This window comes from Phyllobacterium sp. CCNWLW109 (genome assembly GCF_037203905.1).
Lineage (GTDB): Bacteria > Pseudomonadota > Alphaproteobacteria > Rhizobiales > Rhizobiaceae > Phyllobacterium > Phyllobacterium ifriqiyense.
The window spans coordinates 1-57,671 of record NZ_JBBCBK010000001.1 but is presented as its reverse complement, the minus strand read 5'-3'; the positions used below and the strand labels follow the sequence as shown (position 1 = coordinate 57,671).

Annotated in this window: 50 protein-coding genes and 3 pseudogenes (1 of these 53 running past the window's edge); 25 read left to right on the top strand and 28 right to left on the bottom strand. The window is 53.6% G+C overall.

Features of this window, described 5'->3' with window-relative positions:
- The 3 genes from V9K92_RS00265 to V9K92_RS00255 form a co-directional block, all read left to right on the top strand.
- On the top strand, positions 1–679 hold the 3' portion of the coding sequence (locus V9K92_RS00265; RefSeq protein ID WP_337352823.1) for an ABC transporter substrate-binding protein. Its footprint begins 257 nt before the window's first position; the window shows 679 of its 936 coding nt (coding positions 258–936); its start codon lies beyond the left edge, outside the window; its stop codon occupies positions 677–679.
- 74 nt (positions 680–753) lie between these two features.
- Positions 754–1,365: a L,D-transpeptidase gene (locus V9K92_RS00260; protein ID WP_337353469.1), complete on the top strand. Its 612-nt coding sequence runs from the start codon at positions 754–756 to the stop codon at positions 1,363–1,365.
- 16 nt (positions 1,366–1,381) lie between these two features.
- Entirely contained in the window at positions 1,382–1,693 is a 312-nt protein-coding gene (locus tag V9K92_RS00255; RefSeq protein WP_337352822.1) for a hypothetical protein, read from the top strand.
- 355 nt (positions 1,694–2,048) lie between these two features.
- Here V9K92_RS00255 and istB read toward each other — a convergent pair whose 3' ends face one another.
- The 4 genes and pseudogenes from istB to V9K92_RS00235 all read right to left on the bottom strand — a co-directional run bounded on the left by istB (position 2,049) and on the right by V9K92_RS00235 (position 4,486).
- A complete protein-coding gene (gene istB / locus V9K92_RS00250; RefSeq protein WP_337352821.1) occupies positions 2,049–2,852 on the bottom strand; it encodes an IS21-like element helper ATPase IstB in 804 nt (267 codons plus the stop codon).
- Positions 2,842–3,277, bottom strand: a pseudogene (locus tag V9K92_RS00245) (IS21 family transposase); the annotation flags it as partial. The gene istB and the pseudogene V9K92_RS00245, both read right to left, overlap by 11 nt.
- Positions 3,278–3,506: 229 nt before the next feature.
- Entirely contained in the window at positions 3,507–3,887 is a 381-nt protein-coding gene (locus V9K92_RS00240) for a pentapeptide repeat-containing protein (protein ID WP_337352820.1), read from the bottom strand.
- A gap of 167 nt (positions 3,888–4,054) precedes the next feature.
- Positions 4,055–4,486, bottom strand: coding sequence for a type IV secretory system conjugative DNA transfer family protein (locus V9K92_RS00235; RefSeq protein WP_443094430.1), 432 nt, complete (start codon positions 4,484–4,486; stop codon positions 4,055–4,057).
- Between the two features lie 13 nt (positions 4,487–4,499).
- On the opposite strand from V9K92_RS00235, the pseudogene V9K92_RS00230 reads away from it, so the two are divergent.
- Positions 4,500–4,949, top strand: a pseudogene (locus tag V9K92_RS00230) (arginase family protein); the annotation flags it as partial.
- 396 nt (positions 4,950–5,345) lie between these two features.
- Here the strand turns inward: V9K92_RS00230 and V9K92_RS00225 are convergent.
- Positions 5,346–6,470 (bottom strand): hypothetical protein, encoded by a 1,125-nt coding sequence (locus tag V9K92_RS00225; RefSeq protein WP_337352818.1) that lies wholly within the window; start codon positions 6,468–6,470, stop codon positions 5,346–5,348.
- 153 nt (positions 6,471–6,623) lie between these two features.
- Between V9K92_RS00225 and V9K92_RS00220 the strand changes: the two genes are divergently transcribed.
- From V9K92_RS00220 to V9K92_RS00195, 6 genes and pseudogenes are all read left to right on the top strand, one after another.
- Complete coding sequence (locus V9K92_RS00220) at positions 6,624–6,854, top strand: helix-turn-helix domain-containing protein (RefSeq protein ID WP_307278599.1); 231 nt, start codon at positions 6,624–6,626, stop codon at positions 6,852–6,854.
- Between the two features lie 132 nt (positions 6,855–6,986).
- Positions 6,987–7,175: a hypothetical protein gene (locus V9K92_RS00215; RefSeq protein WP_337352817.1), complete on the top strand. Its 189-nt coding sequence runs from the start codon at positions 6,987–6,989 to the stop codon at positions 7,173–7,175.
- 85 nt (positions 7,176–7,260) lie between these two features.
- Positions 7,261–7,614, top strand: coding sequence for a cupin domain-containing protein (locus V9K92_RS00210; protein ID WP_337352816.1), 354 nt, complete (start codon positions 7,261–7,263; stop codon positions 7,612–7,614).
- A 180-nt stretch (positions 7,615–7,794) separates the two neighbouring features.
- Positions 7,795–8,008 (top strand): annotated as a pseudogene (locus V9K92_RS00205) (hypothetical protein); the annotation flags it as partial.
- 239 nt (positions 8,009–8,247) lie between these two features.
- Entirely contained in the window at positions 8,248–8,814 is a 567-nt protein-coding gene (locus V9K92_RS00200) for an ankyrin repeat domain-containing protein (protein WP_307278965.1), read from the top strand.
- A gap of 40 nt (positions 8,815–8,854) precedes the next feature.
- Positions 8,855–9,379, top strand: a complete 525-nt coding sequence (locus V9K92_RS00195) for a YHS domain-containing (seleno)protein (RefSeq protein WP_307277754.1) — start codon at positions 8,855–8,857, stop codon at positions 9,377–9,379.
- Positions 9,380–9,400: 21 nt separating this feature from the next.
- On the opposite strand, the gene V9K92_RS00190 is transcribed toward V9K92_RS00195, so the two are convergent.
- From V9K92_RS00190 to V9K92_RS00180, 3 genes are all read right to left on the bottom strand, one after another.
- Positions 9,401–11,614 carry an adenylate/guanylate cyclase domain-containing protein gene (locus tag V9K92_RS00190; protein WP_337352815.1) on the bottom strand — a complete coding sequence of 738 codons (2,214 nt, stop codon included), beginning with the start codon at positions 11,612–11,614 and terminating at the stop codon, positions 9,401–9,403.
- A 1,037-nt stretch (positions 11,615–12,651) separates the two neighbouring features.
- Positions 12,652–13,620 carry a ketopantoate reductase family protein gene (locus V9K92_RS00185; RefSeq protein ID WP_337353468.1) on the bottom strand — a complete coding sequence of 323 codons (969 nt, stop codon included), beginning with the start codon at positions 13,618–13,620 and terminating at the stop codon, positions 12,652–12,654.
- A gap of 90 nt (positions 13,621–13,710) precedes the next feature.
- Positions 13,711–14,115 carry a host attachment family protein gene (locus V9K92_RS00180; RefSeq protein WP_307277748.1) on the bottom strand — a complete coding sequence of 135 codons (405 nt, stop codon included), beginning with the start codon at positions 14,113–14,115 and terminating at the stop codon, positions 13,711–13,713.
- 430 nt (positions 14,116–14,545) lie between these two features.
- On the opposite strand from V9K92_RS00180, the gene V9K92_RS00175 reads away from it, so the two are divergent.
- The 3 genes from V9K92_RS00175 (at position 14,546) to V9K92_RS00165 (ending at position 18,513) form a co-directional block, all read left to right on the top strand.
- Positions 14,546–15,787, top strand: coding sequence for a DUF763 domain-containing protein (locus tag V9K92_RS00175; RefSeq protein WP_337352814.1), 1,242 nt, complete (start codon positions 14,546–14,548; stop codon positions 15,785–15,787).
- Positions 15,788–16,564: 777 nt separating this feature from the next.
- Positions 16,565–17,053, top strand: coding sequence for a DUF4142 domain-containing protein (locus V9K92_RS00170; protein WP_336442248.1), 489 nt, complete (start codon positions 16,565–16,567; stop codon positions 17,051–17,053).
- Positions 17,054–17,619: 566 nt separating this feature from the next.
- Positions 17,620–18,513, top strand: a complete 894-nt coding sequence (locus tag V9K92_RS00165) for an SDR family oxidoreductase (protein ID WP_336442247.1) — start codon at positions 17,620–17,622, stop codon at positions 18,511–18,513.
- A 320-nt stretch (positions 18,514–18,833) separates the two neighbouring features.
- On the opposite strand, the gene V9K92_RS00160 is transcribed toward V9K92_RS00165, so the two are convergent.
- Both V9K92_RS00160 and V9K92_RS00155 read right to left on the bottom strand, forming a co-directional pair.
- On the bottom strand, positions 18,834–19,217 hold the full coding sequence (locus V9K92_RS00160; protein ID WP_336442246.1) for a type II toxin-antitoxin system VapC family toxin: 384 nt from the start codon (positions 19,215–19,217) through the stop codon (positions 18,834–18,836).
- A complete protein-coding gene (locus V9K92_RS00155) occupies positions 19,214–19,414 on the bottom strand; it encodes a type II toxin-antitoxin system VapB family antitoxin (RefSeq protein WP_336442245.1) in 201 nt (66 codons plus the stop codon). Before V9K92_RS00155 ends, V9K92_RS00160 begins: the two co-directional genes overlap by 4 nt.
- Positions 19,415–19,793: 379 nt before the next feature.
- Here V9K92_RS00155 and V9K92_RS00150 point away from each other — a divergent pair, with 379 nt between their 5' ends.
- On the top strand, positions 19,794–20,603 hold the full coding sequence (locus V9K92_RS00150; RefSeq protein ID WP_337353467.1) for a cyclase family protein: 810 nt from the start codon (positions 19,794–19,796) through the stop codon (positions 20,601–20,603).
- A 728-nt stretch (positions 20,604–21,331) separates the two neighbouring features.
- On the opposite strand, the gene V9K92_RS00145 is transcribed toward V9K92_RS00150, so the two are convergent.
- Positions 21,332–22,024 (bottom strand): GntR family transcriptional regulator, encoded by a 693-nt coding sequence (locus V9K92_RS00145; RefSeq protein WP_336442244.1) that lies wholly within the window; start codon positions 22,022–22,024, stop codon positions 21,332–21,334.
- A gap of 147 nt (positions 22,025–22,171) precedes the next feature.
- Here V9K92_RS00145 and V9K92_RS00140 point away from each other — a divergent pair, with 147 nt between their 5' ends.
- The 5 genes from V9K92_RS00140 (at position 22,172) to V9K92_RS00120 (ending at position 27,469) form a co-directional block, all read left to right on the top strand.
- Positions 22,172–23,173, top strand: a complete 1,002-nt coding sequence (locus V9K92_RS00140; RefSeq protein ID WP_336442243.1) for an ABC transporter substrate-binding protein — start codon at positions 22,172–22,174, stop codon at positions 23,171–23,173.
- Positions 23,174–23,239: 66 nt separating this feature from the next.
- Positions 23,240–24,073, top strand: coding sequence for an ABC transporter ATP-binding protein (locus V9K92_RS00135; RefSeq protein WP_336442242.1), 834 nt, complete (start codon positions 23,240–23,242; stop codon positions 24,071–24,073).
- 5 nt (positions 24,074–24,078) lie between these two features.
- Complete coding sequence (locus tag V9K92_RS00130) at positions 24,079–24,948, top strand: ABC transporter permease (RefSeq protein ID WP_337352813.1); 870 nt, start codon at positions 24,079–24,081, stop codon at positions 24,946–24,948.
- 42 nt (positions 24,949–24,990) lie between these two features.
- Positions 24,991–26,727 (top strand): L-arabinonate dehydratase, encoded by a 1,737-nt coding sequence (gene araD, locus V9K92_RS00125; RefSeq protein WP_336442240.1) that lies wholly within the window; start codon positions 24,991–24,993, stop codon positions 26,725–26,727.
- Positions 26,728–26,743: 16 nt separating this feature from the next.
- Positions 26,744–27,469, top strand: coding sequence for a ribonuclease activity regulator RraA (locus V9K92_RS00120; RefSeq protein WP_336442239.1), 726 nt, complete (start codon positions 26,744–26,746; stop codon positions 27,467–27,469).
- 266 nt (positions 27,470–27,735) lie between these two features.
- Here the strand turns inward: V9K92_RS00120 and V9K92_RS00115 are convergent, their stop codons facing one another.
- Positions 27,736–28,362: a DUF2867 domain-containing protein gene (locus tag V9K92_RS00115; protein WP_307277713.1), complete on the bottom strand. Its 627-nt coding sequence runs from the start codon at positions 28,360–28,362 to the stop codon at positions 27,736–27,738.
- Between V9K92_RS00115 and V9K92_RS00110 the strand changes: the two genes are divergently transcribed.
- The 3 genes from V9K92_RS00110 to V9K92_RS00100 all read left to right on the top strand — a co-directional run bounded on the left by V9K92_RS00110 (position 28,287) and on the right by V9K92_RS00100 (position 29,681).
- Positions 28,287–28,775, top strand: a complete 489-nt coding sequence (locus tag V9K92_RS00110; protein ID WP_337352812.1) for a winged helix-turn-helix transcriptional regulator — start codon at positions 28,287–28,289, stop codon at positions 28,773–28,775. The two genes, V9K92_RS00115 and V9K92_RS00110, sit on opposite strands and share 76 nt — an antisense overlap.
- Positions 28,776–29,046: 271 nt before the next feature.
- Complete coding sequence (locus tag V9K92_RS00105; RefSeq protein ID WP_307277706.1) at positions 29,047–29,277, top strand: AbrB/MazE/SpoVT family DNA-binding domain-containing protein; 231 nt, start codon at positions 29,047–29,049, stop codon at positions 29,275–29,277.
- Positions 29,277–29,681 carry a type II toxin-antitoxin system VapC family toxin gene (locus V9K92_RS00100; protein ID WP_336442283.1) on the top strand — a complete coding sequence of 135 codons (405 nt, stop codon included), beginning with the start codon at positions 29,277–29,279 and terminating at the stop codon, positions 29,679–29,681. Before V9K92_RS00105 ends, V9K92_RS00100 begins: the two co-directional genes overlap by 1 nt.
- A 368-nt stretch (positions 29,682–30,049) precedes the next feature.
- Here the strand turns inward: V9K92_RS00100 and V9K92_RS00095 are convergent, their stop codons facing one another.
- The 16 genes from V9K92_RS00095 to V9K92_RS00020 form a co-directional block, all read right to left on the bottom strand.
- Complete coding sequence (locus V9K92_RS00095) at positions 30,050–31,807, bottom strand: tetratricopeptide repeat protein (protein ID WP_337352811.1); 1,758 nt, start codon at positions 31,805–31,807, stop codon at positions 30,050–30,052.
- Positions 31,804–32,643 carry a family 16 glycosylhydrolase gene (locus V9K92_RS00090; protein WP_115054034.1) on the bottom strand — a complete coding sequence of 280 codons (840 nt, stop codon included), beginning with the start codon at positions 32,641–32,643 and terminating at the stop codon, positions 31,804–31,806. Before V9K92_RS00090 ends, V9K92_RS00095 begins: the two co-directional genes overlap by 4 nt.
- On the bottom strand, positions 32,640–33,986 hold the full coding sequence (locus tag V9K92_RS00085) for a polysaccharide pyruvyl transferase family protein (protein ID WP_115054035.1): 1,347 nt from the start codon (positions 33,984–33,986) through the stop codon (positions 32,640–32,642). Before V9K92_RS00085 ends, V9K92_RS00090 begins: the two co-directional genes overlap by 4 nt.
- Positions 33,987–33,988: 2 nt before the next feature.
- Positions 33,989–36,820 (bottom strand): glycosyltransferase, encoded by a 2,832-nt coding sequence (locus V9K92_RS00080; RefSeq protein WP_337352810.1) that lies wholly within the window; start codon positions 36,818–36,820, stop codon positions 33,989–33,991.
- A 40-nt stretch (positions 36,821–36,860) separates the two neighbouring features.
- Positions 36,861–38,387: a DUF6212 domain-containing protein gene (locus V9K92_RS00075; protein ID WP_336442234.1), complete on the bottom strand. Its 1,527-nt coding sequence runs from the start codon at positions 38,385–38,387 to the stop codon at positions 36,861–36,863.
- Between the two features lie 276 nt (positions 38,388–38,663).
- Positions 38,664–39,677: a UDP-glucose 4-epimerase GalE gene (gene galE / locus V9K92_RS00070; protein WP_336442233.1), complete on the bottom strand. Its 1,014-nt coding sequence runs from the start codon at positions 39,675–39,677 to the stop codon at positions 38,664–38,666.
- Positions 39,678–39,746: 69 nt separating this feature from the next.
- Entirely contained in the window at positions 39,747–40,934 is a 1,188-nt protein-coding gene (locus V9K92_RS00065) for a polysaccharide pyruvyl transferase family protein (protein WP_336442232.1), read from the bottom strand.
- A gap of 31 nt (positions 40,935–40,965) precedes the next feature.
- The gene (locus V9K92_RS00060) at positions 40,966–42,294 is read right to left on the bottom strand and encodes a glycosyltransferase family 4 protein (RefSeq protein ID WP_337352809.1); all 1,329 of its coding nucleotides are present in this window, start codon (positions 42,292–42,294) and stop codon (positions 40,966–40,968) included.
- Positions 42,291–44,531, bottom strand: a complete 2,241-nt coding sequence (locus V9K92_RS00055) for a hypothetical protein (RefSeq protein ID WP_337352808.1) — start codon at positions 44,529–44,531, stop codon at positions 42,291–42,293. The genes V9K92_RS00060 and V9K92_RS00055 overlap by 4 nt, the downstream gene beginning before the upstream one ends.
- Positions 44,532–44,548: 17 nt before the next feature.
- A complete protein-coding gene (locus V9K92_RS00050; protein WP_337352807.1) occupies positions 44,549–45,322 on the bottom strand; it encodes a hypothetical protein in 774 nt (257 codons plus the stop codon).
- A gap of 10 nt (positions 45,323–45,332) precedes the next feature.
- On the bottom strand, positions 45,333–46,586 hold the full coding sequence (locus tag V9K92_RS00045; RefSeq protein WP_337352806.1) for a glycosyltransferase family 4 protein: 1,254 nt from the start codon (positions 46,584–46,586) through the stop codon (positions 45,333–45,335).
- Positions 46,583–47,428 (bottom strand): class I SAM-dependent methyltransferase, encoded by an 846-nt coding sequence (locus V9K92_RS00040; RefSeq protein WP_115054043.1) that lies wholly within the window; start codon positions 47,426–47,428, stop codon positions 46,583–46,585. Before V9K92_RS00040 ends, V9K92_RS00045 begins: the two co-directional genes overlap by 4 nt.
- Positions 47,425–49,683, bottom strand: coding sequence for a glycosyltransferase family 2 protein (locus tag V9K92_RS00035; protein ID WP_337352805.1), 2,259 nt, complete (start codon positions 49,681–49,683; stop codon positions 47,425–47,427). Before V9K92_RS00035 ends, V9K92_RS00040 begins: the two co-directional genes overlap by 4 nt.
- Before the next feature lie 79 nt (positions 49,684–49,762).
- Positions 49,763–50,422: a calcium-binding protein gene (locus V9K92_RS00030; RefSeq protein WP_115054044.1), complete on the bottom strand. Its 660-nt coding sequence runs from the start codon at positions 50,420–50,422 to the stop codon at positions 49,763–49,765.
- 295 nt (positions 50,423–50,717) lie between these two features.
- The gene (locus V9K92_RS00025) at positions 50,718–52,136 is read right to left on the bottom strand and encodes an HlyD family type I secretion periplasmic adaptor subunit (RefSeq protein WP_336442226.1); all 1,419 of its coding nucleotides are present in this window, start codon (positions 52,134–52,136) and stop codon (positions 50,718–50,720) included.
- Positions 52,133–53,842 (bottom strand): type I secretion system permease/ATPase, encoded by a 1,710-nt coding sequence (locus V9K92_RS00020; RefSeq protein ID WP_336442225.1) that lies wholly within the window; start codon positions 53,840–53,842, stop codon positions 52,133–52,135. Before V9K92_RS00020 ends, V9K92_RS00025 begins: the two co-directional genes overlap by 4 nt.
- 256 nt (positions 53,843–54,098) lie before the next feature.
- Between V9K92_RS00020 and V9K92_RS00015 the strand changes: the two genes are divergently transcribed.
- The 3 genes from V9K92_RS00015 to V9K92_RS00005 all read left to right on the top strand — a co-directional run bounded on the left by V9K92_RS00015 (position 54,099) and on the right by V9K92_RS00005 (position 57,321).
- A complete protein-coding gene (locus V9K92_RS00015) occupies positions 54,099–54,668 on the top strand; it encodes a MarR family transcriptional regulator (protein WP_336442282.1) in 570 nt (189 codons plus the stop codon).
- A 42-nt stretch (positions 54,669–54,710) separates the two neighbouring features.
- Entirely contained in the window at positions 54,711–55,931 is a 1,221-nt protein-coding gene (locus V9K92_RS00010; protein WP_337352804.1) for a glycosyltransferase family 4 protein, read from the top strand.
- A gap of 166 nt (positions 55,932–56,097) precedes the next feature.
- Entirely contained in the window at positions 56,098–57,321 is a 1,224-nt protein-coding gene (locus V9K92_RS00005; RefSeq protein ID WP_307277664.1) for an adenylate/guanylate cyclase domain-containing protein, read from the top strand.
- Positions 57,322–57,671: the final 350 nt, after the last annotated feature.

Sequence of the window (57,671 nt, the reverse complement as noted above, 5' to 3'; positions counted from 1 at the left end):
TGGCCCGGTCCAGCTCGCGGAGATTGGTGTTCCGGCGTGGCAAGGAGTTTGCACCACCAGACAGACTGTGGAGAAAACCGGAATACAGGCGGTTGCTGACCTTCTGGACGTGAAGAAGACCGCAGCCCTTGATACGGACGGCGACGGACAGGGCGAGTTATGGATAGGCGCGCCATCCTGGTCGTCGACTCCCATAGAGCGCATTCGGGCAAACAGCTATGGTTACGCCAAGACCATGCGCCTTCTTGAAATGCCGGAGGACATGGGCATGGCTGCAGTCGATGCCGCCGCGGCGACCGACAAGCCGATCGTCTTCGCCTGCTACAGCCCGCACGTCGTTTTTAGATTGCACGATATCGTCAAGCTCGATGAGCCCACCTACGATCCGTCGAAATGGCATGTCATTTTGCCCGCCGACGATCCCGACTGGTTGGCGAAATCGAGTGCTTCTGTCGGTTGGGACGCGGCGCGTTTCCACATCGCCTATTCGAAAGTTTTGGCGACAAGGAACCCCAAAGTCACCACGTTCCTTGAAGGCATCGATTTTACCGCCGACGAGATCACGCAGATGAGTTATGCGGTGGAAGTCGATCGCCAATCTCCCGCGGATTACGCAAAGGCTTGGGTTGGGAAGAATGCCGACCGGGTTGCAAAATGGTTGAAGGGATCGGCGAAATGAGGATAGGTTCCGCAACATTTGCCAATAGAAAATCGGTCGCTTTGCTGACCGCAACGGTATTGCTCATTGGTGGTATGGCCGCCGGATTGGCCCAGGTTCCGAAAACGCAGATCTACGACGCCAAAACCCGTACCTGGGTGAGCTATGACAACACGAAGGCGCGAAGATATTACGCTGCCAACGGACAAGTACCGGAAGCTTTCCGCAAGCAGGTCGTGACTTTCAGGACGGCGGAAAAGCCGGGGACGATCATCATCGACGGCAACCAGCACTTTTTGTATCTCGTCAAAGGTGGCGGCCAAGCCGTTCGGTACGGCATTGGCGTCGGCCGCGACGGCTTCGGCTGGGCAGGAATCGTGCGCGTCGGGCGAGTGGCCGAGTGGCCGACTTGGACGCCTCCAGCAGAAATGGTAGCGCGCGACCCCAACGCCGTAAAGTTTGCCGGCGGCATGCCGGGTGGCCCTGACAATCCGCTGGGGGCTCGGGCGCTCTATCTCTACGAGGGCGACCAGGACACGATCTATCGCATCCACGGTACACCGGAACCGTGGTCGATCGGCCTCAACGTTTCATCCGGCTGCATCAGAATGAACAACGAGGACATCGTCGATCTCCATTCACAGATCGAGGTCGGTGCAAAGGTAATCGTGCTCATGCAGGGCGCGTCGCTCTACAAGGGCGTTTGAAAACAGGGTGGGGATCATGTTCAAGAAATTGATAGCAGGTGTCGTAGTTCTGGCCTGTATTTCGGCTTTCACCGGATGCGTCTCAAGCCCGACACCGGACAACATGGCGCGCAATACAATGCAGACGGCACCTGCAGACCTGCAACTTGCCTGTGCCAGCGCGGCAACGGCAAAGTTCGGGGCTGACCATGCTAACGCGCTTCCTGTCAGCTCAAGCGCTGTCGAGGGCGGAAAGTACCAGATCATCATCGAGGCAAAAGGGCAAAGGTCGACCTGCCTGATCGATACGACAGGTACGGTCCTTTCCCTGGAAAAGATATCAACTTGAACTGCACATGCGGGCGTTTCGCCAATGGCGGAAGACCGAAAACGAATCAGGAGATCCAACGATGTCAACGCATCAAAAAACGTTTGCCGTCGCCACAGCCACACTTGGGTGCAACCCAACAAAGGTACCGAAAGTTCCACGCCGGTATTTGGTTTGAGATCGTGAGTTTTTAACCCTTTTCGTTCCTGAGTTCATGGATACGGTCTGGTGGAAAATATCGGTAGAAGGCGGTCCTATGGCACCGTCGCGGCGGAGATCGATGTGTTCGTCACCGAGCTCGGCGGCTCGGGCAGAAGTGCTGGATGTTGATTTCCGTTCGGAACTGACCCGGTATTTTCACTGAGAAGTGACCCGCCTATTCATTATGGTTAGGGTCGTCGGTCAAGGTCAAGTTGTTGCTTTTCTCCTTTGTGTGGGCAGAGCTGTTTTTGAATCGGAAGCTGTCATTTCCGGTTTCGAGAATATGGCAATGATGGGTTAGTCGATCGAGAAGAGCGGTGGTCATCTTTGCGTCTCCAAAGACGCTGGCCCACTCGCTGAAGCTGAGGTTGGTGGTTATGATCACGCTGGTCCGCTCGTATAGTTTGCTGAGCAGGTGGAACAGCAAAGCCCCTCCTGATGCACTGAACGGCAGATAGCCAAGCTCATCAAGGATCACGAGGTCAGAATGCGCGAGACGACCGGCAATCTGACCTGTGCGTCCTTGGGTCTTCTCCTGTTCCAACGCATTGACGAGCTCAACGGTTGAGAAGAAGCGGACGCCCTTGCGATGATGTTCTATAGCGTGGACGCCGATGGCTGTGGCAATATGTGTTTTCCCCGTACCGGGCCCACCGACCAGCACGATGTTGTTTGCTTCGTCGATGAACCCGCATTGATGGAGTTGACGCACGAGCGCTTCGTTGATTTCGCTGCTACCAAAGTCGAAATCATTGAGATCACGGTAGGTTGGAAAGCGGGCAGTCTTTAACTGATAGGCTGGAGAGCGGACTTCCCGTTCCGCCGTCTCAGCCTTGAGAAGCTGCGACAGGATCGGCATGGCAGCATCGAATGCCGGAGAGCCCTGTTCTGTCAGCTCACTGACAGCCTGCGCCATTCCATGCATTTTGAGGCTGCGAAGCATGATGACGATTGCTCCACTGGCAGGATTATGACGCATGACGCACCTCCGTCGATTTCCTCAAGGCATCGTATCGTTCGACATTTGCCTTCGGCTCATTGGCCAGCGTCAAAGCCTGGGGTGCATTGATCGTCGGTGGTGTGAACGACTTGCCATCGACGAGCCTATGCAGCAGGTTCAGCACATGCATCTTGGTCGGAACGCCCGCCTGCAAGGCCATGTCTACTGCAAATAAGACAGCCTGTTCTTCGTGCTGGAGGACAAGCGCTAATATCTCGGCCATCCCGCGGTCACCGCCGGGCTTTCTCAAAAGATGTTGCTCCAGGCGGTAATTCTACGAACGGTGCTCCGTTGCGCAGGGCTCCCGGCTTTCTCTGGATGACTGCCAGATAGTGCCGCCAGTCGTAGATGGTTCTTGAAGGCTTGTTGTGTGAGCGGTCGATGATACGCCGGTGTTCGCAGAGATCGCTCTCGCTTCACCGTGAAGATGTGGAGCTGCACACCTTGGAGCCGGAGCGACCAGTGGTACCTCCGGCTCCAAGCGGACTGTCCGTTCCCCCGATTTCAGCCGGCCGAATATTCGCAAAAACTAGCCGCACCGTCCTACAACGCAAAGAGCACAGACCGCCAGAGTTTTTGGACGGTTTGCAGGATTTCTGCGACGTTGTGCATTGTCTCCAAAGCAAATGGTCTTCAGGTCCTCCCCTTTTCATAGGCTATGAATAGATCGGTTACGAGAACGCCATTGATCCGCATCCCAGTCAAATCGGCATCCTTGATATCTGAATCTGCTAACGTGACGCCGCTTATGGTCAATCGCGATAGGTTTGCGTTCGTGATGGCGGCACCGGACAGATTGACGTTGTTAAAGCGCGCATCTGCAAGGCTGATATCGTCAAAAACCGCTTCGCTCAAATTGGTGTCGGTGAATTTTGCCTTGGTCAAAACAGCGTAAAACCGTGCATCTGCGAGGTTTACGCCATCGAAATTAGCCCCTGACATATCCGCCCGCTCGTAATGCATTCCCTGCATCTGAGGCCCATCAAATGGGTTCTGTTCTTGGTGATCGTTCATTGTCGGTTCCTCGGGTCAATCATGATTACGACCCAAAGGATGCCAGATCGCGAGCGGTGAACCAAGGGTATTTCGCCAAGGAACTGTTGCGCCACGATCCGGTCGAAAATGTCTGCTTGCCGGCATCAATGTGTTTCACGGCCCGTGCTTCTCTCCGGAATCGGTGCTTAGCCCCAGTGAAATCGGTTCGTGCCGATGCATGCCTTCATGTCATCGCGCCGGAACCAGATGGCACGCCCGCATCGGAGCGGCGCGTTTCCTGCGGTGAAGACGATCTGTTCGTCGGCACGCATGCGCAGAACTTCATGGGGCTGGATGAGTGGCCTGGCAGCGAGCTGCTTCGAGCGTGTTCGCATGATCCCTTTGCCTGAGAGTTGCGGCTGACCTGGTCGATCTCGACCGTGGTCATGCCGCCGCGCTTCGATGTAATCAGCGGTTTCAGGGTCGTTGATCGCAGCGAACGAAATCCAGCTGGCACTCTCGAACCACTTGCTTGCCGCGTCGCGACCGCCATAAGTCTCACGCATCTGACCGATCGACTGGTAGATCATCGTCAGCGTGATGCCGTATTTGCGTCCGGCGTGGCGGGCGGTCTCGATTATCGAGGAAAAACAGCGCTACGGTTATTCGAGCCCGATGCGCCGCGTGAGCGAGATGGCTCACGTCGCCGGCATGGTGCAAATTGGCATGCGCGGCGTCGGTAGCGCCCGGATCACAGAGATTGAGCCGGCCCGGCACTATGGCGGTCGTATCGTCGGCCCGTGAAGTTCACACCCATGGCGTCGAAGCTGCTCTTCAGTATGTTCCGGAAGGAGCACGGGTCGTCATCAGTCTTGACTGTGACGGCCCCGACCCGAGTGTCATGCCGGGCGTGGTGGCCCGCAGTCCTGGCGGACTAACGTATACTCAGGTGATCGACGTTATCGCGGGCGCTGGAGGCGGGCCAGGATCGCAGGATTTGACTTGGAGTTCTATCCTCCGGCCGACATTGACGGCCTGTCAGCCCTGACCGCCGCGCGCCTTCTGACAAGCGCGATTGGCACGATCGTTCGGCCGGTCTGACCCATTGGCTGTTTTTCTGCTTTCCGGCGGAAGCGTGGCATGATCCGGTTCAAGTCACCGGCGCAATGCCAGCGTTTTATTTACTGTCTTGGTCCCGTTTCCAATCTCTTTCTTCTTGACGGCAAACATCAAACCGCCAAATGAACATTGCTAACTCTGTAATGCAGCCATAAACGTTTGGAACGAAGTGATTGTGTCGCATCCCGCGTGAAAAAGCCCTGCGGTTTGAGATTTGGCCTGCACAACCATGGCGCTACATCCATATATTTTGGCATTTCTGATCGACAGTAGTTGTGTAATCTGCCCGCATGTAGAACAGCGAAAAGCATGTCAGGACCAAACCCGCGCGACCCTCTTTGCGTCCGATGGATTGAATGCCCGCGCCCGCGATGGATATCACGACAACGGCCGCAACAACTTTCGCACCTTGCGCGAGAGCTCGTCGAGAGTTGCCATAACACGGTTCAACTGCGACAGCGCGGACAAGAGCACCGGGGCATACCTGATGAGGTGATACTCGTTGCTTTCAGAGAGCCTTGCGAGGTGCGCCACCGTCCGCTTGCGCAGGATGAGGCCAGCGTCCGATGCCATACGCGTACGCGCACCGAGATCGTGCCGAAGATTGCGGATCGTTGCGGGGTCTACTCCTTTAGCGAGTAAAAAAGCATTCAGATAGAGCTCCATCGCATGGATGGCTAGAAGACGAAGCGGAATCTGGCTGGGCTTGGAAAAGCTCTCTCCGAGCTTGTTGGTTGCGTCCTGATACTGCGTCGCCAAGTTTAGAATGCCTCGTACGCCTGCTTTGCCATGATATTCAAATCCATTGCATGGTTTCGGCGCGCGCTTCTCGGCAATGCGGATAAGATCCTTCAGTATCGTTCGCAGCTCAGGCCACGGTGTATCTTTGAGCTTCAGGTTGGCATCGTGCGTAACGATCAGGCAATGGAGCTTTGCAGTGACTTCGGTCAGGGAGGAGGGCGGCGTGATCGACATGACACGTCCGGCGATCCCGGCTCGTTCCGCGAGCTCTTGTTCGAGGGCGACTGTCTCGCCGTATCCCAAACGCCGAGCCGCTTCCTTCCATCGTCTCCCGCGCGATCGAAGCTCGGCTCGCACCCGAAACAGATGTTGGGCATCGAGTTGAGGGGCCATTCGATTGATGTCGGCAAAGGAGCGAACCTCGATGACGCCATGTATTCCAGCATTCGACAACGTCACGATCGGAAGACCGCCTGACTCTTCGAGTAACTGCTTTTCAAGTTTTTTTCTAAGTCGGGTGGCCCTCATGCGCTGCTGGTGGCACGCATACCAGCGAGGCCACATTTTCCTTACGGGCGTGGGGCCACTCGGTCGCCCGTGATCCCCGCGTTCCGCAACAAGCCTGCTCAGCAGGCGTGCGGTGATGGGAAGAAGGTTTCGGCGGTCGATGTTATGCGGCAGGCTTTCTGACGTGCCGTGCTCTGGTTTTTCTTTTCTGCGGGTGATTGCGGGCAAAGTTCTGCTATTGTCAGAATCAGCCATGATCCGAGCTCCAGCTAGCTTAGGGTTGCGGTTAGGTCGAGCAGGGCGGTTGCAACGCCGTGCTCGGCCGTCTCCAAATGATGCGAGACCTGCATACTCTAGTACAAAAACATGGCGGATCAACTAAATTCGCCTAATCTAGGCGAATTTATAATGTTACCAGTTCAATGCCGGATGGCGCGAGCAGCTCTTGGCCTCAAAATCGCGGAACTTGCGGAACTGGCAAAAATGTCTACCAACACGATTGTCCGCTTTGAAACGGGCAAGGAACTCAAGCAGTCGACAATCGACGATCTCCGCGTTGTGCTTGAAAATGCCGGTGTGATTTTTATTTCCGAAAACGGGGATGGTCCTGGCATCCGCTTAAAGAAACCTGCTTCGTGAAATCAACCGATGGCTTGGCGACACAGTGACTCCGGTCCGGAGTCGACGCTCTTTCGACTGGGCTGCAGAGAGCGGGAGGGCCGCGGGTACGTTGTCCCGAAGGTGGACAGTGGGAGGCTTTGCAGTGTTTCAATGGAGCAGAGACAGAGCCACCGGGATCAGGTTCGAGGCTTTGTTTATGATAGTTCAGAGCTTTCGCCAGTCGAAGATGGGAAGGCGGCGCTACAGATCGAGCGTGAGCCGGAAAGCGTCGCCCGCCTAAGATCATCAGTCGCGCGCCATTTTCCCGGCCCCTTCGAAGCTGGCCATTCAAATCCATAAGGCGGCGCTCGGGACGCTGCTTTTGGCGAACAATTTGGCGGCTTGGACGTTCCCCTTACCTGCAATCGGGAAAACGGAGGAAGCAATGGTAGTTCAGAAATTCAGCCTGTTCGACGCCGAGCTGGTCCGGTCACTAGGACAGGATGCCGATATTTTTGTCGGAAATCTGGTTGATGAGAGGCAGGGCGGCCCGGTCACCATCGGGTACGGACGCTACGCGCCCGGCCAATCGCTTACTGAGACGATGGCCGTACACGACACAATGATCATACTTGAAGGTCGTCTGTCCGTTTCGACGGGCGATGGAACCGTGGCGGCTGGACCAGGCGACACCGTTTATATGCCTAAGGGAGAATCCGTAACGATTTCCACGGATGGCGAGGGCGCACTGACGGCCTACGTGACCTATCCGCATTGGGCTGAGGCGCACGAAAGATGACGGGGATTTCCGCTCACCATAAGGCGTTGTTCAGCCGCGACCCAGGAATTCGAGAAAGCGAGCGCCGGACAGCGCCGCTGCCTCGCCCTCATAGCCCGCGAGCGCATTGTCAGCGAACAGGTGCCAATCGCCGGGGCAAAGGAAGAGTTCCGCGCCGAGTACATTGTTAGCAATTTCCCCGTCAAAGGCGTCGATGGTCGGACCGTTACCGTGACCTATCATGGCCAGGAAAAGAAGATCGCCATTCCGGACGGCTGCCGTGACCATTGCTGAGGCAACCAAGGACGATCTTGTTCCCGGTGCCGTCGTCTTCATTGCGGCCGAAATGGCTGCGACCGGCCCGGTCGTCCATCAGGTGGTCGTCGGCAAAAATGGCGTGCTTCCTCCCATGTGAGCCACGTCTTTGCCGGTCGGACCCGCCGCCTACGGGTTCGACCGGCGACAGCGACCACCTCTGTTTCGGGGGACGGCGATGGGCATTGTGTTCAGGTAAACAAAAGTAGTTGGATCATTAATCAGATATCTTAGATTGCTCTGATTGTGGGGGAGATGCCGCTGTGATAATGTATTTTGCTCTTGAACGAAGAACCGCAGCGAAAGTGAGATTGTGCGGTGAATGTTATCTTGCCCATAATGCTGGTTCTCATGGGTACTTCGTCCACCGTCGCTGGCCCATTGCACGACGCGGCCAAGAACGGGGATTTGAAGCTTGCAAGGCAGCTTCTGGACCAAGGAACGAACCCAACCGATTTTGATAGCTCGGGTGAACCGGCGCTGCTGATCGCATCGCTCGCAGGACACGCAGATATTGTTGCGTTTCTTCTTGATAAGGGTGTCAGTGTTGAAAGTCGCAACAAGGGAGGGCTGACGGCATTGCATGCTGCGGCATATGCAGGAAACCTTGACGTCGTAAAATTGCTTGTGTCGAAAAAAGCTCCGGTGAATGACGATAAGAATTTCTACCATATGTCACCATTGCACGCCGCGGCTGAAGAAGGACACGCGGAGGTTGTAGCGTTCCTGCTGGCCAACAAGGCCGATATCGAGGCGAAGGAACGCAACGGCTATACGCCGGTTACCCAAGCCGGTTGGCGGTCGCATTGGGAAGCGGCAGACTTGCTGCTTAAAGCTGGAGCGGTATGCCAGGCGGCCGACATCGTCGGAGAACCGCTCTATAACGAGTGCCTGAAGCGAAAATGATCTTTCACGACAGGTGCCGCCCGATAGAGGAGGATTCATTATGATTGGTAACAAACACAAAGGTGGCGTCTGGGCCGCGGTGATCCTAGGAGCGGCGTGCGCACTGGTTTCATTGTCCTCGGCGGTTGACGCAGATGAGCCTATCAATACTGGCTATTTCGGAGATGTGGCGATCAAGGGATACGATCCCGTCGCATACTTCACTCAAAACAAGGCAATGCAGGGAACGCCGGAGTATTCCTATCGATGGCTTGGAGCCAACTGGCAATTCACCAGTGCGGAAAATCGCGATCTTTTTATCGCCGAGCCAACCAAATATGCCCCTCAATATGGGGGGTATTGCGCTGATGGTGTCTCATTTGGAACCGTTACCACAAACATTGACCCCAAAGCTTGGCGCATCATCGAAGGCAAACTTTATCTCAGTTACGATCCGGGAGCGGCTGACGGGTTTGAAAAAATACCAGCCAAACTTGCTGACTCGAAAAAGCACTGGTCCGAGGTTGAACACATGCTGGCTTCGGAAAAAACCGGGAAGAACTGGCGTGAGACACCGCCAAACTAATCACGACCGACCGCCCGTCAGTCAGGGTGTAACCGAGAACGACATTACCGCTCGCGGGGTAACATGAATAAATGGCTTGTCTTGTTCCCACTCTTTTGAGGTGTTGCGGTAGACATAGCCGCAAACCATGCGATCTAGAAAATACCCCGTAAATTGTTCGCAGAGGCGATCATCCCGGATTTCCACGGTGCCCGTAATGCTCGTATTGGCGCTGCGATAGGCAGTGCCTCCACTCTTGTCAAAATATTGGATAAATTCAGTCCCGTTCCTGTGCTTTCCGGTCCAGGTTTTGTTGTTCATCAGCTCGCGTAGTTCTGCTCCACGGATTTGATCGGCAGGATTCCCTTGAAAATCGAAAGGCCATTGCGGAATGCCAGCTGCCCTGAGGCCTGACAGGTGGTAGCGTAGATCGCTGTCACGCCAATAATCATATAGATAGGTGTAGTAGGTCAAATTGCTATCGGGAAAGATTGCCAGCAATTGCTTTGCTTCTTGCTCAGCTTGCTGTTTTTCGTTTGCATAGGCAAAGGCCGCTGCCAGATATTCCCGAGCGGGCTCGACATTTGGAAGGGCGGATCGTGCTGCTTCTATCAGTGGTATCGCGCGTGCATTTTCCCGTGTGGTGTAGAAGACTATGCCAGCCAGCAGCTGCAAGTTTGGTGGCGGTGTTGGATCTAGCCGCAATGCCTTGTCCATCTCAATGATCGCCTGCTTTGAATCGCCAAAGTACGCCAGGATCAAAGCAAGATTTGCAACGATCTCCGCGTCGTTCGGTTGGGCCGCGACTGCTCTGTAAGCGGAATCCTTCGCTTCCACGGCGCGGCCATCTACCAGTTGCAGCAGGGCGAGGACCGTTTGAGCACGCGCATTGTTGGGATCAATCTTCAAGGCTTGTCCTGCCGCGTCATAGGCTACTTTGCGCGCAACAGCTCCTGACCATAAATAATTATAGTCGTTACGCCATACATCAACGGCGACGCGGGCAATACCCGCATGAGCACTGGCGAAGTCTGGATCAAGATCAATTGCCTTTTGGTAGTATGCCAAGGTTCGACGAAAGGACTGAACGTCGCCGTAGAAAAAACCCTCCTGCTCAGCTCTCAAGAAATAATCATAAGCCTCCAGATTATCCGTGGGGATACGTGCCAGCTGCTCGCGTTCATTCTTGCTGAGCTTGACCTCAAGCGCTGAGATAATCTTGCCAATTACGTCATCTTGGACCGCAAACAAATCCATATATTGCCGGTCATACCGCTCCGCCCAGAGGGATAATCCCGTTAGCGCGTCTATCAATTTCACGTTGATCCGCAGGCGCGTATCGGCTCGTTGCAACGTTCCTTCGAGCACAAAATGCACGCCCAGTTCTGCTGCAACGTCCTGAATCGATGAATCCTTGTTTCGTACTGCAAAAACGGAATGGCGGGCAATTACAAAAAGGCCGGATACTTTGGAAAGTTCGGTAATGAGATCATCGGTTAGACCGGCTGCAAGATGGTCATGTTCCGTCGCACCACTCACATTAATAAAGGGTAGCACTGCTACCGACGGCTTTTCTGGCAGAGGATAGGCAAAGCGCCCAGGCGATGCCGGCAGGAAAGTTGCGCCTATCTGCCACCAAACTCCTGCACCGGCTAATAAAACGAACACGATCAAGCCAAGGGCTTTGCGGGGCGGCCAACGGCGCGGTGGCGGAACTGGTTTGGCATTGATTCTGGCTGCCGGATCGGCGACAACACGATAGACTCGAATGGGATCGGCGATGTTCTTCACCATCCGCTCGCCTAAGGAAATGTAACCCAATGCGAGTTTTGATTTCACCTGGTCATAAGCAGAACCGGAGATCGCAATGCCGCCGGGCTCTGCCAAACCCTGAATCCTGTCCGCAAGGTTTACACCATCGCCCTGTATATCCTCGCCTTCAACAATGATGTCCCCAAGATTGATGCCAATGCGGAACACCAACTGTTGCTCCGGCAACGCACCGGAGTTGCGTTCGGCCTTCTTCTTCTGGATATCCACTGCGCAACGCAAAGCATCAACCACGCTTTGAAACTCAATCAAGAGGCCGTCACCTAAGGTCTTCACCAATCTGCCCCGATGGTGAGCGATGGATGGATCGAATATATCTGTCATGTCGAGTTGGAAACGTGCGCGCGTGCCTTCTTCGTCAATCTGGCTCAACCGGCTGTAGCCAACGACGTCTGCGATTAATATGGCTGCAAGACGGCGCTTCATTGCCGCTCCCGCACGGTGCGTGTTAGTTTCACCCGGACACTACAGCATCGCGTCTATCTCTGTCACGGTGCAAGGCATATTTGCCATCCAATTGACTAGAAGAGACACTGAAACGTCTAGGCATGGAGTGCAACGCGCTCGTGGCACAACAATTGCGCCTTAAATGCTCTCGGAACAATCTACTGGCAGCAAATCGGTGAGAACTTGTCCAGCGTATTGCCGCGCGGATTTGCATGGAGGATTTCTCGATTTGGGACGCTAGCTATGTGGCTGGACGCCAGTCGGAGCATTCCGATTATCCGCTCCGCCTCAGCGCCAGGGATGTTATCCGTTTCGACCTGCGGGAGCCGGTGGCTACTATTTCGTAGGCCGCTGATGTTCGACATTCGATCACTCTCTCCGAAGGAGTCATACTCTACTGGCCATCGCAAGCGGTCATTGGAGCAGTGTGATGGAAATCATGACTTTGCTACAGGGGGCGGCAGGCGGCGTTTAACGGAGGTCCCCTTGATAACAAGCGGTCTTTCATGTTGAGATTTGGCTGCAACGATTTCCAATCGGGCATCGGCCTCGTTGGAGGGTATAAAAAACTTCTCTTCATTAAATTCGCAACCATATAGTTCGCCCGATCGTTGGTGTCCCATTCCTCCATTAAGCGGTGGCTCTGCGGCTGGCAGGCACCATCCTTCAGAGCCTTCATGGACAGTCTTTTCGACAATGCAGACAGGCAGGGCTATGGCACTGGCATCGCACGGGTTTGACGCCGCTCATCGGGCAACTAAACTATTAACGCGCTGCACGCACGACCAGACATCAACGGGGACGCTGAAGTGGCTTTCCCTGTGAGATTGTGGAGATCTTCCAGGACGGCGCTTTGGTAGCGTCGTTCATCCGACGTCCTGATCGCTATGGCCTTGTGCCATCAATCTTCCATTCTGACCGCAACTACGGTGAGGGGCGACCCGCAGCACAGATCTGATGCCAAGCCTGGTGTCAGATCTTAGCGGAACAAAAAACACGTTTTGGCTCGATGAGCATCAGCCTTGTCTAGCTGTACGATTTTGGAGCAGACTTGTAATTTCTGACGATTTTGGCGCTAGTCGACCATCAGCAAGCTTTTCAGAGAGGTGGCAGAGAGCAGAGTTATATGGAGTTTCTATGTTATGAAGACGCCCGAGAAGTACGATTTCGCCGTTGAGATAGCTTGTTTCCAGAGAACCCGTACCTCTTACTACACTTTGCAGGGTGGACGACCCTATCCGATCTCTTCCCGGAATGGCCGTCATGATCATTTGGTTGCGAGCCTCCGCTTCCGACTTGTCCCAGTCAATACCCGCGGCAGTCAGAACGCCTTCTGCTTCGGCGCGGACTTTTCGATACAAGTCGGCTTGTTGCTGCTTATCGCTGAAAGCAGTTTCGATGATATTTTCCAGGTTGGCGAGCAGTTTGCGATACTTGCTGTTCATCACATCACTTCTTGCATTTGCCACGAACCCGCATGAATTCAGAACCTCACATAAATGCTCTACTGCTGCATCGACGCCCGCCGGGTAGCGGCCGATATCGAAGATTCCGACTTTGGGAATGCAATAGGCTGCTACTTCACCTGGCCTCTCGAAATCAGCCGGAAGCATGACAGTAACGCCATAGACATTCCTGAAAAACCGCAACGCAGTTCGTTCATTGGCTACGCCGTTCTGAAAACAGAATATCGGCTGCTCGACCACACCGGCAGCCTTGAGCTGAAACAGCGCTTGTGCGGTATCCTGTCCTTTCATTGCCAGCAATATCATGTCGTCATTATTAAATATAACTTCCTTTGGATCTGCATAGACGGGGAAGGTCGTTGTTTCGGTCCCCTGCGGTGACAGCAGTGTAAGGCCGGATCGTCTTACAGCTTGAAGTTGTGTCCCTCTGGCGATTGCAACAACCGAATGTCCAGCCAGGCCAAGCTTTGCGGCCACAACTCCACCGATTGCTCCCAGTCCAAAGACGATAATTCGCATCATTAATCCCTCAGTTTAGCGAAAGCCGGCGCTGCTCTCAATATTGGACGAAACCACTAGAGCAGGAGCTCCAGTGGTTTCAGAAATCGGTTAAGCTGCCGCGATAGATTTCTCGATATCTTGGATCGAATGTCCGGTCAGATCTTTTGCAATCTCGCCAACTAAGATTGCTTCCAATTCCTTATGATAGTGCTTTCGCAACTCTCCCAGCGCCTTGGGAGCCGCGATCACGACCAAGCCGGTAATCTTACCGTTGAGCACCCGTCGGTTTAAGACGTCGGCAATTCCTCCCACGAAATTATCCTCGTCAGCCTGACCTTGGTCAGGATTCGCCGAACTGCTTTTGCGTCCTCCGCTTGCGTTGTTGCTCTCGGTATCAACATCGGTGTCAGGAAGTGCTTTCAGAGTCGGTTCGGTGTTATCACTTATGTTCTGAAAAAGGTTGAATTTTTCGCCATCCGCAACTGCAACAGTTGCCCCTTTTGGAATCTGCACGCTTTAATTCTCCACGTTATGCCCCATTAATTTGGAAGAGGGCAAACTAGAAACCTTGGCACAATTGCCTAGCCTCTATAGGGTAACGCCCTAGCGGAATATTCGATGCAGTAAGGACTGACAGATCAATCTCCTTGGAGAGGCATTAGCTCGATTAATGCTATAGCGAACTACTAAGCTTGTGGATCATGAGTTTACTCCTTCTTTCGTCAGGACTCGTTGTCAGTTGGGTGCAGGCACCATCCGCCGAGTGACAAGATGTCCCTCCCGGACAGAACCCATCAGCCAGCCTTCGGCACTAATCCAAGCTGACTTTGGCGCTTCATATCCAGGCAACCGCTACGGAGTTGTGTTTTGGGACCAGTGTCACCACATTCCGTCTTGGAATATTTAGTAGGCCGAACATTTGAACGAAGGGTAAAAACAACCGATGGCAAGACGAGCTGGCAGTGCGGATTTACCGCTGCACGGAGGACGGGTTCCCCGCTGGCTGGGCGATCGGATGACTAAGCTCGGAGCACTTGTGTGCGAAGCGATCATTCACCATTACGGCCGGGATGAACTTTTACGTCGGCTTTCTCACCCATTCTGGTTTCAGTCCTTTGGTGCAGTGATGGGCATGGACTGGCACTCCTCAGGTATCACAACCAGTGTGATCGGCGCGTTGAAACGTGGCCTTACCCCAATGTCGAATGAATTGGGAATTCATGTTTGCGGCGGGCGCGGCTCTCACTCGCGAAAAACGCCTTCGGAGCTGAATGCGATTGGAGAGCGTGTAGGAATTGACGCAAGAGCTCTGGGACAGGCAAGCAGACTGGTCGCAAAAGTCGACAGTGCCGCCTTGCAGGACGGATTTGATCTTTATCTCCACGGTTTCATTGTTGCTGATGATGGAAAGTGGGTGGTTGTCCAGCAGGGAATGAATGGGAATAGTCGGCAGGCAAGACGTTATCACTGGCTGTCTGAAGGGCTGACCAGCTTTGTCGATGCTCCTCATGCCGCAATCGAAGGTCAGCAAGTCGGAAATATTATCAACCTTGCTGATCGTCGCGCATCGGACTCGCGGGTAAAGCAAATCGAGGTTTTGAAGACATTGAATCCTGGCCGGATTGTCGAGGAGGTGGCAACTCTCGAGGGGACGCCTGCAGTCAAGCCGACCCTTTCAGACCAAATGCTCCTGCCGCATCTTGTCATGCCGGAGCACCATGATGTTCGGGAGGGTGACATCATCATGCGTCGCCTTTACGGCAATATCGCTGCGGCAGTCGCGGCGGCTCCGGCTGATTTCGAGAATCTGCTTCTCGTTCCCGGAGTCGGACCTCGTACGGTCAAGGCGCTTGCAATGGTTGCCGAGGTGATGCACGGCGCCCCTTGCCGGTTTTCCGATCCTGCGCGATTTTCGCTTGCCCATGGCGGTAAGGACCGCCATCCGTTTCCCGTGCCCCTCAAGGTTTACGATGAAACCATCAACGTTCTGAAATCCGCTGTCAAAAATGGCAAGCTGGGTCAGCGCGAAGAACTGGATGCACTTGCGCGGCTGGACAACCAGTCCAGGCAGTTGGAACGGTATGTGACCGGACCTGATCTGAAGGAAATTGTTGCCGGGGAATTCGAGCAATCAACGCAGTGGGGCGGCCGCAGTGTTTTCGGTTGGGAGAAACCGCAAGACTGATCGTTATTCCTGAATCCACCTATTTTGACGGTGAGAGCGTGATAAGCCCGACGGCAATGATTGCCAGCAATATCCCGGCGAGCTGAGCTCCCGGCTCACAGGCAAGAAAAGCAAGGACATCTGCCTTCAAGCGGAACCTTGGATAAACAATCGCATGAGGTTCCTTTACATTTGCCAGAGTCGGGGGCGGCCAGTTCGATGCTTCGTCGATTCGACAACAAGCGCTGGAACTCACCGGGAAGAAGCGCGTTGCAACAATGTTACTTTCGACTAGGAGAACGTTATGAACAGTATAATATGGTGGGTCGGTGCTATCGTGATCATCCTTGCAATTCTCGGATTCTTTGGGTTCCGCTAGGACTGCATAAAGCAATGTAGCGCAGGATTTTCGAAGCGTGCTGGCCATCGCAGTCTGACTATTGAACACTGCTGCGGACAAAGCGCAGCAGGTAGTCGGCACGTTCAACGAGAAACGTCGTGTTTGCTTTCATTCCCACCGTGTGAATAAGGTGACGGCAGTCCTCAACATTGCAGTTGAACGAAAACGTGATTGATCCCGAACGGGTCCATGTATGGCGCTCTTTTTAGGATGTGTAGCATTTTGGCGCGCGCGAGCCCTTTTGGTTTAATTCGCCTTCGTAAAGCGTTATCAACACCGAAGCTCTTGGCAGATCATGCGTTGCTCCACTTGCTTGGCGGGCGCAGAAATGCGCCGGTTTTACAATGGAACGTTCATTGGCGGCGACAGTTTCCTCTTCTCACACACTGGAGGAAACAATGAAGCATCTGCTCATCTTAACTGCTGCTGCAAATCTCTTACTCACTACTTCGGTATTTGCGGCGGAGATCACAAAGCCGGCTGAATTCGCCAAGATGGCGACAGTCTCGAATATGTTTGAGATTCAATCCAGCGAACTGGCTCTGAAACAATCCGACAATGCTGCTGTCAAGAAATTCGCTGAACATATGATATCGGATCATTCCAAAGCAGGCGAAAAAATGATGCCGGCCGCCAAAGCAGACAAGGTCGAAGTTCCGACGAAATTGGATGCAGAACATCAAGCAAAGCTGGATGCACTTAAAGCCGCCGACAAATCGAGCTTCGACAAAATCTACAAATCCGAGCAGTTGAAGGCGCACGAAGCCGCCGTTGCTCTTTTCTCCGTTTACGCGGCAAACGGGGAGGCCGGTGAGCTGAAAAAATTCGCTACTCAAACCTTGCCTACGCTTACGGAACATTTGACCGCGGTGAAGACAATGAACTGATCATCCTCATATGCCTTCGGTTTTCGGCGGAGCGGAAGGCATCTTGTTGAGGTCATTGGCCTATGGAATAATCCAGCAGCACTGGATTTCAGTTTGCACTGGATGCCAGCAACAGGGACCTGGAGTCACGAGCACGCTCGCCGCGATCCATGACGCCATGCCATCGCTAGTGGGAAACTTGACGCGGCAGGCGCGGGCACCAGCAACGTCAAGTCGCCAGGACGCTGCCGATTGAGCAGGCGGCGCTGCGGACGGCCCGACTGCAACTCATCGCGCCTGGCGTTTCTTACCGCAGTTTAACCGCAAGGAGGGCCGTAACGCGGCTGAGAAGTCTCTGGTGCCGTGTCCCGGTACACCCATCACGACAGTGCCGGGCCAGGGCAACGAGTTCGTATCAATCCAACACCCCTCGGAAAAGAAAAATAACGCGTTCAGAAGGAATTGCGAAGAAGCCGTGGAAGACGAAGATCGGTGCTTGGAGGAGCAGCGTCACTGGAACAAAGCGGTGAAACGGACGTTCGCCAACAGTCACTACCAGCAATTCCGTAAAAACATGGGGTGTTATCATGAGCAAAAAGTCTTCCCTGAACGATCCTCGCGGTCTCTATCCGACACCGCCATTTCCCGACCAGCCGCAGCCCGCGCCTGGCCTCGCACGTAAGATGAATCCCACACCGGATCACGGTGAGCAAAGCTATCGCGGATCGGGAAAGCTGACGGGACGGAATGCGCTCATTACCGGTGGTGATTCCGGGATCGGCCGCGCTGCGGCCATCGCCTTCGCGCGCGAGGGCGCCGACGTTGCCATCGCCTACCTTCCAGATGAGGAAGCGGATGCCGAAGAGGTGATCCGGCTTGTTGAAGAAGAAGGACGCAAGGCAATCGGTCTGCCGGGCGATATCAAGGAAGAATCGTGGTGCCGAGCATTGGTCGAGAGGGCTGTTTCTGAGCTCGGTGGTCTCGACATTCTCCTCGTTAATGCTGGCCGGCAGCAATATCGAGAGAAAATTGAGGAGTTGTCGACCGACGATTTTGACAAGACGATGAAGACCAATCTCTATGCGCTGCACTGGATCGTCCAGGCTGCCGTTCCTCATATGCCGGTTGGGTCGTCGGTGATAACAACCGCTTCGATCCAGGCTTATCAGCCATCGCCGATCCTGCTCGATTACGCCACGACGAAAGCCGGCATCGTTGCCTATACCAAAGCGCTCGCCAAGCAATTGATTGAACGTGGCATTCGCGCCAACGTTGTAGCACCCGGCCCGGTCTGGACGGCGCTGCAGCCAAGTGGCGGACAACCGGATGAGAAGGTGAAGAATTTTGGCAAGGATAGTGACTTCGGTCGTCCCGGGCAGCCGGTCGAACTGGCACCAGTTTTTGTCTTGCTTGCCTCGCAGGAAGCCAGCTTTATCAATGGCGAAGTCTATGGCGTGACAGGCGGCAAGGGAGTGGCCTGACCAACTAGACCTGCTTATCGAAGTGGTTATGAGACCTGAGTCGGACGACGATCACTGACGAAGGATCTCCTGAAAAGTTGGCCAGTTAGAGAAGCGGCGGCCTCGCTTGGCATCCCTGTTTCGGCCTTCGATAGCTGGCTAATGAGCGCTCTCACGCAATTGGCAGAACTTGCCCTGTCTCTGATTGGTGGATAAATGGCCGCTATCGATGTTTTGGTCGTGAATGCGGACTGACCGCTTCCTGCACACTGGGTCATTCCAACCACACCGAGTGATGTCTCATACCGGGGCCTGGAAATAAGGGCTTTGGCTTGGCAATTTTAGTTTGGACGATTTACGGGTAGGTGCAGTGAAGCGCCTGCCTTTTCGGCCGCTATTTTCAGGCGCTTGTCTCTGGTCCATAAGGTCGCTCGCTGGTCAAGAAGGACGGATGCCAGCAAGTGAGCATCGGTGTAGCCAATGCCGATGCTGAAAAGACTGTGGCGATCGATCATTGTCATAACTTCGTCGTGCGTGGCGACGACCACCGCGCGCTGAGCCGCCAGAAAAGCGATCACGCTGCCGCGATCCCTAAGGCTGCCAAGCGCCAGCTCACCGATCACGGCTGGGTGGCAAAGTAGGAGGTCGGCTTCAATAATCCTGCGCAGCTCTGCATCAACATGACGAAAATGATCAATCCAGATCGAGGTGTCCGCGAGTATCACTTGGCCGCTGCGCTCCGGCGGCGCGGAGCTGCCTGGGCATCGGGCATAGTTCCTCCCAATGCGATGAGGCGCTTTCCGGACTCCACACGGACAAGCGTTTCCAACGCCTGGCGCACTAGGGCCGCAGTTTCATTTGTACCGGTCAAGAACCTAGCTTTCTCCATGAGCGTGTCATCGAGGTTAATAGTCGATCGCATGATGTAGCTCCGTAGTTGAAGTGCGGAAAATAGCACCACTTGGTGATAAAATCTATGCCGATTGCAGCATTACTACGCAGTGCTGGCTTAAAAAAATCTCACCGGAGGGGGTCGAAGCTCGAGTGCTGTGACTATCTGCGATCACCTCGAATGAGCGGAGGTCCGGTACACTTATTATCTGGAATTGGCGGGAGAGCCAGATAACGGATATGCACCATCTACCCGTCTTCCCGGCCATAGCGGCAGAAGCGAACGCCGTCCGGTGAAACGGTAGCATGTCTTTCTACTGGAGCTGCAACCTTAAAAATCGTCCAATCTTGCTTCATCACAGTTTTGAGATACCCTCATGAACAGAGTTTTGAAACGAGGGGAAGAGCGGATGTGCAATCACTGCGTGATAGAGGACGTGAAGAAGAACATGCTGTCGCGTCGTATGCTATTCAAGGGTGCGGCTCTGGCGGGAATGGCAATAGGCGCGGGAAACCTGGCGACACCGGTGCTTGCTCAGACAGCTGGCAAAGTTGTCGATCTCACTCATGTGTATGATTCAATGTTTCCAACATTTGATGGCAAGCCCGGAATAGAGTTTGAATGGGCCGCCAATATCGCCAAGGACGGATATCAACTCCATAAACTGACGGTTTTTGAGCACACTGGAACCCATATCGACGCCCCTTTCCACTTCAGCGCCGATGGCGCCAGCGTTGATCAGCTGGAACCACAAAAGCTGGTCGCGCCGCTGGTTGTCATCGACATCACAGATCGTGCCAAAGAGGATGCCAATTCGACCATTGAGGCGGCGGATATAGAACGCTGGATCAGCACAAATGGCGAGATTCCCGCAGGTTCTGTCGTGGCCTTGCGCTCTGGCTGGGCGACAAAAGTAAAAAGCCCCGCATTCCGTAATGACGATGCTGGAAAATTCGCCTTCCCCGGCTTTAGCAAGTCGGCAACGGATTTACTGCTCGAGATCGACACCGTCGCAATCGGCGTCGACACGCTCTCATTGGATCCGGGCAACTCTGCCGATTTTGCGGTGCATAATTCGTGGCTTCCGGCGGGCCGCTACGGCATAGAAGGTCTGAACAACCTTGAAGCGTTGCCCCTCAAAGGAGCGACAATCGTCGTCGGCGCACCAACCCACCGAGGCGGGACAGGTGGCCCGGCTCGTATCCTGGCGCTTGTTTAATCGCAACTGGTCCCGTCCCGATAGACGAGAATGCCGCCGGGGCAGGCTGGCTTGTCAAAGCCGTCAAATCGTAAATGCAGATCGCATGGTACCTGCACCCTAACGAACATCGGCGCACACTTAGAAAAGCAGATAGGAAACAATCCGGAACCCGAATTCTAATCTTTCCGTTCTCCTGGACGGCACGTCGATCAAATCTTACCCGGTATTTATCGAGCTGCCGTGTTACCCTACGCGCACCAGGGAATCAGCCACCCGAGGTTATGGATATTCAATCGATAATTGGCCCTCCTGTGGACGCATATCGAGCGACTACAGTACTCACGGGCTCCTCATGAGCACGCTTCATGCCCGGATTCCTGCAACGCTAAACTCTCTTCGTGATACGAGGATGAGACTGTTTCCGGCTACATCAAAACGCGTCGTTTGCTTGAAGGGTTCTGGAAACCCTTGAACTGGATCACATGTTCACCGCAGTTCATGGTTCTGAACCGGGCGGCGTTACGGATCACAAGCCCTGGCGACTTGGTTCAGCGGGGGCGTTGCAGAAAACCAATGGCGACGCAGCCCCTGTTGGCAAGCAATCAAGAATTCATACTGATGCTGAAGGTTTTGATGTTACGGTTGGAGACAAGACCAGCCTGGTTGGTGGCCGGATCAACTCCAGGACCAATCCTGCCTTGAACACGTCGGAGACCGGACCACCCTGCTCGCCTCGCTTTGCGACCTCACTTGCGAACATACTCTGGAAATTGTTCGCTTATAAGATCAATGATGGACAGTGTCCCAGACAAGTGTTTGCGCAGGGCGATTTCAGCGGTATGTGCGCGTTCCGATCGTATCGCATTGATGATCTCTTGGTGATCCTCAAGAACAGTTTGCATCTTGCCGGGCATCGGCAGATTCAAGCGGCGCAACCTGTCAAGATGGACGCTCTGGCGACGCACGGTCGACCAGAGGTTGAGGATGTTTGAGCGCTCATAGATTTTCCGATGAAAATCCTTGTCCAGCGCGTCGAAGAGATCATATGTCTGCGGAGAGGCAACTTGCCGCTGCCTTGCCAGCAATTCCTCAAGGTCTGCTGCGGTCTCGGCCGGACACTCGGCTGTCAGACGGCGAACCGCTTCAAGTTCAATCGAGAGCCGGAGGAATTGTGCCTGCCTTGCGTGATCAATATCGATCCTTGCCACGACCGTGGCATATTGTGGATAGACTTCAACGAGGGCCTCCTCCTCAAGGCGCATCAGAGCGTCCCGGACCGGAGTCTGGCTGACGCCAAACTCCATCTGAAGCGATGCCCTGGAAAGAATTGTTCCCGGCACAAGTTCAACAGAGAGAATGCGGTCCCTCAATATTTCGTGAATCTGATGGGCGACCTGCCGTGTGCGGTCCAGAACGCTATTATTAACCCTACCACTCATGATTGCTGCTCTCTCGTTGTCTGTCTCAATTGCACTACCACAATTATTTAGTTGATGCACTGATGCATTAGTGCTTTAATCGAAACCAGCGATGTCGGAGGGTCATCGCCGTTCGCGAACCATAAAGAGAATTATCGGGAGGAAAATATGCGATTGTTTCAGGGCAGTGTTGCCGCACTTGCTATCATTCTGGGTCTAAGCTCGTCTGGCTATGCTCAGGACAAGACCGATATCTCCATCACCCGCCAGCCAGGCATCCTTTACTTGGCCAGCCACGTCATGGAGACACAAAAGCTCATTGAGAAGCATGCGGCGGAGGATGGCCTCAAAGATGTTACCGTCAATTGGCGCACGTTCAGCGGTGGCGGCGCACAAACTGATGCGCTTCTTTCCGGGAATGTCGACATCGTCAATACCGGGACGGGCAACCTGCTTCTGCTGTGGGACAGAACACGTGGCAAAGTAAAAGGGATCATCACCAGTTCGGCGCAGCCGGTCATCATGGTGTCGCGTGACCCCAAAATCAAATCACTGAAGGACATCGGTCCGAGCGACAAGATTGCTGTGCCAACGGTTGGCGTTTCGACGCAGGCGATCCTGTTGCAAATGGCAGCGGGTCAGATGTTTGGAGACAGCGATCTGAAGCATTTCGATGTCAACACCGTGCAGCTCGGGCATCCCGATGCGATGGCGGCGCTTGCCAACAAGAGCCACGAGGTGGCAAGTCACTTCTCCGCACCGCCTTTCCAGTATCTGGAGATCGACGCAGGCAACCACATCGTGGTCAATTCCAAGGACATCATTGGCGGTCCTTTAACACAAGCGACGTTTTTCACGACCACGACTTTTGCCGACGCAAATCCTGTCATCATCAGGGCCGTGCGCGAAGCCACGGTCGAGGCAATCGACATGATCAAGAAGAACCCGCGCGACGCATTGAGTGCCTACAAGCAGGTTTCCGGTGACAAAACCGATCTTAATATATTGGTCAAGATCCTCGAACAGCCGGACATGATGGAGTTTCGCACCGATCCTCAGGGAACAATGAAGTTTGCCACCCATCTGCACAAGATCGGAACGCTCAAGACGATGCCTGCGGCATGGACAGACTATTATCTACCAGAATCCGCCGAACTGAAAGGCAACTGACTGTCGGCAACGAGCCAACGACCTGGCAGAGATGCCGGGTCTTCTGACTATCTTATGGAGGCCCATATGCTACAGGCCATACAACAAAAAACAGATCCAACAGCAGGTTTTCCCGATGTCAAGGCGGCAAGTGAGGGCAGGTCTCTTCTCACCGTGGACAAGGTGACGCTTCGCTACAAGACCCCGAATCTACTGATAACCGCGACGGAAGACGTTAGTTTTTCAGTCGAACGATCCGATCGTTTTGTTCTTCTTGGACCGTCCGGATGCGGCAAGTCCACGCTGTTGAAAGCCGTCGGCGGATACATGGCCCCGGTGAGTGGATCAATTCATATCAACGGACGGCAGGTCAAAAAGCCCGGGGCCGATCGTATGATGGTATTTCAGGAGTTCGACCAGCTTTTGCCTTGGAAGACGGTACTGGAAAACGTCATGTTTCCGCTAATCGTGGCGCGCAAACTGCCGCACAGGGAGGCGGAGGCTCGGGCAAAGGAATATATCGACAAGGTAAAGCTCACACGCGCCATTGACAGTTATCCACACACGCTTTCGGGTGGCATGAAGCAACGCGTGGCGATCGCCCGCGGCATGGCCATGCAGCCCGACATTTTGCTGATGGACGAGCCATTTGCAGCGCTCGACGCTTTGACCCGGCGTCAGATGCAGGACGAACTGCTGCAGCTTTGGGAAGACACCAGGTTTACGGTGATTTTCGTTACACATTCCATTGCCGAAGCCATCAAGGTCTCCAACCGCATTTTGCTGTTGTCGCCTCATCCAGGGCGCGTGAAGGCTGAAGTGATCGACGTCGATCGCGCCCGTCAGGACGATGGCAGCGCCGCCGCGCTCGAACGCGATATCCACAATCTGCTCTTTTCCGAGGCGGGCCACAGGGAGTGACGATAATGAAAAATCCGCAGATCATTCTTGCAGCCGATGTCACGACAAACGGGCGGCACGCCAATGTAGCCGAGGTCGAGCAGAGGCTCGGTTCCCTCGAATTGATCCTGGGCATCAGCGCTGTGCGTAAGACGGTGCTGATAATCGTCCTTGCCGTCATTTGGCAGGTCTATGCAAGCTATCTCGACAATCCACTGCTCTTCCCGACGCTGAGCGACACGCTGGTCACGCTTTATGATCGTTTTGTCGACGGTACATTGCCGTCGCGCATCTGGACGACACTTCAGGTACTGATAACAGGCTATGTGGCAGGCACTGTGCTTGCAGCCATTTTGACAATCCTTGCCATTAACACACGGATCGGCACCGATTTTCTGGAAACAATGACGGCGATGTTCAATCCGCTACCTGCCATCTCATTGCTGCCACTTGCTTTGATCTGGTTTGGGCTCGGCGCCTCTAGCCTTGTCTTCGTGCTAATCCATTCGGTGCTTTGGGCGGTCGCGCTCAACACCCATGCGGGCTTTCTTGGCGTATCTCGAACGCTGCGCATGGTCGGAGGCAATTATGGATTGACAGGTTTGTCCTATGTGATGCGGATTCTGGTTCCCGCTGCCTTCCCCTCGATCCTGACCGGCCTGAAAATCGGCTGGGCGTTCGCCTGGCGAACGCTGATTGCCGCCGAACTTGTCTTCGGTGTTTCTTCGGGGCAGGGCGGGCTTGGCTGGTTCATCTTTGAGAACCGCAACCTTCTGGACATCCCCGCAGTCTTTGCCGGCCTTCTCACCGTGATCATCATCGGCCTTATTGTTGAAAACCTGGTGTTCCAGACGATCGAACGCCACACCATTCAGAAATGGGGCATGAAGGAATGAGCAGTTGAGGCTTCCTTTTCCGTCGCATTTTCCAATTGAGCAATGGCTATGAAAAAAACTCCAGAAACATTGAGAAGCGCCCGCTGGTTCGCTCCGGACGACCTGCGCAGTTCCGGTCATCGCTCCAGAACAATGCAGATGGGATACGCACCGGAAGAATGGACAGGAAAGCCTGTCATTGCCATTCTGAATACCTGGTCGGATGCCAATCCCTGTCATGCACACTTCAAACACCGCGTCGAAGATGTGAAGCGCGGAGTGCTCCAGGCGGGTGGGTTTCCCCTCGAGTTGCCAGCGCTTTCTCTGTCGGAGAGCTATGTCAAGCCGACGACGATGCTCTATCGCAATATGCTGGCGATGGAAGTCGAGGAACTGCTGCGCTCCCACCCGGTCGATGGTGCTGTATTGATGGGTGGATGTGACAAGACCACACCCGGCCTGGTGATGGGCGCCGTGAGCGCCGGCCTGCCTATGATCTATCTGCCGGCAGGCCCCATGCTGCGCGGCAATTATCGTGGCAAAGCCTTGGGTTCCGGTTCGGATGCCTGGAAATTCTGGGATGACCGGCGGGCAGGTAATCTGTCGACCGACGAATGGGTAGAGGTCGAGGCGGGTATTGCGCGGTCTTACGGACATTGCATGACCATGGGCACGGCAAGCACTATGACGGCGATCGCGGAAGCCCTGGGCCTGACGTTGCCGGGCGCGAGTTCGATTCCCGCTGCCGACTCCAATCATATCCGGATGGCATCTGCCGTGGGGCGCCGGATCATCGACATGGTGTGGGAGGACCTCGTACCAGGCAAGATCTTGACCGATGCATCCGTACGCAATGCCGTTTCTGTCGCTATGGCCACCGGATGCTCGACCAATGCCATCGTCCACCTCGTTGCAATGGCGCGCCGGGCGGGGGTCAACCTGACAATGGACGATCTTGATCAAGCGGGCCGCACGACTCCGGTTCTCGCAAACATAAGACCAACGGGCGAAACCTACCTGATGGAAGATTTCTACTATGCCGGCGGATTGCGTGCGCTCATGGCAAAACTTTCATCAAAGCTCGATCTTTCGGTGATTACTATCTCCGGCCAAACGCTCGGAGAGACGCTGGAGGGGGCCAAATGTTTCAATGACGACGTCATCCGGTCGCTCGACAATCCTGTCTATAAGGAAGGTTCGCTTGCGGTCGTTAAGGGCAACCTCGCTCCTACTGGCGCGGTCATTAAACCAGCGGCATGCGATCCAAGGCTGCATCAGCATCAGGGCCCGGCATTGGTTTTCGACAGCTACCCTGAAATGAAAGCAGCGATCGACGACGAAAATCTTGACGTCACGCCCGATCATGTTCTGGTGCTGCGCGGGGCCGGGCCCCAAGGCGGCCCGGGCATGCCCGAATGGGGCATGTTGCCGATGCCGAAGGTCCTGCTCAAGAGGGGATATCGCGACATGCTGCGTCTGTCCGATGCGCGCATGAGCGGCACCAGCTATGGAGCCTGCGTTCTGCACGTCTCGCCAGAATCGCATGTCGGCGGTCCGTTGGCGCTTCTGAAAACGGGGGACATAGTGCGGCTCGACCTGAAGGAGCGCAGGATCGACATGCTGGTGGACGACGGTGAAATTGAACGCCGTCGCTCCGAATGGAAGAAACCGGCAGACAAGGCTGGTCGGGGCTACGGATGGATGTTCGCCAAACATGTGGGCCAAGCCGACACGGGCGCGGATTTTGACTTTCTCGAAACACGGTTTGGACCATCCGCTCCTGAACCAGATATCTACTGACATCCGAGGACAATAAATGACCAACTATGATCTAAGTGAAGGAACGCGCAAAAAGCTGATGGGCGTGGCTACACCAACGATTGCCACGGCTCTGTTCAAACGTGGGCTCCGCAACCAGTTCATCCAAGATGTGCGACCGCTGTCCGCCAAGGGGGCCAACATGGTTGGGCAAGCCTTTACGTTGCGTTACATCCCAGCCCGCGAAGACCTTAACACGATCGAGGTCTTCAAGGACCCCGATCATCCGCAGCGCGCCGCGGTAGAACAATGTCCGGAGGGAGCTGTCCTGGTGATGGACAGCCGCAAGGATGCGAGGGCTGCTTCGGCCGGCTCCATATTGATATCAAGGCTGCAGGTGAGGGGTGTGGCAGGTATCGTCACTGACGGAGGCTTCCGCGACAGTCCTGAGATTACCAATTTAGCCATTCACGCCTACCACAAACGTCCTTCGGCTCCAACCAACCTTACCCACCACCAGGCCTGCGATATCAACGTCCCAATCGGCTGTGGCGATGTTGCGGTATTTCCGGGAGATGTAGTTGTTGGGGACAATGAAGGTGTCATCGTTATTCCCGCCCATCTCGCCGACGAGATTGCCACCGAAACGGTCGAGATGACGGCCTATGAAGATTTTGTCACAGAACAAGTTATGAACGGTGCGACGATCATCGGGCTTTACCCGGCCACTAGCGAAAAACCCAAGGCCGATTTTGCTGCCTGGCGACAGAAGCACGGACGATGAAGCAGTTGCCGCATCAGTATGCGCGCCTGATGCGGGCGGGCACGGATGCTGGGTTCGACAATATCATTGGCAGCTGCGGTGCCGGACGGCAAGGTCAATTTGAAACCCGCGGGCGACATTTACCGTCCCTGAAGCAGCGCGATACGGTAATAATAAACTCAGGACAAAAAGAAAATGCGGCCTCTTCGGTTCAAGCAAAACATTAACCACAAGTCAGCCCTCCGTCATCGGGCGGCGGCCCATTCTCCGCATTCCTGGGATCCAAACTACCCTGTTATCGACCTTGCCGCCTGTTCCAGACTCGCCGGCGCGATCACGCGGTGAAACGGCGCTATTACCGCCAAGTAGGTCCGTCCCAGCCAGTTATGACAATGCACCACGGTCACCACGACGAGTTCCCGGTCGCCCGCTGCACCTGCTGCCCGCAACAGGATCGCGAGCCGGAAGTCGAGATGCCGGTCATCCGCACCCATCACCAGCTCCTCCGCACTTTTTGATAGCAGTGGAAAGAAGCCGATCACCGGGCCTTGCGCCGCTGCGGCAACACCAACCGCACGAGACGTTTTGACGCCGACTGTCGCCATCACCACGTCGCGCACCCGCGTCAACGCGCGAATCCACCACGCCTGCCGCTCGAACCCAGCACGAGCCAGCACTTCGATATTGTCGTCAGCCTGTATAGGTAACTGAATCGCGTAAGCATCAATAAGGTCTGCGCCCACATAAAACGGCGCCAATACACTATCGGACGGCATACGCACCGCACGGGCTTTGATTCTATGCCCGGGTTTCCGCAAGGTATCATCAGCCGCGAGCGATGAAGGAAAACCAGCTGCCTGATCCACCGCGTCTTTCCGTGTGGTCATTTTGGCCGGGCCGATGCGAGGTATCATTTCGGATATCCTTCTGCTATTATTTTCTTAGCAATGAGTACATGGGTCACTATGAAAAGTATAGCATGAAATTTCCTCAGCCTGGACAACCCGTGCGCGGCTCGAAAACCGGTCAACCAACTATGGCATTGCTCGACCTACTGGGGCGGCGCATGAGTTTGCGCGTGTTATGGGAGCTTGCTCATGCAGAACAAGCCCTAACGTTTCGGGAGCTTCAGGCTGTCGCCGAAACGAATCCCAGCCTCCTAAATACACGCCTCAAGGAATTGCGAGCCGCTGCCATCGTAGTCCATCATACTGGCGGGTATGATTTGACAGAAGATGGGAAAGCGTTGGTCCGCCTTATCATGCCGCTCGACGAGTGGGCCATCGCCTGGGGTGCCAGACTTGGGGCCACGTGCAGTAAAGAATGAACTGCAATGCCGTCTAAACGTGGGACCAGCGCCTAAAGATCAGCCGGGTCGGAAAACAAAATATCTTCGAGCTTTCCCTCGCCTGGCTGCATCTTGAAATGAACACGGCATGGGTCATCGATGGCACCGGGGCTCGGAAAGCAGATTCGCTGATCCGTTCCTGACACGTAAGGCTTGAGCCGATGACGTCAGTGCGCGCCAACCAAGAGAATGCTTGAAACCATGCCATAAAGGTAATACCTTTTGCAAAACAATCATTACCGAGGCAGAAATGACAACGACCGTGACGACAAAGGGCCAAGTCACCATCCCCAAGCCCGTGCGTGATTTCCTTGGAATCGTACCTGGCAGCAAAGTCGAATTTCATAGGGCGAGCGACGGAAGCGTTGTGATTACTCGCGCTGACCGACATCAACCGAAGAGCCGGTTTAACAATCTGCGCGGTCATGCCGGTGAGGGATTGAATACGGACGCGATCATGGCTCTCACACGCGGAGAATGATGACGCTTATCGATACAAACGTGCTGCTGGACCTTGTTACAGACGATCCGAATTGGGCGGATTGGTCGATTGCACAACTGGAAACCGCTTCGTTTCGCGGCCCGCTCTTAATTAATGATGTTGTCTATGCCGAGCTAGCAGTGCGTTATAAAAGAATTGAGGAACTTGACGCATTCGTGGATGCGGCGGGCCTCGACATTCAGCCAATACCCCGATCAGCCCTGTATCTGGCTGGAAAGATATTTACACGGTATCGCAAATCTGGTGGCTCGCGAACCGGTGTTCTTCCAGACTTCTTCATCGGCGCTCAAGCCGCTGTCAGTGGATTTACTCTTTTAACCCGCGATATCGGTCGATACCGAACTTATTTTCCAACTGTGACGCTGATTACGCCAGACGCCTAAATCGCTAACCGAGACCAGGTCAACGATTTTTTTCGATCGAACAGGTGTTCGACGATGAGGCTACTTGATTTGCCAGTTCTTTGGAGTGCGCTCGGGCGTGGCTTCACCTTGAGCGGCAATGTCATGCAAGGTAAGGTTCGGTTAGCGTCAACAATGCCAGTGATCAAAGACATCGGCCGGCGTCAAGCAGCCGGCGCTTGGCCACAACACCGTATCGACTATCCGCCGTCCGGTATATTGAGGCGACCAGTCTTCTGACGGTCATAGCGAGTGTGGTTCTTTTAACCTCTTTAGCCCGCGCCCCTGCGAACATAAGAGCGGGCATGGCAAGGGATCGCCACACCCATGTTCTTTGACAAAATGGACAATTATGAAGAGCGGGCCGCGACCTTTTGCGTGCTCAGCCGGTCCAGAGTTTTGACAGCCCAATCCCAATCTGGCGCTAGTTCTGTGCCCCGCGCCGCAGCATCGGTTGCCTTGGCTCTATCTCCATTGACCTCGTGCAATTGCGACCTGAGCATATAAATTTCTGCCCTTTGCCGGGCATGAAAAAGTGTTTCAAGCAATCGGTCGGTGGCAACGAGACCCTGCTCTGGATTGGTTTTGGTGTGAACGCGCAAATTGGCGAGCTTGAGCAAGGGCCACGTCCATTCAGGCTTGGCATCCGAAGCGCGGACAAAAGCTTCGGCAGCTTCTTCAATATTTTCAAGTGCCTCATGGCACCGGCCAAGTAATTGCCAGGCATCTGCAGAATCAGGGCGCCGTGAGAGATAGTCTCTCATGATCTCTACAGATTCAGCATGTTTCTGCTGCCGGAACAGCACTTGTGCAAGCTGATAGTTCCACCAGTCAACATTGCTATCCAGTTCGATTGCTTTTCGAAGCTGCTCTTCGGCTTTTTCCGGCTGCTCAAGCCGCATTAGTGTAAGAGCCAGTTGATGCCGGGCACGGGCATTCCAGGGTTCGGCTGCAACGGCGCGTTCGGCATAGACTTTGGCATCCTCCAACCGCTCGCCCAAGCGGGACAATTCCGCCGAAATCAGATGATGGGCTTCCGGATTTTCCGGATGGTGCTTCTTTAGCTGCTCGATCAGTACAGCGCTGACAGATTTGCCGCTATGAGTCGAAATCAATGCCTCATAGATCGGCCGCACTGGGAAGACTTCCAGCGGCACCTGCAAGGTTTGTTTGGTGGCCTCCGCAAGATCATCCCGTGACAGGAGTTTCATTTTCGAGCGGACCACGGATGCATAGCTGAAATGTGGCGTATCGACCGGAGGATCGATCAGAAAACGTTCGACAAATTCAGACAGTACAACATCGGGCTTGTAGGCCTCAATCAGTTCCCGGTCGAACGATTTGCCATAAATATAGACCAGCGTACTGAAACTCTCCTTCAAAAATGGCAGGAGATTGCCACCAAAGGAATCCCCAAACATGACGCAACGCGGCAATGTCGTGTCCTTATTGGTGAAAACCCGGATACGGCCACGATTTGGAATCCGGTTGTCAAAAGACAGCTTCCCGGCCGCGTTATCTATTCTGGCAGACAGGGTGGGCGCCGACACTGCCGGCTCGAACTTTATGCCGAGATCGCCAACATAGGGAACTTCTTCGAATGAAATGCGCGAAGGCTCGATCTGCAGGGGTTCAATGCCGTTTTGCGACAGTCCCCGACAGAACTCCTGATAACCGATATAGGCCCCAAAACCGCTCCAATGCGTGTCTGTTTTGGGATAGGTAAGTCCTTTGGATTTGCCAGCACGTATTGCTTCAAGCGGATATACTATCTTTGATGCACGGCGCGGTCCAAGCGCAGTCATGATCTGGTGCAGTGGTCTGGTATCGGCAATCTCCACCCAGTCCGGTAATTGCTCGGAGTAGACGAGCTCCTTGTTCGGAGCGACGAAAACCAAATGTTGTGCGCCAAGCGATGAAACATAGGCGTCACGCTCAAGGATCAATTTACGCCAGGCTTCGATGCCTTTCTGGTCAAGAATATGTCGCCCGGTAATCTGGTCGATAACGCGATTGGAATCGTGATCGAGAAATATCCAGCCATCCTTGCCCAACAGATATTTCTTGCTTTTGTCGGCGCGCGACGTTGAGGTAAAATCATCGGTCATGAACATCTCCTGACTTGCAATTCCTGCCATTCGGTATTTTGAAAGACACGAATATTTCTAATCGAGGTCGCAGCCCCATCGACATCGCCATCGTCTTTCCCTGCGAAAGATGCCACTGCATTGCTGAACAGTAGCTGCGCTGGCGTATGCGCAAAATCATTGACGGCTTCGAAGATTTTCTTTTCATCGAAATAGAATTTGAAGCTGTCTTCGCTCCACAGCATGCCATAACGGTGAAACTCGTTTGCAAGCTTGAGCCGCGGGCGGTAACTCTTTGAGAGCACCTTCTTCACTGGCAGCCATTGGCGAGCTGTTACATGCACGAGATTTGGGAATTTGGCTTCAACTACATCGAGTTCGAAACGTTTATCCCCCTCGCTATCCGGCACGGAGGTCAGCCAGAATGCATTATTGACGCCCGCTTCATTGGCAATTTTCATCTCGCATTCAAAATAACCATAGCGCTGTCGAAAATCTTTTGTCCGCACATAGCCACCAACGAAGGGTCGATTGCCGCCCCGGTTGTCGCGATTTCGCCCCAGATTGAGCGAAAGCCCGGCACCGGAGATCGTCACATTTTCCGGCCGCCGGACAGATTTTGTTTCGCCGCCGCTATCGGTAACCTTGACCCACCGCTGATCAAAACCCGCATTATCGGTAAAATCATCGGTGAATGATAATTGCCAATCCCCGGAGGCGCGCTGCAGAGCAGACGGCAGATTGGGGCAAAGCGCACGGGCAAGAGCGGGCCGTGCAAGCAAACCAGCCGATGCAACACCAAACCCTGCAAGGGTCAGAAAGGAGCGTCGGCTGAGTTGTGCACGGCCTTCATTCATTCAGCAGCCACCTTTGCTGCCGGTGTTTCCTTAAGACTGCGCAAGCTGGTTTCAAGATTCCATGCACGGTTGCGAAGCACTTCAACTTCACCGGTCATGAAATCGATTTCGCTACGGAACCACGAAACCGCTTCATGAATGTTATGCGGTACCTGTACCAGATTAGGTACAGACTGGGGCTTGTCAGCTGGCGCTGCCACTGGCTTCGGCAGTACGTGGTTGAGCTTGTTCTCCGTCAGGAAGCGATGATACTCGGCAAAGTTCTGGCGGTAGATATGTTGAACCTTGGTGAAATCAGCCTTTTCAAGCAGTTTCTCGAGGTTGATCGGAAGGTAATCCTCGATCTCTATTGAAGGAATAGCAAAGAGTGAGGACAATTCGCGGATGCGTGAGTCATACGTAAAAAAGATTGCCGGTATGCCCTGATGCAGGGCAATAACATTGCCGTGCAGACGGAAGCCGACCATGACATCGACATTTGCAGCCGCGTCTGCTGCCCACTCGTCGATATCGAAGAACGCGCTCATGCGGTTGTTGAGCATTTCCTCAGCTTCAGGATGGCCCAGCAAACCGAATTTGGTCAGGATGGCCTTGACGTTATCCTGCTTTTCTTTGCCCGAAGAGAAGATCGCCAGCGTCTCTTCCCGCTCACCCTGTGAATAGAGCTTGCTGGATGGGCGTTTGGCAACGGCATCAATCAAAGCCCGCTGCATGCGATTGGTCTTCGTCGCATTACTTGCATAATCAGCAGACAGATATTTGTTCAGGGTCAGGCCAATACGTGCCTTCTCCGGATCAATCGACTTGATCGCAATTGAAGGACGCAAGGAACGGTAAAAACTGGGGCAGCCAATAACGCGCACGTTCTTGATACCAAGATCGTTGAATATCTCGGCACTGTAGAAGCCGCGAACGCCGATTGTTTCGCACTTGTCAGCGATGATCTTCCAGGCTTCAACCGTGCCCTTTGGAACATTGAGCTTCTTGTATTTGCCAGCCTGCGCGCCAACGCCGATAGCAACGACCGGACCTTTGAGCTTCTTCAGCAAAGGTACAACGTGACCAAGATCAACGGTCTCGGTCAGATAGTTCGATCCACGCACAACAGTGGCTTCATAGCTGTCATCCTGAGGCCAAAGCTTTTCATTTCCCGCATGGGAAAACTGCACGTTCCTGATTTCATCATAGGCTAGCGCCTTGAGCGTGGCGTCATAGACGAGAACGTCGCCTGTGTTGATGCCGCCCTTGTTGAAGGCCGCAAGCGGATCTTCAAACTTTAGATAGGCTGCCTTGTTGCCGGGCTTGACCGCAGCACCACCATTCAGAACGAAAAGTTTCTTCATCGCTAGTTCCTCAAATTATTCATATTGGCTGACCCGGCAGCAGCGATTTGCAACGGCCTGATTTCGGTAATTTCATTACGATCTTCTTGATCTTCGTCGATTGCTTCCACGTCCACGCGGTGAATCCGACTGGTCGAGATTGGTACAACCGTCTGCTCCAGAACTTTCGGAGCCTGTTCAACGCTCTGCGGTAACCGGTCGGGGAACCATGCTTTCAACTGCTTGACCAGCGGTGAAACACTTTCCTCCCAGGCGAGGGCGCCGCCGCGAATGGCTGCCGCTTCCGAAAGACGCTGCAAGGCATCATGGTCGGCCGCCAAGGCGGAAATAGCTTCCGTGAGTTCGCGGATAATTACTGTGTCATCTTCAGACCGGATAAGCAGCCCATCCACAGCGTGATCGATAAGTTCATCAACGGCACCGACAGCTGTCGCAATCGGCACGCAGCCAAGCCGCTGGGCTTCAATAATGGTCAGTGGAGCGCCCTCCCAGCGCGATGGCAATACAACAACATCCGCCCATGCGAAGGCCTTGTTAAGATGACGGCTTGAATACACCGGTGGTTCAACCTGCACGCCAATTTCGGCAAACCGGTCTTTCCACGATCCGCCCGCACCCGCATCCATCACGTCGCTGCCAATAATCTTCCAGTCAACGGGCTCTCCGCGTTCGCGCAAATCCCGAACTGACGCGAATAGGCGCTCAATGCCTTTTTGTGCATCTAATCGGCCAAGAAACAGGACGTTGAGCTTGTCCCTTTGGGACTTTATCCGCCGTGCCGACAGTATGGTGTCTCGCTCTTTGGCGGCCAATGCATAGCTTGCTGCATTTTGTATATGCGTGAGCTTTGCTATTGGCACACCCATGCCATGCAACCATTCGACCATATCGTTCGAGCAGGTAAGAATCGCGTCATAGACATGCTCAAATGCCAGTGTGAGATAAGGATGACCAGCATCACGCCCCATTCGAGATTTATCCAGCACATGGACATAGTTCAGAACCTTGACGCCGCGGCGGCGCAAATCGCCCAGCAAGGCGTTTACGGGCGCCACCTGATTGTTGATGACGACATCAAGACCGGCAAGAAAACCCATGATCTGCTCGGCCTTGGCTGCTTCGTCATGCCCCATCATCAGGTCATGGCCCGCAAATTTGTTTGGCCCACCCCAAAGTGGGTAATCGTCGGACAAAAAGTTGACCGATTTGAACACGCCGTCATTTTCCGGGACACGATTGTAGATCGCTTTTCCAAACAGGAATAGATGCACTTCACATCCGGCATTCTTCAAAGCGTTGGCAACCGCATAGGCTACCTTTTCCACGCCGCCAAAACTGGCGATTGGCAATAGGAAACCGACGCGCAGCGGGTTCGAAGCCTGCGGCAATCGTGGCATGACTGGCCTTGCGCCCACCGCATGGCGCAACAGCTCGAAATAGCGGCTCCGGTTGGGAAAATAAACGGATCGCCAAAGCCAACGATTCCTGGTTTTTGAGCGATATCCTGAGTCACGCAATGCTCCAAGCGTGGCTAAAAGTGCATTTGTTGACGATAAAGCCGTGCTTTGCATTTCGCGTGCTGTAAATGGTCCACTCACAACAATTTCCACGACATTGGGCGATGGAACAGCCTTGTGCAGCGAGCGTATCCAATCATCGGAGGTGTCATCTGCACAGGTGGAGAAAATATCGAATGTGCACATCCAGCCGAAGGGCTTGTCGGCAAGAGGCTCACCATCATTAATGGTGCGGATATCTATTCCCATCCTGGCATTATTCCGTTCGAAGCGTATCGCCACGAAATGATGCTTCTCAGCGATGCGTTCACTCAACCATAACAGATTATGAATGAGGCCGAGGCGGGTTAGAGCTTCGCGATGGGCGGCGGTCATCCAAAGCATGAACGGCGGAACTCCGAATGTTTCCGGTTCCGTCTTTGCTGCCCAAAAGCGGGTTACAAAATCTTCGAGGCTGCATTTGGCGTGGTCCACCGTCGGGTCGGTAAACATATCGACTGCATAAGCCCCCATGCCGATTGCAGCATATCGGGGTGCCTCCTGATGCTCCCAGGTCAACAATGTTTCCGTGGCGAAGAGTTTCTTATGCTTCTGGCGGATATAGGTGAGAATGCCCTCCCGGGTGCGATTGGAATCGCGAAGCATGCTCTCGGCACGCTGCCGGTACTCGAACCCGAAGAAGGGATAGTTGGAACCAAGAAATCCGCGACCGATGGCCTGTAGCCAGAAATCCCAGTCTTCAAACCCGGATGTCATGCTTTCATCGAAGCGAATGCCTGCGTCAAGCATGCGCCTTGAGACCAGACTTCCAGCCTCGCAAATATTATCGAAGGTCAAATGCAACAGGCGTGAATATTGGGTCGTATAGTTCCCATTCCATTCAATCCCGAACTTGTCGATGTTGGGGTATACCCAATCAACCTTGTCATCGGCCTGCATGAAAGCCAGAATGTCGCGAAGGGCAGTGCTCGTAATCCGATTGTCAGCATCAAGAAAGTAAACAGCCTCGATGCCATCGAAATTGCGTAGCGCAAATTCAATCCCGTAATTGCGCGCTGAACTTAATCCGCCGTTTGCCTTGCGCAGATAAAAGACATTTGAATGCGCCATGGCATAGGTTCGCCCGATTTCGCCAGTCTCGGGAAAGGGGCAGCCATCATCGATAACCAGTACAGCAATCTCAAACGGTGCCTGTTGTGCCAGCGCCGATTCAATGGCTTCTGCCAACAATACCGAATGTTTATAAGCGGGAATGATGACGGCGACCTTAGGCGAAAAACGTGGTTCCGGCTCTTCACCCGAAGGCAACTGATCCACGACTTGCTCCCGTAAACGGTTTATCTGGTCCAGCATGAAACTACCCGTTGACCATAAGACTGACATTGCGGAATTTGGCCCACGCGAAACTGTTGTCACCCGGTGTCGTCATCCGCGTTGCGAAATAGATATTCTGCCAAACACCAATCTGATCATTGATGAAAGCGCTGATCCGATTATTTTCTCCCGGCGCAATACTCACCCATCCAGAGAACCCTTCTCCCGGGTCCACCGTCCGTTGTTCGGCAAATAGCGGCCGCGCATTCTCGAGGCTCGCGGCTACGACAATCGCAAATTCGACATCCTGCGACTCTTCGTTGTCGACGACGACATCCGAAGAAATCCTCAATATTTTAGGAGGGCACGCGGCGGGAATCTGGCCGATTGTCATGCCTGTTGACGGAGGGTGACAACCCACCGCTTTTTCTTCCGGCAAAGGAAGGATGGCGGCAAACTCGAAAGAGATTTCATCGGTGTTTGCCAATGTGGCAAGATCAAGGATACCAGACGCAAGCGGCATCTCCCTGAATCCGCCTTCGCGAACCTTTTCCGACTGAGCCGGCAAATAATTGGCCCAACTGGGCAGAACAACACCCGGCATTCCGCACCAGACCTGGATAGCCAAACTGTTCTTTAGCAGCGGCACATCATTGGCGGCATCGCGCACCTGAAACATCTCCAGCGGCTGAAGCCCGCCGAGCGACAAGAGGGGCAGTTCATCATCAGCGCCGTCCACCTGCACCCGCAAGTTCAGCGTGCGCCGCAATCCCGCAAGAGTTCTGGAAAGACCAAGGTAATTCCAACCATGCTTGAGCTTGCCCAGCGGAATGACCCAGCTCTCGACGATAGCCATGTCTTCCATAGTCACGAGTTGCGCATTCAACGTAGCGTCATCGCGATGTGACAGGCGATCGAAATGAATGGCAATGGCACTAACGCCCGCGCTTGCGACAGGAAGCACCTGTGATACGCCATCAAAGGAAGCATCTGCCAATACGTTTGAACGAGATGAGCTGGTTACAGGCTCGTTGGAGAAAGCAAGTTCAAAGGGTTGCATCCCCTTGCGATCAATAAAGCTTTCGACAGTGGCAAAACGATTTTGAAGGTTATCGTTCAAAGTCCTTAACGCCAACAGCTCCCGGTTTGATTTGACCATTCGCCGTGCATCAGAAACCAGCATTCCCGACAGTTTCCTGATAAGGACACCGGCCGTCTCCATTTCCTTGCCCGTTCGCCACTCAAGGATCACCGGTTCCTCAATAATACCTCGGCCCTTCAGCCAATCGAGCAATCGCTTCTCGCGCCCTCTGTGTGCTGGATTTAAAAGAACAGCCAGGATGCACAAAGGCGCCTCAAAGGCTTCTGTTTTGACCCCCACTGCATCGGAGAAAATTGCGGCCTCATCCTTGACCCCTTCGAATCCGAGAATCTTTACCGCATTGGATAGCTCACTCGGCAAATCATCATGTTCGATGCCCAAGCGTAATAGGATCGGTTCTTTTAACAGATCAATGTTTTTCGAAGATTTCGTAGCCGGCGAAAGCTTGTACGAAGTCTGAACCGTCATATTCTGGACCCTTGATCGATTGATGTGTTGGAATTTGAATTTCTATACATATAAAATGGCAACTTCATGAAGATTGTCACATATTTCTATTGCAGTGCAACAATAAAATTATTTCAACTGTTTGGCATTATTCTAAAACAAAACTGGTATTATTATGGACATAACTTGACTATATTATAATAGGACTTTACTTCAATATTTGAAATATTATTTTCCGGACAATAGCTTGCCAAACCCGGCAATCGACTGCCGGGTTCGGCCTTCAGGTCGATATGCTTAGACGGCCACGCGTTCCTGCTCTTCAAGCCGCATTGCCTGCAGCTGACGTTCCCAGGCAAGCGCATCACCTACAATTGTATCAAGATCTGCACGCTTTGGCACAAAACCGAAGTCGTTACGGACACGATCATTTGCGGCCACCAATATTGCCGGATCCCCTGCACGGCGGGGAGCCATTTTTACGGCGAAATCCACCCCGGATACACGCTTAACAGCATCAATAATTTCCAGAACCGAGTAGCCGTATCCATAACCACAATTTGCTGTTGTGCTCGCACCGCCTGCCTCAAGATAATTGAGGGCGCACAGGTGAGCTTCCGCCAGATCGCTGACATGGATGTAATCGCGGATACAGGTTCCATCGGCGGTCGGATAATCCGTGCCATAGACTTCGATATGGGACCGGTCACCGGTGGCGGCCTGGCTGGCGATCTTGATTAGATGGGTTGCGCGAGGAAATGATTGGCCAGAACGCAGCTTCGGATCAGCGCCAGCCACATTGAAATAACGCAATGCAACAAACCGGAAATCCTTATGAGCGGCAGCGGCATCACGTAACATCCATTCGGTCATAAGCTTGGATGTTCCATAGGGAGAAATTGGCTGGTGCGGCATATCCTCGGTGATCGGTGTCCGCTCGGGTTCGCCATAAACGGCGGCGGTCGACGAAAAAATGAAATGCCGGATGCCTTCCGCGATGGCGGTTTCCATCAATGCTCGCGACTGTACCGTATTGTTACGGTAATAGGATAGGGGATCACTAACGGAGTCCGGCACGACAATCGAGCCTGCAAAGTGCAAGATTGCCGTGATGCTGTGCCTGCGGATCGTGTCAGCAACCAGGGCCTGATCACCGACATCGCCCCGAATAAAGGGAACGCCTTCTGGTACCAGCCACTCGAACCCACAACTAAGGTCGTCGAGGACAACAACATCTCTTCCCGCATCTTTCAGGGCAAGAACCATGTGACTGCCTATATAGCCTGCGCCACCTGTAACAAGAACGGTCATTGATAACTCCTGGGAGGTTATTTCTAGCTTTGTTGAAGATTCTGGCTTTTGCCAATTAGTGAATTTTGTCTAAGCCACACGCCGGACGGAATCCGGTATGTTCTCTTTTGTGTCGACCATCTTGTGGTCTACATGGTTTTCATCAAGAAATCTGCGCATTTCGCCATATGTTCGATACCAGGCGTCATTGTATTTATTGAACAATGTCTGATCCCAATAATCTTCAAGGCGAAACCTATCTCCGCTGAAGACATCGAAGCGGGGTATCTGGTAGGTTTCAGCGAACTCAACTGTGCGGCTGTCATAGGTAAAATAGATAGATGGCACCCCATTCGCCAAAGCCATAAGATTGCCGTGCAACCGGTAACCCAATACGAGATCTTTTGTCTGCACCAGTTTCTCATAGTCGGCCACAACGTCCGAATAGAAGAGTCGCTCGCGGTAAAGCTTCTCGATTGTATCGTCGAGATACCAGTCGGAAGCCCATCGATTGGCCTTCAGCGCCGCGATTGCATCTTCCTTCTGTTCATCAGTTCCCAATACAAGCTTTTTTTCCTCAATCTCGCCCTGCGCCATCAGCGTAACGTTGAATTTGTTTGCGGTATATTTGATCAAATCGCGATGAAATGTCAGATATCGCTCAATATTACGGGCATAGGCTGGTGAGACCTCCCGGCGCACGGTCAGGCCAACATTGCGGACATCTTCAAGCAGGGGCAAAGTGACCTTCAACGTGGGATCATTGCGCCGAAATGCAGTGGGACAGCCAACGATCCGAACGTTGTCAATGCCGATATCTTTGAGCACCTGCGCAGAATAGGCCCCTCGCACGCCAATGGATGCCGTTGAATCTGCCATGATCTTCAGGAGCGTCTTGAGATCTTCAGGCAGTTGTATCTGTCCTTCAACAGGAGCCTGTGCTCCAATGCCCCAGGCGATTACAGGCAGTCCAAGGCGCTTCAAAACCGCAATCGCATGTGGCCAGCCCATATGCTGATGAATGTAGTTCGACCCACGCAGAATCACGTAGTCATATTCTTCTTTCAACCGATCGATTTGATCAAAATTTGGCTCACCGAGCGGCAATTCCCGCAGCTTTTCGAAGTTCATCAGCTTGAGCGATGAGTCAAAGACAAAGGCATCGCCGATATTGTGATAATGGTCGATATATTTTTGAATATCACTGTGCTGGTACCAGCGAACATTATCGTGGTCGTAAACTTCGCCTGATGGGCTCATTACGAGTACACGTGCCATAGAGTATTCCTTTTTGTAACTTTGAAAGCAATCAGCTTGCTTGTGAAAGAACGACTTCGTTCGCTGCCACTGTCTGGGTTGAGCCTTGATGAACAGATCGGAGCAATTTTGCGTAAAGGGCAACGTGCTCTTCCGCACAATCGACATAGTTGGTCGGCTGTCGAATTGAGTGATGCAAGTGATCCCAAATGAGCGGGTCGCTCAAAACCTCGGTGAATCGGTCAGCAAGGTCTTCGGCACTCCGCACGCGGAAATGTAATCCATCTTGCCCATCCCGCACCTTTTCAGCCATGCCGCCAATATTTGAGCAGATAATAGGCCGACGATGATGCAAGGCTTCCTGAATAACGATCGGAGAATTCTCCCACCAGATGGAGGGCATCAACACCCAATCGACGGACTGCATCAGCCGAGGCATCTCGTTATTCTGGTAAGCTCCGTGAAATCGCACACGAGATCCTGCATCTGCAATGAGCTTTTCCATGCGCGTTCGAAATTCTGCGGGCTGCTTTTCAAGATTTCCGCCAAATATCATCAGCCTTGTATCTTCGCCCCAGACTTCCTCTGGCACTCGCGAGACCGCATCGATAAGCACATCAATGCCTTTAAATGGTGTGATCTGGCCGAAATAAGCGAAGCGGTTCCGGCGTGGCTTCGGTCCAGAGAGTTCCCGCGGCGGTGTGACGCTATCGATCGCCACACCATTTTCAATGACGTGCAGTTTTTTCGGATCCAGGCCCCATTCTGCATATTTTCCGGCGAGAAAACCGCTTGGTGAAACGAAGGCGTCTGCCAGTTCGAGCATTCCGCGCACAAACTTTTCCCGTTTCAAAAATCGAGCTGGCGGAATATCAGGAAAACAGGCGTGGCAGTCGATAGGGGACGCTTCATGACAAAGTTTGGACGTACCAACTTTGACCATCTGTCCGTCATTGTTGCAAATGGAAAGGTATTCATGAAATGTCATCAATATGATTGCCTTGGGAAGCGCCTCGCGAATAGCATAAAGAGTTTCCAAACCAAGGCCCAATACATGGTGGAAATGCACCACATGTGGGTTGAGATCGCCGACAAAACGTAAAAGGTCGCGATGAATTTCGTCTGTGTTGTTGTTCGACAGATAAAAATGATCGTACTCGTCCGAATGAAACAGGATTTCATCGCTGGAACGCCGCAGGCTCATAAGTGCAGTCGTTCCGTGACGCGGTATCGGGTGTCCCGCGCGGGCAAGATATACGGATTGAACCCGTGGCAGGGCATTCAGGCCCTTGTGCAGATTATACGATGCAATTTCACCACCACCCAGCGAAATGCTCGGATGCGCGTGAGAAATTACCAGAACGCGGAGTTGTTCGGTCATGCCGGGGTCTCCGTTTTCAAAGTGTTTTCTTTCCCGAAACTCCTGGCCCATCGGCTGTCAAAAATCTGTCTGTCAATCCGCTCTATCAGCGCAACCGTGGAAGCTTTTTCAGAGACTATAATATCGTCAGAGCCCAGCATCTGGGCCGATGGCAACCAGTAGGATTTAAGACCTGACTGCTTCAACTTGAGCCCAAGGTCCAGGCCTTTTTCATGCGTTCCCATGTAACCGCGTGTAAAGCCGTCCACTGAGAACAGCGCTTCTCGGGGCATGATACAACATTCAAATGTCGCCGTTGCCACTTCCGTCGTGGCCATGCCGGTTACCGCATCAATGGGATAGCCTGCGTACCGGCTGATCAAGGCGCGATCCGAATGCGCACCAGCCACCCATGTTCCGGCCCAGCGTATGGAATCATCTTCATATGCGAGGGTGGGAGAGAGGACGCAATTCTTGCGCATCTCATAAGCCGTGAGCAATTTGTTAAACCAGCCCTTGTTCCGGGGGAGCAACGAGGCGGCAAGAAACACAACTGTTTCACAGGACACTGCCCGCGCACCAACTTCAAGTGCATCATAGAGATCCTCCGAGCCGCTTGCCGAAACCAGCCGGACACTTAGCTTGTAGAACTGCGCCAGTCTGCGCACCCGCACACCAATACGGTCTATAACGTCAGTTGCCCCGGCAATCACGACAGGCAAACCCCGGGTTTCGGGATCAAGCGCAAGCAAAGCTATAAGCGGTCCAACTTCTTCAACTCTCTCATCGATACCAATGATTAGCGCCGGACCCTCAATATCATCAAATGCTCCGACATCCGCGACACCGAAGATTTCCGGTGCAGGACGGCTCACATTGCGCAAAAGTGGTACAAGCTGTTGGTCGACTACGTGGCGAAGTGCCCATGCATTTGGGTCAATCGCACGGATCTGTCTGACAACAGCTTCTCGTGATGTGACCCGGATCGGTGTCAAAGGCAGAAAGGCGCGCCGCTGATCGCTGAGGCAAAGCTCGAGATAAAACGGGGCGGTGCTGTCTCCTGACAGTTCCGGCGCAAAGGCAACAAATCCGTGAGCATGCCGATTTGGATCAAGACCAGCATTGAAAGGTGCCCGATTGTCGAATTCGGCGGTGACATCTGGCCTGTCGATACGGGTCCAGTTGCCATCAAGCTGGCACTCGCCGCGATGACGACGCAATTTTACGCTTTCGACATGACCGTCGGGATCAAGCAACCAGCCAGAAACCAGGAGGCCACTGCCGTCGACACGCAGGACATTATCAATGCCAGCGCGCACCGGAAGCGGCAAACCGGAAACGGTCTCAGTTCCGTCAAAGCGGTTGGCAGCCGAACGCATTCGAAGCAATATTTCTGTAGAACCTCTAACGCGCGGCAAAATTGCACGCACATGACTTGGCGTTTCCCGCGAACCGACAATCAGACGGCGATCATAGACTTCGGTGAAACGCCATCCGCGCCGTCCGCGAAAGAGCAGGCGTTCGATATCACTTGCTTCGACAGTTTCATTGGCAAGCAACAGTCCGGCAAAGCCCGAAGCTTGGTCGTTCAGATCCGGGCGGGCAAACACCGATATCACACATTCTGCCAGAGACGAAGCGCGTCCGCTGATGAAAAGCCGCGTCACTGATGGCGTGAGGTCTTGAGCCCAGCCTTGTACAAAGATTTCACCCTCATCACTGCCACCGATAAGCTCGACACATCCATCCGACCGCGCGCCCGCCTGTAGCAAGACGGTAATCGCCGCGAGCTTCTTTCGGCCTATGGGGCCGGAGATCAGGGCCTCCACAAGCCCGTCAATGACGGACGGGAGATTTGCCCCTGCCAGATCTGCGATCATGGCAATCAGATCGCCAACCGATGCGCCTCTATTGGCGAAAGTATAGCGCGTTACCTTTGCCTTATGCTGGAACATGATGGTTTTGAGCGAAGCCCGACGCAGTATGCCTGTAGGAAGAACTGCTACAAAACCATGGGTTCCTGCTGGCGAGGCATTTTTCAATGGCCAGCACACCAAGGTCGCCTTGAGGCTTAGGGCAGGGTCGCCATTGAGGAACACCGCCACGTGCTCCAGGTTGAAATTCCCTATGCCCATAACGAGCACCAGCGTATCGTCAACAGGGCAACCAACAACCATTTCGCCTTCCATGACAATGGAATGGTTTCCCGCTGGTTTGGCAGCGTTGGTTATCGGTAATATGTTCCTGTCATCGCGCAAGTGCATTACTCCCGAGTTCAGTGGAGTATCGTCAAGGAAACAAGGGCTCCCGCGGCAAAACCGACAAGAACAAAAAGCAGAAGGAACAGCGGCTTCACATCACCATTGGACCGCTTCTGCAGCGATTCAATACGCTTTTCCAAGCCTCCGACCACACCGTCAAGACGCATCAAATGTACATCGAGTTCGGTCAGACGATTATTTACGTCGCCCCGCATCGCTTCAATTGAACCGCCAATATCCAGGCCTTCGACAGACGAGCTACCGCTATTGCCATCAAGCACAGGCGCAGCACGTTGCAGAGACCTCTGGTTAACCTGCAGCTGACGTTGCGCTGCCATCAGCATGTCGAGCTTGTCCAATATCCGCGTCATTGGCGCAGCGATAAGTGCCTCTGCTGCCTGTTCGGCGGGTTTGGGGACACGCAAAGCCTGTTCGACCCCTGAGGCACTGATAGCAACCACTACCAGTTCGGCCGCCCTTATCGAAGCAAATTGCGGCAACATGACATTGAAGGCATGCGCGCCATCACCGATGCCGCTTCGCTTCAAATCTGGGCGATCCTGATCAGCTGTTGCTTCGGCGATTGGTTTCCCATCCAGCAATACCCGGATGGTCACCCGCGCGGTGGGTGCAGATGGATCGAAGGCCCAGCCGTAAAGACGTCCATCGTCGACGGCGTCGACCCGGCCCTTCATCGGTTCTGTCTTCAGTGGTCGCGCATTATCTTGCACGGGTGCAGCAGGAGGCTGTGGTAAAGCCTGCGCTGGGACTTGTGTCGCTATAGACATGATCTTCCTTTCAGGCGGCTGCCACACGATCCGAGCGCAATGTCCCGATCAAGTCGAGATACTTCGCTGCCGATGTGGCAATGGTGTCGGGATGGCGTGCGCGACTGGAAAGCTGCTGACGCAGATCGCCGTCTTCCGCGATACGCCGGATAGCTGAAGCCAGGGCCATAGGATCGTTGGGAGTGACGGTCAGACCGTTTGCTTCGTCCTCGATTGCCTCGGCCATGCCTCCGATATTACTGGTAATCACCGGGCAATTGAGGCCCTGGGCTTCCTGGATGACCAAAGGCGCATTTTCCCACCAGATCGAAGGCATGATTGCACAATCAACAGTGGCAATGAGCTTGCCAATATCCTCGCGCCGATAGGCTCCACGTCGCTGGACGAAAGGGTACGTCTCGGCGAACAACCGGTCTATGTCAGCAATAAAGGTCTCACTTTGGAATGGCGCCGCGCCATGGACCCGCAACTCAAAGTCCAATCCTTCGGAAATCAGCTGCTTTGCTGCTTCAAGCAAAACCGTGGTGCCTTTCCACGGATTAAGGTTGCCGAAATAACCAAAGACCGGCTTGGGGCGGGTTGTCTCTGATGGTTTGACCGGCGCACGTTCGGGCTGTCCATTCGGTATCACGCTAATAAGATGTTCTGACAAACCCCAATCAACATAACGCTGCTTCAGAAACGCGCTTGGTGAAACAAAGCTGTCCACTGTGCTTAGCAGCGATTTCAAATGCCGCTCCCGTAAAACAAACTTGTCGAGCGCGATCTCTTTAAAGCAGCTATGGCAACGGTCAGGACTTGCGCCGTAGCAAAGTTCTTTGTTTGTGGTCCGAACCATCAGACCATCATGATGGCAGATTGGGTAATAATCATGCAGCGTCATGACGATACGGCAATCGGGAAGTGTGCGTCTGACGATGTGCGGAAATTCGGCACCGAGCAACAGCAGGTGATGCAGATGAACGACATCTGGCCGAAAATCGCGAAGCAGTTCCACAATATCCGGCACAATTCCATAAAGATCGACTTGGCTCATGAAGAAACGGTCGAAATGACCGGACCAAAGAAGAATTTCGTCGCCAGTGGTGCCGATACTCTGGAAACTGGTTCCAGGGCGAGCTTCACGGTGAATATGATTGGTTGCGCCCAAAAAAAGCGCGTCGCAGCCAGCCCTCTGATACGCCCGAAACAAATCGTGCGCAAAAATCTCCGTCCCGCCAGGATGGAGGGAGGGATGATTGTGGGCAGCAACGAGAACCTTCATCGGCGGATCCCGTCTTTTTCTGCAACAAACAGATCCTGATAATGATCCGACGAAACACCGCGCCAATGACCGAATGATTTAAGGACAGTGTTCAAACCGGCGCCAGTAATCGCTCGGTCCAGAAAGCCATCATCGAAACCCACCGCTGCAAGCGGCGGCAGTTCCGGTACGAACCAGCACGGTCCATTGTCATAGCGTTGAAACCCAAGCCGAGCGTCACGTTTCTTGGAAACATTTTCCTGTGCCACCTTGTCGACGACAAATGCGGTCATGAAGAGACGGCCACCAGGAGCAAGAAGGCGCTCGATTTCGCGCAAATAAGCGCTGACTTCTTCATCCGGCAGGTGGGTGACGATCGAGGTCATGATGATGAAATCGAACTGATTTCCATCGTAAGGAAGGACAAGCTCAAGGCCGTCGATCGCGCCTTTTGGATTGTACAGGTTATGCGCAATATCCACGTGGCGAAATTCGAAGTTTGAATAGATGGGGCTAAGTTTTTGATTGCACCATTCTATACCGCCAGCCACGGGATCAATACCGCAATAAGTGCCTTTTTCGTAGTCGAGATACTGCGTGAGCGGCACCGCCATGCGTCCGATGCCACATCCGATATCCAATATGCGGTCTGTTTTTTCCAGTCCGCCCTTTCGAATGAAATGGCCGAGAAATTCAGCGCCAACGGCCTGATAACTGCCGTCCCCAACAAATATGCTCTCAAGCTCGGGGGAGGGGAGAAACCGGTTCTTCAACACGGTCTCCATCAGCCATTCAACGTAATCATTATCATAGACCCGGACATGATCGGCTGGTGATTGTTTGAGTGCGATGACCTCGGTCAAGCGGCGCTCCTTTCCGACTTGTTACTAACAAAAGGTGTGACCGTATCCTCGTCAGTCTCGTCGAGATAACTCGTCATCAATTCTGAAATGTCGCGGTTCCAGCGCTGCGTATGCAGCCATGAATTGTACTGGCTGGCCAAGCCCCGCATATAATCAGAACTCCGGCGTATTGACCGGCGCTCGAAGTGGTAAAGTGCGACGTTCGGCTCATAGGCAATCTGGAATCCTATCTGGCGGATTTTAAGGCAAAGGTCGCTGTCCTCGTAATCGCCGATCACATAGTCTTCCGTAAAACCTCCAACGAGGTCGTAAATATCCTTTCGCGTAACGAGGCACGCGCCTGTTACGCCTGGCACAAAGCGGGCGACCCGAGCTGGCGCATAGTCCCCCGGCATTCCTTTGTAAAAATGGTGATTGAGCCATACTCCGCGCTGATCCCGGGCGAAATAAAGGCCTGCATGTTGCAAAGAACCGTCTTCAAACAGCAATTTGGGTCCGACAGCGCCAAGTTTTTTCTGTTTGAATAGCGGATTGATAAGTTCATCCAGCCACCCCGCCTTGCAGGGAACGACATCCGAATTCAACATCACCAGTATCGTGCCATTGGCGAGGCTGGCGCCGGCGTTGCATGCCCGCGCATAACCGCCATTGCGGTTCATCGTTGCAAGCTTCATCGGCAGATCGTGAAGGATATGCAGTCCACCCAGCATGTGCTCGGTATCGTCCTGAATTTCAGGGGAATCGAGCACGAAAATGATTTCGGCGTTCTCGACGAGCCAGGGATCTGTTGCCATAGCGGAAAGTTGGAAACGCAGAAAATCGAGATTCCGGTACAAAGGAATAACAAGGGAAACCAACGGTGATTCCGGCATAATACCGTAATCCTTCACGTCGGCGATCTTGACCATTTTTCCTATCTTTTGCTCGACCTCCCGCAGGGCTGGCGCCAGAATTCTTTCAAAAACCTGCGCCTTGGCATGCTGTGGCGGGACAGCGCGTAATATACAGTTGCGCTGAGCACCAGCCTCAAAGGGCTGCATCTGTGGCACAAGTGCAGAGGTTGCACCCGAAATCAGCCGCATTTGGAACCGGGGCTGCAACAGCGGCCCAAGATTGTTGACCTGCGGAAGCCAGGCAGCAAAACCTGTCACGTCAGACCGTGATCCGTCCTCACCTTTTCCAGTTTTGCCTGGAAAACTGTAGAAGTTTGGCTTCAGTGGAAGGGCTGTTCCATCTTCGGTTACGTATTCGATACCGGCGAGCATTCCGGACGGATCGTTCGTCCAGCCTCCAACCAATAAGCCGCCATCCAGTGCCAGCGCCAGATCAATTTCGCCGGAAGGCTGAGTAGCAGATTTACCGATTTGACGGGCAGGGAGCGGAGCCCTTATCTGCATGTCGATTGCGGTCGCGATGCCGGCGTCAGGCACCTTTGCAAGATGGCGTACCAGAAAGGCGCGCAAACTTGCATCTCCCTGTTTTTTTCCCCACCATTTCTGGAAATCCGAGGCACTGGCAATGTCGGAGAGCTTGCGCACGGCAACGCCATTCTTGCCTGAAATAACCAGTCGAAACGATTGGGGAAGGGCGCGGGCGGATTCCACAAGCAGGTGGCATTGTTGCAGGCCCTTTTTGACCGCAGGGCCAATAACCAGCTTCACCGGCAGTGAAATGACTGAATTGCCGCTGATACCATATATGGCGGTAACAGCTCCAAGGTCCGGGTTGAGACCGGTCTCCAGCAAATGGAGGCCATCAATTGGCTGTCCACAACTGCGCACTTCCCGCGGCTCGGGTGTAAGTGCCACTGTGACCTCGCGAGCGACGCCGGCAAAAATTGAGTTCTGCGAAAGGCGAAAGGCACTTCGCCACGTGCCGAGCAGGTTGTTGAGGAGTTTGACCTGTCCGCCCGAGCCGATATTGCTCAAAGCACGCTCTATATCAAAGTTACCCAACTCGGAAGCTGGATAGAGCATTACTTCCTGGTCTGAGGTCGAATTGCCATTGGAAAGCCTCAGCGAAACGGGATCGGCCTTCGTCCGCATTGCCCAGAACATACGCTGACCGCCCGTTTCGAGCGGCATGCTGAGGCTGACGAGGGGCACCAAAGGATTTGATGCTTCGATAGTGCATTTTGTCAGCGCTTTGGAGGAAGCTGGAATATCCCATATTACAACAGCCACGTCGGCGCAAAGGCGCGAGATCGAAAGGTCCTGTGGGTAATCTTCAATTTCCGTTGAATGGTCTAGGTGCAACAAATTGCCCTTTCACTCACTGCGCAACGCGAGAAAAAAAGCGTGCCCTGTGGGAGACAGGGCACGCCATAAATCGATATTAATGAACGACGAAGAAATCGCCTGGGTTTGCGAGTACATCGTCAGCGTTCACACCAACCAGTGTGACAGAGTCGCCATTGCCAAGATCGACAACTACGTCACCACCAACCTGGGTAACATGGGAAGCCACATCGTCAGCCGAGTGGATATCCGTTCCATTAATGCCACTCGAAATCTGGAGATGATCCTGACCCGGAGTGAAATCGAGCACGACGTCGTTGCCGCCGCCGCCATTGAAGACAAACGTATCGCTGCCTGCACCACCGATGAGTGTATCATCGCCAGCACCGCCAGAAAGGATATCGTTTCCAGCACCGCCAGAAAGGATGTCATCACCTTGCCCGCCGAACAGAATGTCATTGCCTGCACCGCCGAGAAGAACATCGTCTCCACGACCGCCAAACAGAACATCGCTGCCGTCATTGCCGGTCAAGACGTCGTTGCCATTATCGCCGAACAGGATGTCACTACCGGCGCCACCGAAAATGGAGTCATTTCCGTTGCCGCCGAACAGGAGATCATCCCCATCATCGCCGAATATTGTGTCACTTCCGTTCCCACCAAAAACAACGTCATCACCGCCACGGGCGTGGATGAAGTCATCAAAACGGGAGCCAAACAAAACGTCGTCGTAGGCGCCGCCTTCTAAAGTGGCCATCTGCTTCTCCTTTGTTGTCCTGCATTGAGTTTATGCATTGCCGGAAAAATACCCCGGCGATCGAGTGCTTTGACGATTGTGCGCTGCACCAAATCGAAATGCAACATATGTTATGAATATAAATGTGGCAATCTATAGTAACAATTTATTACATGAATGTATTACGACATATTTATATTAGACTTATAATTGCGCTTTAAACTCAATATACTTTAGTTATGCATCCTTATTAGGCGTAAATTATTTTTAATTTTGAAGTACCCTCAAAAACATCAGCTGTACCAGCGCTTTCCGGCTAATCTTCCCTGAAGGCACGGTTGAAACTGTCGGTGATTGGGCCAGCGATGTAATCAATCGCTCGACGTGACTTGTGCACAATCAGGATTTCTGCAGGCATGCCTGGATAGAGCTTGATGGACGGATTGGCTGTCAGCGACTGGGGAGAAATTTCCGCCCGTGCCACAAAGTAGGCCGTTTCGCTTTTTTCATCGATAAGCTGGTCAGCGGCAACATAGGTCACCTTTCCATCAAGCGGCGAAAGGGATCGTTGATTAAACGCCGTCAATTTGACCTGAACTGCAGAATTCACAGCAACGCCATCAATATCGCGTGGACTGATCTTCATTTCGACCACCATCGGCTCGTTTTCCGGAACAATATCAAGAATTGCTTCGCCGGCTGCAACAACACCGCCCGGTGTACGCAGACGAATATTGTCGACGATACCGGCCTGTGGCGAACGTATCTCGACCCGGCGCATGACATCTTTGGCAGCGACAATTCGCTCTTCGGTGTCAGCAAGATCAGTCTGGCTGGTGGTAATTTCACCTGCAATCTCTGATTGCACATCACTTTCAATGCCGGTTAGCGAAAACTCGGCACCTGCTTTGGCCTGTTCCGCTTTGGCCTTATCGCCGGCATATTCACCACGTTGGCCGGCAAGTTCGCTTAGCCGGGTATCGATCTCCGTAAGTTTGGATTTTTGGGCAAAACCCTTTTTGACCAAGCTGGCGATTGCATCGCGCTGTTCGGTGATAAGGGCAATCTGTCGATCTGTGGCTACGATCTGTGCCTCTGATGCCTTTGCCTGCTCGGTATATTGTTCAATGGTTTTTTGCTGAACATCGATGCGACTTGTCTTTTGGGACGAGCGCTTTTGGAAAAATATCTGCTCGGCTTTCATGGCATTTTGTGCCGTGACATCATCAGCTGCACCAAAATCTTTTGGAAACTCGATTTCAGTAGCGCCCGCCTGCTCCGCCCGCAGGCGAGCAAGCTTTGCGATCAATCCAACGCGGCGGCTTTGCAGAGATTGCAACTCCGAGCGGGCCTTTGTGTTGTCCAACCTTACCAGCGGCTGCCCAACTTTGACGACGTCGCCTTCCTGGACCAACAAGCGATCAAGGATACCACCTTCAAAATGACTGATGGTTTTACGCTTTGAATCAACGATTACCGTTCCAAGCGCAACAGCAGCGCTGCCAAGCTCAGCCGAGTAAGCCCAGCCAAAAAAACCACCAAATGCGATGGCTATCGTTGCAACACCGGCAATGATCAGCCTGCGTAGAGGGCTCTTTGCATCTTCCTGCTCGAGGTCGGTGACCCATTCAGGGCGAACCGTGCCAAATTTCGTAGGCAGATTGTCGCCGGTCGATGCGGCGCGCGGGGCAAGCAATTGGGAAACCCGTTTGGGCAGATTGATTTTGTCGGTCATGATGCAGTCGCTCTCTTAGGACCGGTCGGTGTTATCGAGGCAACAACATCCGTGCGCGGCCCGAACTGGGTAATACGGCCGTCCTCAAGGACGAGAAGCTTGTCCGCCACCTGCATAATCGTGGGTCTATGAGCTATCATGATCACGATCGCACCATCATCGCGCGCCTGTTCTATGGCCCGCATCAATGCTCTCTCGCCCACGGCATCAAGATTGGCATTGGGTTCATCCAACACGATAAGGCGGGGGCGGTTGTAAAGGCAGCGAGCGAGGCCAATCCGCTGGCGTTGACCACCTGACAGCGTTAAACGCCCGTCGCCCACAGGCGTATCATAACCCAGCGGCAGTCTTCCGATCATCTCATGAACATCTGCAAGCCTGGCGGCCTCCAGAACACGGTGGGGGTCACTGTCGCCCATGCGTGCGATGTTGTCCTTGATCGTTCCTTCAAGCAGCGCCACTGACTGCGGCAAGTAGCCGGCAATTTCGCCAAATGAGCCGCGCTCCCACAAATACACGTTGTTGCCATCGAGGAAGACGCCTCCTGATGTGGGCTTCACGATGCCGATCATCAGCCGGGCAAGCGTCGACTTGCCGGCAGCCGAAGGCCCGACAATACCGAGAACCTCTCCGGGTGAAAGAGCAAATGAGATGCCCTTGATAATTGGCATTTCGACACCAGGCGCGGCATAGACCAACCTGTCCACGATAAGATCTCCATGCGGCCTGGGGGTCGGCATTGTTTGTCGCACTGCGAGATTCTGGGCCAGCAAGGATTGAATCCGCTGCCAGTTTCCAATTGCGTTTACCCATTGCCGCCAGGTCTCAACGACCTGATCAAACGGCATGAGAAGTCGTCCGACAATGATACTGGTGGCGATCATCGCGCCAGGAGAAATTTCTTGCTCCATGGCCAGCAATGTGCCGGCGCCGAGCGTTACCACCTGGATCATGAACCGTAATGTGCGAGTGATGGATGTCATGGCACGGCTGCGGCTGCCGCCAAGGTCAAGCAAATCCAGGGCATTCATCTGCAGGCCACGCCAGCGACGGGCCAAAGCAGGTAGCATACCCATGGCTTCAATCGCTTCAGCATGGCGCAATGTTGCACCGATCTTGGAGATTGCCTCGATATTCGCCTGATTGGCGTCTTTCACCAGATTGCGTGTCATCAAATCCGTCACGACACCGCAGCAGATCAGAATGATGACCGCCACAATACCAATAATGCCAAAGACAGGATGCAGCAAAAACAGGACTCCAAGAAAAATAGGAGACCAGGCAGCATCAAGCGGAGCACTTACCGCTGACGACGTCAGAAACGAACGCAACTCGGTCAAATCACGTAGGGATTGTGTTGCTTTTGGAAGCCCCTGATCAACCGAGGCTTGTACTGCTGCGGTTAAAACCGGGAGGTTAAGCCGACGAACCAACGCGCTACCCATTGCCTGAAATGAGAGAGCGCGGATGAACTCCAAAATACCGAAAACAATCAATGCGCCAATCGCGAGAATCGTTAGCATCAACAACGTATCTGTGCTGCGGCTGTTCAAAACACGGTCATGAACCTGCAGCATATAAAGCGGTACTGTCAGTTGCAAAATGTTGATGCAGGCACTGAGCAAAACAGCATAAAGCAGCCCCGCCAAAAATACCCGGCGGGCTTTGAAAATAAGTGTTTGAGGCGTGGGCACCGTAGGTGTCATCGCTTTTTTTCCAACATTGCTATTGCCATTCTCATTGATTTGACGAGTATCTACCATACACTTCTGCCTTGGAAATGACACAGCCGCGGTTTAGCTCCTACGACCTTGGTCTAAGGCCATAGACTAGTAAAGTAATACTGCGCAGAATGTGACAGAAAAAAGTTCTTACGGTGGGGAAATATTCGAAGGAGAACCGAAAACATACTTGTAACTTACTTCAAATTTTGAAGTAAACTTGATCATGGAGACCGAGATGATACAAAAACTTCTGCACGAAGAAGTGGAAGTCGAAACATCTATTGACGGCTATGACGCCGCCAATTTCCCCGAAATTACCGCAGAAAAACAGGGACATAGACATCCAGTTCATACAGTGGTTGTAACGCATTTTGAACTGGCAAGAATGATTGAGAGGGTCAATCGGAGGTTCGCGAGTTTGCTCAGGACAGAGATGACAAAACTCGGCGTTGAAGATGTTGGGCCAGCTCAGGCAATGGTTCTTCTTGCCATCGGCGACGTTGAACTTTCGGTTGGAGAACTACTGGACCGCGGCCATTATGTCGGCTCCAACATCTCCTATTACCTGAAGCAGCTTGCCGATGGTGGATATATCGACAGGGTAGCATCACAGCGCGACAAGCGATCCGCGAGGATTCGTTTGACTGAAAAGGGCGAACAGCTTTGCGCCAATTTGCGCGACGCTGGCGGTGCTTATAATCGGGTTCTTGCGCGGGATGATAGTGACCTGCGCAATCTAGAGATTGCATTTCAAACATTGCATCGGCTTGAACTGGTATGGGGTAATGCTGCACGTTACGGCATTTAACAATCAAGTGGTGTGCCGTAACGGTCGGAAAGGACTGAAATCATGCATGTGGCATTCGTGCACAGACGTGGCTTTGGTCAATTTTCTGCTCTGGCTGAAAATCTTGCTTCCAGTGGGCATGATGTCAGCCTCGTTTGTGAAACTGTAGACCGACGCCTCCCATCGGTCCGCGTAGTCAGACACAGGGCAGAACCCGGCCCTCGATCGGATACTCAGATGGCAAAACATCTGGGTATACCGGATCACCATGTTCGGATCGGGCACCGGGTTGCTGAAACATTTGAGGCCATGATACGTCATGACCAGCGACCAGACATTGTTGTCGGTCACATAGGCTGGGGCAGCATGATGTTTGTAAAAGACGTGCTGCCACAGGTACCTGCGATAGGATATTGCGAATTTTTCTACAGGGCAGAGGGTGCTGATGTTGGGTTTGCACCCGACGACTTACCCGACGCGGATACACGCAAGCGCTTGCGTCTGCGCAATATCGCCCAGCTCATCTCGCTCGAAGCCCTGGATGGCGGCATTAGCCCTACACAATGGCAAAAGAGCCTCTATCCCGCGTCTGCACAAAACCGCATCGCGGTCTGCCACGAAGGCGTTGACACTCAACGCTTTCGTCCAGACCGCAACGCCTCGCTGCGTCTTCCCGACGGGCGCGTTTTGCGGGCAGGGGATCCGCCGATCATCACATTCGTCGCCCGCGATCTGGAACCTTATCGCGGCTTCCCGCAAGCACTTGAAGCGGCATCGAAGGTTCTGGCCAAGAATTCCGACGCTCTTTTTATCTTTGTGGGCGGCGATGGCGTAAGCTATGGCAAGCCGCCGCCAGGTGGAGGTACATGGAAAGAGGTTATGCTGGCGCAGCACAATGTCCCGGCTGACCGAGTCTTGTTTACTGGTCCAATCTCACATGATCTTCTTCGTCAGCTGTATCAAATTTCCACAGCGCATATCTATTTAACCTACCCGTTCGTTCTCTCCTGGTCCGTGGTGGAGGCCATGGCCTGTGGCGCTCTGATCATTGGCTCGGACACTCCTCCGGTGCAGGAGATCATTCGATCGGGGAAAAATGGCTTACTTGTGCCGTTTTATGATACCGACGCTTTGGCCGACACCCTTTTACGTGTTTTGCACAAGCCAGACGATTATATGCCATTGCGTATCGCTGCCCGCAGAACAGTCGAACATCGCTTCCAACTTACGGATTGTCTGACACGTCAAAAAGCTTTGATTGGGTCAATTGCCAAGGCAGGTTGAGTATTTGACAATTGCTATCCCTGATAGCCGCGGCTTTTCCGCCCTGAACCTCACCTGTGCTGGCCTCCGCATGTAGCTGCCCATAAATCAGTTCAAAAGCAGGTCTGTCTTTGTCAAAATCGCGTAACAGTGCTAACCATCGCGCATCTCGTAGGCAGGTATGGCAATGAACGAAGCCAAGATCGCAGAAATTGAAACCTGGCTGGACATGCAAGGGCTCTCCGGCGCCAGCGAAACAGAACTTATGAATGGGTTTTGCCAGCGCTGTCTTGATGCTGGAATCCGGCTTGAGCGAGCAAATGCATTTGTCGACACGCTGCACCCCATCTACGAAGGCCGGGTTTTTCTATGGCGCAGGGAAGGGCAGGTCGAGCGCGCGATCATTGAATATGGTTCTTCGCAGGAGGGTGAAAGCGCAAGCAACTGGCAGACATCAACCTTTTACAGCATGTTGAATGCGGGCGACGATGAAATGCGCGTGCAGCTGGGACGGGAAAAAGACTTGGGATTCCCGCATTTGCTCACGCTCAAAGGCGAAGGCTGCACTGATTATCTCGCGCTCATAAATCGCTTCTCTTCTGAAGGCACTATCGGCGAAATGGATTGCTTTTATTCCTCCTGGTCTACCGATGACCCACAGGGTTTCCGTGCAGAGGATCTGGTGGCGATCCGTCGAATGGTGCGAGGACTGGGATTGGCCATAAAGTGCGCCTCGCTGACCCGTATCGTCCAGACCTTGGCCGATGTCTATCTAGGTCATGATGCCGCTAAGCGTGTCCTTGCCGGACGCATCAATCGAGGTGCCGCGGAGCGTATTGAAGCGGTCCTGTGGTATTCGGATCTGAGAGGCTATACACGCATTTCAGATACAGCATCGCCCGATGCAATCATTCCCATGCTGAATGATTATGCGGAAGCAGTCATATCCTCGATACACGAAACGGGCGGCGACGTACTCAAGCTTATGGGAGACGGTATTCTTGCAATCTTTACCAACGGCAACTCTGCTCAGGATTGTGCAGCAGCGCTAGAAGCTGAATATTTGCTACGCAAACGCCTTGTCACGCTTAACCAAGTTCGCCACGCGGATGGTGCTCCAGCAACCGATGTCTATCTTGGCCTTCACATCGGAGAGGTATTCTACGGTAATATTGGGAGTGATACGCGCCTCGACTTTACAGTTGTCGGTCCCGCGGTAAACGAAGTCAGTCGCATCGCATCAATGTGTCGCTCGGTTGACCAGGACATATTGATTTCCGATAGTTTTGCCGAAGCTTTGCCAAGCGAATTGCGAGACCAACTCGTCTCCGTCGGGCGTTATGCGTTGCGGGGAGTGGGACGTGCCCAGGAGCTCTTTACCCTTGATCGAGCCAGGTCTGGACGCCTGTAGTCATTTTCACAACCTATGCGCCTCCGCATTTGATTTGGCAACTTCGTAAATCTGACGCCATTATTGCGCCGCGTCGACTGTCAAACTGGGATTCCTGCTTTTGCCCACCGGTTATCATTTTTGTAGGGGTTCAGTCCTTCGAGCGATCTTACGGCGTTCATCCATATCAATCTGGGAGTAGGTGCATTTCATGGGCAACTCCCTGCAAGCGATAAGCCACTGTTATCTATTGCAAGTCGCACTTCATCCTTGAACCCACCCGCTAAAAGCAGATGTGGCGACCAAGTTGAAATGTCGACTGTTGTGCAAAGTAGAAATGTCATCCTGATATGCGCCGAGGCGCGTCGCCG

Coding starts and splice junctions, on each gene's coding strand:
- V9K92_RS00105 (WP_307277706.1), top strand. CDS start 29,047: ATGACAACGACCGTGACGACAAAGGGCCAAGTCACCATCCCCAAGCCC.
- V9K92_RS00140 (WP_336442243.1), top strand. CDS start 22,172: ATGCGATTGTTTCAGGGCAGTGTTGCCGCACTTGCTATCATTCTGGGT.
- V9K92_RS00135 (WP_336442242.1), top strand. CDS start 23,240: ATGCTACAGGCCATACAACAAAAAACAGATCCAACAGCAGGTTTTCCC.
- V9K92_RS00085 (WP_115054035.1), bottom strand. CDS start 33,986: ATGAAGAAACTTTTCGTTCTGAATGGTGGTGCTGCGGTCAAGCCCGGC.
- araD (WP_336442240.1), top strand. CDS start 24,991: ATGGCTATGAAAAAAACTCCAGAAACATTGAGAAGCGCCCGCTGGTTC.
- V9K92_RS00170 (WP_336442248.1), top strand. CDS start 16,565: ATGAAGCATCTGCTCATCTTAACTGCTGCTGCAAATCTCTTACTCACT.
- V9K92_RS00145 (WP_336442244.1), bottom strand. CDS start 22,024: ATGAGTGGTAGGGTTAATAATAGCGTTCTGGACCGCACACGGCAGGTC.
- V9K92_RS00240 (WP_337352820.1), bottom strand. CDS start 3,887: ATGAACGATCACCAAGAACAGAACCCATTTGATGGGCCTCAGATGCAG.
- V9K92_RS00005 (WP_307277664.1), top strand. CDS start 56,098: ATGAACGAAGCCAAGATCGCAGAAATTGAAACCTGGCTGGACATGCAA.
- V9K92_RS00260 (WP_337353469.1), top strand. CDS start 754: ATGGCCGCCGGATTGGCCCAGGTTCCGAAAACGCAGATCTACGACGCC.
- V9K92_RS00110 (WP_337352812.1), top strand. CDS start 28,287: ATGAAGGAAAACCAGCTGCCTGATCCACCGCGTCTTTCCGTGTGGTCA.
- V9K92_RS00150 (WP_337353467.1), top strand. CDS start 19,794: ATGTGCAATCACTGCGTGATAGAGGACGTGAAGAAGAACATGCTGTCG.
- V9K92_RS00190 (WP_337352815.1), bottom strand. CDS start 11,614: ATGAAGCGCCGTCTTGCAGCCATATTAATCGCAGACGTCGTTGGCTAC.
- V9K92_RS00025 (WP_336442226.1), bottom strand. CDS start 52,136: ATGACCGACAAAATCAATCTGCCCAAACGGGTTTCCCAATTGCTTGCC.
- V9K92_RS00095 (WP_337352811.1), bottom strand. CDS start 31,807: ATGACCGATGATTTTACCTCAACGTCGCGCGCCGACAAAAGCAAGAAA.
- V9K92_RS00090 (WP_115054034.1), bottom strand. CDS start 32,643: ATGAATGAAGGCCGTGCACAACTCAGCCGACGCTCCTTTCTGACCCTT.
- V9K92_RS00115 (WP_307277713.1), bottom strand. CDS start 28,362: ATGATACCTCGCATCGGCCCGGCCAAAATGACCACACGGAAAGACGCG.
- V9K92_RS00165 (WP_336442247.1), top strand. CDS start 17,620: ATGAGCAAAAAGTCTTCCCTGAACGATCCTCGCGGTCTCTATCCGACA.
- V9K92_RS00200 (WP_307278965.1), top strand. CDS start 8,248: ATGCTGGTTCTCATGGGTACTTCGTCCACCGTCGCTGGCCCATTGCAC.
- V9K92_RS00120 (WP_336442239.1), top strand. CDS start 26,744: ATGACCAACTATGATCTAAGTGAAGGAACGCGCAAAAAGCTGATGGGC.
- V9K92_RS00175 (WP_337352814.1), top strand. CDS start 14,546: ATGGCAAGACGAGCTGGCAGTGCGGATTTACCGCTGCACGGAGGACGG.
- V9K92_RS00195 (WP_307277754.1), top strand. CDS start 8,855: ATGATTGGTAACAAACACAAAGGTGGCGTCTGGGCCGCGGTGATCCTA.
- V9K92_RS00155 (WP_336442245.1), bottom strand. CDS start 19,414: ATGCGATCGACTATTAACCTCGATGACACGCTCATGGAGAAAGCTAGG.
- galE (WP_336442233.1), bottom strand. CDS start 39,677: ATGACCGTTCTTGTTACAGGTGGCGCAGGCTATATAGGCAGTCACATG.
- V9K92_RS00100 (WP_336442283.1), top strand. CDS start 29,277: ATGACGCTTATCGATACAAACGTGCTGCTGGACCTTGTTACAGACGAT.
- V9K92_RS00255 (WP_337352822.1), top strand. CDS start 1,382: ATGTTCAAGAAATTGATAGCAGGTGTCGTAGTTCTGGCCTGTATTTCG.
- V9K92_RS00010 (WP_337352804.1), top strand. CDS start 54,711: ATGCATGTGGCATTCGTGCACAGACGTGGCTTTGGTCAATTTTCTGCT.
- V9K92_RS00075 (WP_336442234.1), bottom strand. CDS start 38,387: ATGACGGTTCAGACTTCGTACAAGCTTTCGCCGGCTACGAAATCTTCG.
- V9K92_RS00225 (WP_337352818.1), bottom strand. CDS start 6,470: ATGGCTGATTCTGACAATAGCAGAACTTTGCCCGCAATCACCCGCAGA.
- V9K92_RS00020 (WP_336442225.1), bottom strand. CDS start 53,842: ATGACACCTACGGTGCCCACGCCTCAAACACTTATTTTCAAAGCCCGC.
- V9K92_RS00130 (WP_337352813.1), top strand. CDS start 24,079: ATGAAAAATCCGCAGATCATTCTTGCAGCCGATGTCACGACAAACGGG.
- V9K92_RS00210 (WP_337352816.1), top strand. CDS start 7,261: ATGGTAGTTCAGAAATTCAGCCTGTTCGACGCCGAGCTGGTCCGGTCA.
- V9K92_RS00045 (WP_337352806.1), bottom strand. CDS start 46,586: ATGAAGGTTCTCGTTGCTGCCCACAATCATCCCTCCCTCCATCCTGGC.
- V9K92_RS00215 (WP_337352817.1), top strand. CDS start 6,987: ATGGAGCAGAGACAGAGCCACCGGGATCAGGTTCGAGGCTTTGTTTAT.
- V9K92_RS00060 (WP_337352809.1), bottom strand. CDS start 42,294: ATGACCGAACAACTCCGCGTTCTGGTAATTTCTCACGCGCATCCGAGC.
- V9K92_RS00220 (WP_307278599.1), top strand. CDS start 6,624: ATGTTACCAGTTCAATGCCGGATGGCGCGAGCAGCTCTTGGCCTCAAA.
- V9K92_RS00030 (WP_115054044.1), bottom strand. CDS start 50,422: ATGGCCACTTTAGAAGGCGGCGCCTACGACGACGTTTTGTTTGGCTCC.
- V9K92_RS00065 (WP_336442232.1), bottom strand. CDS start 40,934: ATGGCACGTGTACTCGTAATGAGCCCATCAGGCGAAGTTTACGACCAC.
- istB (WP_337352821.1), bottom strand. CDS start 2,852: ATGCGTCATAATCCTGCCAGTGGAGCAATCGTCATCATGCTTCGCAGC.
- V9K92_RS00185 (WP_337353468.1), bottom strand. CDS start 13,620: ATGCGAATTATCGTCTTTGGACTGGGAGCAATCGGTGGAGTTGTGGCC.
- V9K92_RS00050 (WP_337352807.1), bottom strand. CDS start 45,322: ATGTCTATAGCGACACAAGTCCCAGCGCAGGCTTTACCACAGCCTCCT.